Annotated in this window: 53 protein-coding genes (1 of these 53 running past the window's edge); 26 read left to right on the top strand and 27 right to left on the bottom strand. The window is 70.2% G+C overall.

Annotation, left to right across the window (positions count from 1 at the left end; translation table 11 throughout):
- Nucleotides 1–96 precede the first annotated feature (96 nt).
- Complete coding sequence (locus EV292_RS16745) at nucleotides 97–1,242, bottom strand: aldose epimerase family protein (protein ID WP_132910373.1); 1,146 nt, start codon at nucleotides 1,240–1,242, stop codon at nucleotides 97–99.
- A gap of 145 nt (nucleotides 1,243–1,387) precedes the next feature.
- Here EV292_RS16745 and EV292_RS16740 point away from each other — a divergent pair, with 145 nt between their 5' ends.
- Nucleotides 1,388–2,704 carry a sugar MFS transporter gene (locus EV292_RS16740; RefSeq protein ID WP_132910372.1) on the top strand — a complete coding sequence of 439 codons (1,317 nt, stop codon included), beginning with the start codon at nucleotides 1,388–1,390 and terminating at the stop codon, nucleotides 2,702–2,704.
- Nucleotides 2,705–3,245: 541 nt separating this feature from the next.
- Here EV292_RS16740 and EV292_RS16735 read toward each other — a convergent pair.
- Nucleotides 3,246–4,127 carry an SMP-30/gluconolactonase/LRE family protein gene (locus EV292_RS16735; RefSeq protein WP_243693822.1) on the bottom strand — a complete coding sequence of 294 codons (882 nt, stop codon included), beginning with the start codon at nucleotides 4,125–4,127 and terminating at the stop codon, nucleotides 3,246–3,248.
- A 94-nt stretch (nucleotides 4,128–4,221) separates the two neighbouring features.
- Between EV292_RS16735 and EV292_RS16730 the strand changes: the two genes are divergently transcribed.
- The 4 genes from EV292_RS16730 to EV292_RS16715 are packed head-to-tail and all read left to right on the top strand — an operon-like array spanning nucleotide 4,222 to nucleotide 7,665.
- Nucleotides 4,222–5,100, top strand: a complete 879-nt coding sequence (locus EV292_RS16730) for a 2-dehydro-3-deoxygalactonokinase (RefSeq protein ID WP_132910370.1) — start codon at nucleotides 4,222–4,224, stop codon at nucleotides 5,098–5,100.
- Entirely contained in the window at nucleotides 5,097–5,735 is a 639-nt protein-coding gene (locus EV292_RS16725; RefSeq protein WP_132910369.1) for a 2-dehydro-3-deoxy-6-phosphogalactonate aldolase, read from the top strand. The genes EV292_RS16730 and EV292_RS16725 overlap by 4 nt, the downstream gene beginning before the upstream one ends.
- Complete coding sequence (araD1, locus tag EV292_RS16720; RefSeq protein WP_132910368.1) at nucleotides 5,732–6,727, top strand: AraD1 family protein; 996 nt, start codon at nucleotides 5,732–5,734, stop codon at nucleotides 6,725–6,727. The genes EV292_RS16725 and araD1 overlap by 4 nt, the downstream gene beginning before the upstream one ends.
- Nucleotides 6,724–7,665, top strand: coding sequence for a Gfo/Idh/MocA family oxidoreductase (locus EV292_RS16715; RefSeq protein ID WP_132910367.1), 942 nt, complete (start codon nucleotides 6,724–6,726; stop codon nucleotides 7,663–7,665). Before araD1 ends, EV292_RS16715 begins: the two co-directional genes overlap by 4 nt.
- A 236-nt stretch (nucleotides 7,666–7,901) precedes the next feature.
- On the opposite strand, the gene EV292_RS16710 is transcribed toward EV292_RS16715, so the two are convergent.
- The 7 genes from EV292_RS16710 to EV292_RS16680 all read right to left on the bottom strand — a co-directional run bounded on the left by EV292_RS16710 (nucleotide 7,902) and on the right by EV292_RS16680 (nucleotide 15,040).
- Nucleotides 7,902–8,597 (bottom strand): response regulator transcription factor CtrA, encoded by a 696-nt coding sequence (locus EV292_RS16710; RefSeq protein WP_132910366.1) that lies wholly within the window; start codon nucleotides 8,595–8,597, stop codon nucleotides 7,902–7,904.
- Nucleotides 8,598–8,694: 97 nt separating this feature from the next.
- The gene (locus EV292_RS16705) at nucleotides 8,695–9,813 is read right to left on the bottom strand and encodes an AI-2E family transporter (protein WP_132910365.1); all 1,119 of its coding nucleotides are present in this window, start codon (nucleotides 9,811–9,813) and stop codon (nucleotides 8,695–8,697) included.
- A gap of 303 nt (nucleotides 9,814–10,116) precedes the next feature.
- Complete coding sequence (locus EV292_RS16700) at nucleotides 10,117–11,541, bottom strand: hypothetical protein (RefSeq protein WP_132910364.1); 1,425 nt, start codon at nucleotides 11,539–11,541, stop codon at nucleotides 10,117–10,119.
- Nucleotides 11,542–11,586: 45 nt separating this feature from the next.
- A complete protein-coding gene (gene lpdA, locus EV292_RS16695; protein WP_132910363.1) occupies nucleotides 11,587–12,981 on the bottom strand; it encodes a dihydrolipoyl dehydrogenase in 1,395 nt (464 codons plus the stop codon).
- 76 nt (nucleotides 12,982–13,057) lie between these two features.
- Complete coding sequence (locus EV292_RS16690; RefSeq protein ID WP_132910401.1) at nucleotides 13,058–13,396, bottom strand: acyl-CoA thioesterase; 339 nt, start codon at nucleotides 13,394–13,396, stop codon at nucleotides 13,058–13,060.
- Nucleotides 13,397–13,458: 62 nt separating this feature from the next.
- Complete coding sequence (locus EV292_RS16685; protein WP_132910362.1) at nucleotides 13,459–13,689, bottom strand: hypothetical protein; 231 nt, start codon at nucleotides 13,687–13,689, stop codon at nucleotides 13,459–13,461.
- Between the two features lie 13 nt (nucleotides 13,690–13,702).
- Nucleotides 13,703–15,040, bottom strand: a complete 1,338-nt coding sequence (locus EV292_RS16680) for a pyruvate dehydrogenase complex dihydrolipoamide acetyltransferase (protein ID WP_132910361.1) — start codon at nucleotides 15,038–15,040, stop codon at nucleotides 13,703–13,705.
- A 153-nt stretch (nucleotides 15,041–15,193) separates the two neighbouring features.
- Here EV292_RS16680 and EV292_RS16675 point away from each other — a divergent pair, with 153 nt between their 5' ends.
- Entirely contained in the window at nucleotides 15,194–15,646 is a 453-nt protein-coding gene (locus EV292_RS16675; RefSeq protein WP_132910360.1) for a universal stress protein, read from the top strand.
- An 80-nt stretch (nucleotides 15,647–15,726) separates the two neighbouring features.
- The gene (locus EV292_RS16670; RefSeq protein ID WP_132910359.1) at nucleotides 15,727–17,025 is read left to right on the top strand and encodes a M20/M25/M40 family metallo-hydrolase; all 1,299 of its coding nucleotides are present in this window, start codon (nucleotides 15,727–15,729) and stop codon (nucleotides 17,023–17,025) included.
- Nucleotides 17,026–17,095: 70 nt separating this feature from the next.
- Here the strand turns inward: EV292_RS16670 and EV292_RS16665 are convergent, their stop codons facing one another.
- Nucleotides 17,096–17,581, bottom strand: a complete 486-nt coding sequence (locus EV292_RS16665) for a GAF domain-containing protein (protein WP_132910358.1) — start codon at nucleotides 17,579–17,581, stop codon at nucleotides 17,096–17,098.
- A 314-nt stretch (nucleotides 17,582–17,895) separates the two neighbouring features.
- On the opposite strand from EV292_RS16665, the gene EV292_RS16660 reads away from it, so the two are divergent.
- Nucleotides 17,896–19,107: a DUF1996 domain-containing protein gene (locus tag EV292_RS16660; protein ID WP_165927156.1), complete on the top strand. Its 1,212-nt coding sequence runs from the start codon at nucleotides 17,896–17,898 to the stop codon at nucleotides 19,105–19,107.
- Nucleotides 19,108–19,206: 99 nt separating this feature from the next.
- Here EV292_RS16660 and EV292_RS16655 read toward each other — a convergent pair whose 3' ends face one another.
- From EV292_RS16655 to EV292_RS16645, 3 genes are all read right to left on the bottom strand, one after another.
- On the bottom strand, nucleotides 19,207–19,524 hold the full coding sequence (locus EV292_RS16655; protein ID WP_132910356.1) for a hypothetical protein: 318 nt from the start codon (nucleotides 19,522–19,524) through the stop codon (nucleotides 19,207–19,209).
- A gap of 116 nt (nucleotides 19,525–19,640) precedes the next feature.
- Nucleotides 19,641–20,039, bottom strand: coding sequence for an alternative ribosome rescue aminoacyl-tRNA hydrolase ArfB (arfB, locus tag EV292_RS16650; RefSeq protein ID WP_132910355.1), 399 nt, complete (start codon nucleotides 20,037–20,039; stop codon nucleotides 19,641–19,643).
- Nucleotides 20,032–20,685, bottom strand: coding sequence for an RNA pseudouridine synthase (locus EV292_RS16645; RefSeq protein ID WP_132910354.1), 654 nt, complete (start codon nucleotides 20,683–20,685; stop codon nucleotides 20,032–20,034). The genes arfB and EV292_RS16645 overlap by 8 nt, the downstream gene beginning before the upstream one ends.
- Nucleotides 20,686–20,732: 47 nt before the next feature.
- Here EV292_RS16645 and EV292_RS16640 point away from each other — a divergent pair, with 47 nt between their 5' ends.
- Nucleotides 20,733–21,494, top strand: coding sequence for a M15 family metallopeptidase (locus tag EV292_RS16640; RefSeq protein ID WP_132910353.1), 762 nt, complete (start codon nucleotides 20,733–20,735; stop codon nucleotides 21,492–21,494).
- A gap of 25 nt (nucleotides 21,495–21,519) precedes the next feature.
- On the opposite strand, the gene EV292_RS16635 is transcribed toward EV292_RS16640, so the two are convergent.
- Nucleotides 21,520–22,629 (bottom strand): CAP domain-containing protein, encoded by a 1,110-nt coding sequence (locus EV292_RS16635; RefSeq protein ID WP_132910352.1) that lies wholly within the window; start codon nucleotides 22,627–22,629, stop codon nucleotides 21,520–21,522.
- A gap of 215 nt (nucleotides 22,630–22,844) precedes the next feature.
- On the opposite strand from EV292_RS16635, the gene EV292_RS16630 reads away from it, so the two are divergent.
- Both EV292_RS16630 and glnA read left to right on the top strand, forming a co-directional pair.
- The gene (locus tag EV292_RS16630; RefSeq protein ID WP_132910351.1) at nucleotides 22,845–23,183 is read left to right on the top strand and encodes a P-II family nitrogen regulator; all 339 of its coding nucleotides are present in this window, start codon (nucleotides 22,845–22,847) and stop codon (nucleotides 23,181–23,183) included.
- Between the two features lie 92 nt (nucleotides 23,184–23,275).
- A complete protein-coding gene (gene glnA, locus EV292_RS16625; RefSeq protein ID WP_132910350.1) occupies nucleotides 23,276–24,688 on the top strand; it encodes a type I glutamate--ammonia ligase in 1,413 nt (470 codons plus the stop codon).
- Between the two features lie 219 nt (nucleotides 24,689–24,907).
- On the opposite strand, the gene EV292_RS16620 is transcribed toward glnA, so the two are convergent.
- Together EV292_RS16620 and EV292_RS16615 are read right to left on the bottom strand one after the other, a co-directional pair.
- Nucleotides 24,908–25,651, bottom strand: a complete 744-nt coding sequence (locus EV292_RS16620) for a TorF family putative porin (RefSeq protein ID WP_132910349.1) — start codon at nucleotides 25,649–25,651, stop codon at nucleotides 24,908–24,910.
- Complete coding sequence (locus EV292_RS16615; RefSeq protein WP_132910348.1) at nucleotides 25,652–26,107, bottom strand: hypothetical protein; 456 nt, start codon at nucleotides 26,105–26,107, stop codon at nucleotides 25,652–25,654.
- 123 nt (nucleotides 26,108–26,230) lie between these two features.
- Here EV292_RS16615 and EV292_RS16610 point away from each other — a divergent pair, with 123 nt between their 5' ends.
- A complete protein-coding gene (locus tag EV292_RS16610; RefSeq protein ID WP_347812601.1) occupies nucleotides 26,231–26,746 on the top strand; it encodes a DUF2721 domain-containing protein in 516 nt (171 codons plus the stop codon).
- A gap of 76 nt (nucleotides 26,747–26,822) precedes the next feature.
- On the opposite strand, the gene EV292_RS16605 is transcribed toward EV292_RS16610, so the two are convergent.
- The gene (locus tag EV292_RS16605; protein WP_132910347.1) at nucleotides 26,823–27,950 is read right to left on the bottom strand and encodes a zinc-binding dehydrogenase; all 1,128 of its coding nucleotides are present in this window, start codon (nucleotides 27,948–27,950) and stop codon (nucleotides 26,823–26,825) included.
- Nucleotides 27,951–28,049: 99 nt separating this feature from the next.
- On the opposite strand from EV292_RS16605, the gene EV292_RS16600 reads away from it, so the two are divergent.
- The 11 genes from EV292_RS16600 to lptG all read left to right on the top strand — a co-directional run bounded on the left by EV292_RS16600 (nucleotide 28,050) and on the right by lptG (nucleotide 42,192).
- Nucleotides 28,050–28,877 (top strand): arylamine N-acetyltransferase, encoded by an 828-nt coding sequence (locus tag EV292_RS16600; protein WP_132910346.1) that lies wholly within the window; start codon nucleotides 28,050–28,052, stop codon nucleotides 28,875–28,877.
- 205 nt (nucleotides 28,878–29,082) lie between these two features.
- Nucleotides 29,083–32,076, top strand: a complete 2,994-nt coding sequence (locus EV292_RS16595; protein WP_132910345.1) for a TonB-dependent receptor — start codon at nucleotides 29,083–29,085, stop codon at nucleotides 32,074–32,076.
- 118 nt (nucleotides 32,077–32,194) lie between these two features.
- Complete coding sequence (gene obgE / locus EV292_RS16590) at nucleotides 32,195–33,247, top strand: GTPase ObgE (RefSeq protein ID WP_132910344.1); 1,053 nt, start codon at nucleotides 32,195–32,197, stop codon at nucleotides 33,245–33,247.
- A gap of 26 nt (nucleotides 33,248–33,273) precedes the next feature.
- Nucleotides 33,274–33,837, top strand: a complete 564-nt coding sequence (locus EV292_RS16585) for a Uma2 family endonuclease (RefSeq protein ID WP_132910343.1) — start codon at nucleotides 33,274–33,276, stop codon at nucleotides 33,835–33,837.
- 35 nt (nucleotides 33,838–33,872) lie between these two features.
- Nucleotides 33,873–34,976 (top strand): glutamate 5-kinase, encoded by a 1,104-nt coding sequence (gene proB / locus EV292_RS16580; RefSeq protein ID WP_132910342.1) that lies wholly within the window; start codon nucleotides 33,873–33,875, stop codon nucleotides 34,974–34,976.
- The gene (locus EV292_RS16575; RefSeq protein WP_132910341.1) at nucleotides 34,973–35,878 is read left to right on the top strand and encodes an NAD(P)-dependent oxidoreductase; all 906 of its coding nucleotides are present in this window, start codon (nucleotides 34,973–34,975) and stop codon (nucleotides 35,876–35,878) included. Before proB ends, EV292_RS16575 begins: the two co-directional genes overlap by 4 nt.
- Nucleotides 35,879–35,921: 43 nt before the next feature.
- On the top strand, nucleotides 35,922–36,164 hold the full coding sequence (locus EV292_RS16570) for an acyl carrier protein (protein WP_132910340.1): 243 nt from the start codon (nucleotides 35,922–35,924) through the stop codon (nucleotides 36,162–36,164).
- 5 nt (nucleotides 36,165–36,169) lie between these two features.
- The gene (locus tag EV292_RS16565) at nucleotides 36,170–37,444 is read left to right on the top strand and encodes an aminotransferase class I/II-fold pyridoxal phosphate-dependent enzyme (protein ID WP_132910339.1); all 1,275 of its coding nucleotides are present in this window, start codon (nucleotides 36,170–36,172) and stop codon (nucleotides 37,442–37,444) included.
- A 36-nt stretch (nucleotides 37,445–37,480) separates the two neighbouring features.
- Nucleotides 37,481–39,406 carry an ATP-binding protein gene (locus EV292_RS16560; RefSeq protein ID WP_243693821.1) on the top strand — a complete coding sequence of 642 codons (1,926 nt, stop codon included), beginning with the start codon at nucleotides 37,481–37,483 and terminating at the stop codon, nucleotides 39,404–39,406.
- A gap of 516 nt (nucleotides 39,407–39,922) precedes the next feature.
- Nucleotides 39,923–41,101: an LPS export ABC transporter permease LptF gene (gene lptF / locus EV292_RS16555; protein WP_132910398.1), complete on the top strand. Its 1,179-nt coding sequence runs from the start codon at nucleotides 39,923–39,925 to the stop codon at nucleotides 41,099–41,101.
- A gap of 35 nt (nucleotides 41,102–41,136) precedes the next feature.
- Nucleotides 41,137–42,192 (top strand): LPS export ABC transporter permease LptG, encoded by a 1,056-nt coding sequence (gene lptG / locus EV292_RS16550; RefSeq protein WP_165927159.1) that lies wholly within the window; start codon nucleotides 41,137–41,139, stop codon nucleotides 42,190–42,192.
- A gap of 512 nt (nucleotides 42,193–42,704) precedes the next feature.
- Here lptG and EV292_RS16545 read toward each other — a convergent pair.
- Complete coding sequence (locus EV292_RS16545) at nucleotides 42,705–43,784, bottom strand: fatty acid desaturase (RefSeq protein ID WP_132910337.1); 1,080 nt, start codon at nucleotides 43,782–43,784, stop codon at nucleotides 42,705–42,707.
- A gap of 120 nt (nucleotides 43,785–43,904) precedes the next feature.
- Here EV292_RS16545 and EV292_RS16540 point away from each other — a divergent pair, with 120 nt between their 5' ends.
- Nucleotides 43,905–45,056, top strand: coding sequence for a GNAT family N-acetyltransferase (locus EV292_RS16540; RefSeq protein ID WP_132910336.1), 1,152 nt, complete (start codon nucleotides 43,905–43,907; stop codon nucleotides 45,054–45,056).
- A gap of 54 nt (nucleotides 45,057–45,110) precedes the next feature.
- On the opposite strand, the gene EV292_RS16535 is transcribed toward EV292_RS16540, so the two are convergent.
- Nucleotides 45,111–45,362 carry a hypothetical protein gene (locus EV292_RS16535; protein ID WP_132910335.1) on the bottom strand — a complete coding sequence of 84 codons (252 nt, stop codon included), beginning with the start codon at nucleotides 45,360–45,362 and terminating at the stop codon, nucleotides 45,111–45,113.
- 422 nt (nucleotides 45,363–45,784) lie between these two features.
- Between EV292_RS16535 and EV292_RS22735 the strand changes: the two genes are divergently transcribed.
- The gene (locus EV292_RS22735; protein WP_165927155.1) at nucleotides 45,785–45,955 is read left to right on the top strand and encodes a hypothetical protein; all 171 of its coding nucleotides are present in this window, start codon (nucleotides 45,785–45,787) and stop codon (nucleotides 45,953–45,955) included.
- Between the two features lie 102 nt (nucleotides 45,956–46,057).
- Here the strand turns inward: EV292_RS22735 and EV292_RS16530 are convergent, their stop codons facing one another.
- From EV292_RS16530 to EV292_RS16505, 6 genes are all read right to left on the bottom strand, one after another.
- Complete coding sequence (locus EV292_RS16530; RefSeq protein ID WP_132910334.1) at nucleotides 46,058–46,864, bottom strand: transporter; 807 nt, start codon at nucleotides 46,862–46,864, stop codon at nucleotides 46,058–46,060.
- The gene (gene xth / locus EV292_RS16525; protein WP_132910333.1) at nucleotides 46,861–47,631 is read right to left on the bottom strand and encodes an exodeoxyribonuclease III; all 771 of its coding nucleotides are present in this window, start codon (nucleotides 47,629–47,631) and stop codon (nucleotides 46,861–46,863) included. Before xth ends, EV292_RS16530 begins: the two co-directional genes overlap by 4 nt.
- 50 nt (nucleotides 47,632–47,681) lie before the next feature.
- Nucleotides 47,682–48,020, bottom strand: a complete 339-nt coding sequence (erpA, locus tag EV292_RS16520; RefSeq protein WP_132910332.1) for an iron-sulfur cluster insertion protein ErpA — start codon at nucleotides 48,018–48,020, stop codon at nucleotides 47,682–47,684.
- A 278-nt stretch (nucleotides 48,021–48,298) separates the two neighbouring features.
- The gene (locus EV292_RS23170; protein WP_243693820.1) at nucleotides 48,299–49,432 is read right to left on the bottom strand and encodes a M23 family metallopeptidase; all 1,134 of its coding nucleotides are present in this window, start codon (nucleotides 49,430–49,432) and stop codon (nucleotides 48,299–48,301) included.
- Nucleotides 49,433–49,785: 353 nt separating this feature from the next.
- Nucleotides 49,786–50,235, bottom strand: coding sequence for a peroxiredoxin (locus tag EV292_RS16510; protein WP_132910331.1), 450 nt, complete (start codon nucleotides 50,233–50,235; stop codon nucleotides 49,786–49,788).
- Nucleotides 50,214–52,862: a bifunctional [glutamine synthetase] adenylyltransferase/[glutamine synthetase]-adenylyl-L-tyrosine phosphorylase gene (locus EV292_RS16505; RefSeq protein ID WP_207913450.1), complete on the bottom strand. Its 2,649-nt coding sequence runs from the start codon at nucleotides 52,860–52,862 to the stop codon at nucleotides 50,214–50,216. The genes EV292_RS16510 and EV292_RS16505 overlap by 22 nt, the downstream gene beginning before the upstream one ends.
- Nucleotides 52,863–52,898: 36 nt before the next feature.
- Here EV292_RS16505 and EV292_RS22730 point away from each other — a divergent pair, with 36 nt between their 5' ends.
- A complete protein-coding gene (locus tag EV292_RS22730; RefSeq protein ID WP_165927154.1) occupies nucleotides 52,899–53,072 on the top strand; it encodes a hypothetical protein in 174 nt (57 codons plus the stop codon).
- A 532-nt stretch (nucleotides 53,073–53,604) separates the two neighbouring features.
- Here EV292_RS22730 and EV292_RS16500 read toward each other — a convergent pair.
- Entirely contained in the window at nucleotides 53,605–54,252 is a 648-nt protein-coding gene (locus tag EV292_RS16500; protein ID WP_132910329.1) for a sigma-70 family RNA polymerase sigma factor, read from the bottom strand.
- 112 nt (nucleotides 54,253–54,364) lie between these two features.
- Nucleotides 54,365–54,405 carry the 3' portion of a hypothetical protein gene (locus EV292_RS22725; RefSeq protein WP_165927131.1) on the bottom strand. Its footprint extends 97 nt past the window's final position, so 41 of the gene's 138 nt are visible here — the last part of the coding sequence; the start codon falls outside the window, past its right edge — the gene reads right to left on this strand; it ends in the stop codon at nucleotides 54,365–54,367.

The following is a 54,405-nucleotide window of genomic DNA, read 5'->3' as shown; positions in this document are numbered from 1 at the left end:
TACAGCGCGGTCATGTCGATGTTCGCGGGATTGTCGAACCACGCCCGGCTGCGCAGCGCCGGCGGTGTTGTGCTCTCAGTCATCGCTCGCTCCGGGTCAGCGCGCCGTCGAGACGCGGAAGACCATGATATGATGGTAGGGCTTGCCCGGATCGACGCGCGCCGAGCCGAACGCCGGCTGGTTGGGCGTGTCCGGGAATTTCTGCGGCTCCAGCGCGATGCCGTCGCCCATGCGATAGACGTGGCCCGACTTGCCGACCAGCGAGCCGTCGAGGAAGTTGCCCGAGTAGAATTGCACCCCCGGCTCGGTGGTGAGCAGCTCGAGCACGCGCCCGGACACCGGATCCTCCAGCCGCGCGGCGAGCTGCGGGTCCTTGGTGGCGCCCTTGTCGAGCACGAAATTATGATCGTAGCCGCGCCCGATCACGATCTGCGGGTCGCGCCCGTCGCGCACGCCCGCGCCGACGATCCGCCCCTGCGTGAAATCGAACACCGTGCCCGCCACCGGCTTGAGCTCGCCGGTCGGAATCAGCGTGGCGTCGACCGGCGTGTAGCGCTTCGCCGGGATCGTCAGCTTCTGCGCGTAGATGCCGCCGGCCGAGCCCTCGCCCGCCATGTCGAACAGCGCGTGGTTGGTGAGGTTGACGATCGTCGGCGCGTCGGTCTTGGCGCCGAGGTCGATCGTCAGCGAACCGGCGTCGTCGAGGCTGTAGGTCGCGGTCACCTGGAGCGTGCCGGGATAGCCCTGGTCACCCGCCGGGCTGGTCATCACCATGGTGACGCTCGCCTTCGGCCCGGACGTCACCTCGGTGATCTTCCAGATCACCTTGTCGAAGCCCTTGGTGCCGCCATGGAGCGAGTTGGTCTTGTCGTTGAGCGGCAGCTGATAGGTCTTGCCGTCGAGCGCGAACTTGCCGCCGCGGATGCGGTTGGCGTAGCGGCCGACGGTCTGGCCCCAGAAATTGGGCTTGGTGACGTAGCTGGCGGCGTCGTCATAGCCGAGCGTGATGTCGGCCACCTTGCCGTCGCGCCCCGGCACGTTGAGCGACTGGAGCGTCGCGCCGAGCGTCATCACGCGCGCGCTGACGCCGTTGTTGCCGCTGAGCACCACCGCCTCGACCGCGGTGCCGTCGGGCAATTGGCCGAACGCCTCGCGCTTCGCGGTCGCGGCGTCAGCGCCCGCCGCCGCCAGCAGGCTGCCGGCCGCCATCGTCCACCCGCTCCACGCAGCCAACCTCGTCATTGCCGACCTCTCCCGAACGTCCTGCCGCGCGCGTCGCAGGACCGCCGATGCGCGGCGTTTCCGCATTGACCCGGCGGTGACCCGGAATATAGTCAGACATATCGAGCACGCGCAAGCCAGTTCCGCGCGTCACAAGGAGAGGATGATGGCCGGACCACCGATTTCCAGCGGCGTTGTCGCGACGGGAGGTGGCGGTGCCGTCTCCTATCGCCCGGCGCTGACGCTGCTGGCCAGCCTCTTCTTCATGTGGGGCTTCATCACCGTGATCAACAACACGCTGCTGCCGCACCTGCGCAGCGTGTTCGACCTGAACTACACCCAGACCACGCTGATCGAGAGCGTGTGGTTCATCGCCTATTTCTTCGCCTCGATCCCCTCGGCCAAGCTGATCGAGCGGATCGGCTATCAGCGGTCGCTCGTCACCGGACTGATCGTCATGGCGCTGGGGGCGCTGGGCATGGTGCTCGCCGCCAGCCTGCCCTCTTATGGCGTCACGCTGGTGATGCTGTTCGTGATCGCGAGCGGCATCACGCTGCTCCAGGTCGCCGCCAACCCCTATGTCGCGGTGATCGGCCCGCCCGAGACCGCCTCGTCGCGGCTCAACCTGGTGCAGGCGCTCAACTCGGCGGGGACGATGCTGGCGCCGCTGTTCGGCGCCTATCTGATCCTGGGCCGCTCCAAGGGTGGCACCGCGCAGACGGGCACGGTGCTGACCGAGGCCGAGCGGCTCGCCGACGCGCAGTCGGTGATCCTGCCCTATGTGCTGGTGGCGATCGTGCTGGTCGTGCTCGCGGTGGTGATCGCGCGCTTCCCGCTGCCCGCGATGGGGTCGGCGACCAGCCGGCTCGCCAAGGAGGAGCGCAAGCACCACTCGCTGTGGAAGCACCGCAACCTGGTCTTCGGCATCCCCGCGATCTTCATCTATCTGATCGCCGAGATCGGCGTCGCCAACCTGTTCGTGAACTTCGTCAGCCAGCCCACCATCGCCGACGTCACCCCCGAGCAGGCGGGGCGTTACCTGACGCTGCTGTGGGGCGGGATGATGGTGGGGCGCTTCGTCGGCTCCGCGATCATGCAGCGCATCCCGGCCGAGACGGTGCTCGCGGCCTTCTCGATCGGCGCCTTCGTCGTGATGCTGGTCACCGTCTTCACCACCGGTCCGGCGGCGATGTGGTCGCTGATCGCGGTGGGGCTGTTCCACTCGATCATGTTCCCGACGATCTTCACGCTGGGGATCAAGGGGCTGGGGCCGCTCACCGAGGAGGGATCGGGGCTGCTCATCATGGCGATCGCCGGCGGCGCGCTGGTGGTGGTGCAGGGCAAGCTGGCCGATATGTTCGGGCTCCAGCCCTCGTTCCTGCTGACCGCGGCGTGCGAGCTGTACATCCTGTTCTACGCGCTCTGGGGCGCCAAGGCGACCAACGCCTTCCCCGACAGCGCGGCGCAGGAGACCGCCGACTGAGGGCGGCGGGGCGACCTGACGATGTTCGGACGGCCGGTGTTCCCTCGGGGGAGCGCCGGCCGTTCGGTTTTGCGGGGTGCGAGAGCGACGAGGACGCCGTCGATCCTCCCCGCGAGATCCAACTGCGCCCCCTCTACCGTCATCCCGGACTTGTTCCGGGATCCACGGGTCCGGACCCAAAAGGCGGCCTGCATCTTCGGCCTTCTGATCTTCCGCTGCTTTTCACGGGTGATACGCTGCGATGAGGGAGGCCACTTTCTCTTCCCTCATCGTCATCCCGGCCTCGCGCCGGGATCCATTCCTCCACGAGAGCAACGCCGGCGGCTCTCGCGGCACCATGGATCCCGGGTCGAGCCCGGGATGACGGGAGCAAGCCGCTTCCGCGACAATGAACCTTTTTGGGTCCGGACCCACCGTTCCGCGCACTCTCACGGCGTCGTTTCGCGGAGGGGTGGATCCCCGGAACACGTCCGGGATGACGGAAGGGGAGGCGGGACGGCCCCGCCCCAATCCCAGCCTGCCTCTGCCTCCCCTGCCCCGCTCACCCGCCCGCTCGTGCCGGCGGCAGCGGCTGGCCCGGCACCTCGACCGCGAAGCTGAACAGCCCCCCAGCCTCGGGCTGTGCCGCGCGTGCGGCGTCGTCGAGACCGACGCTCGCGGTCGTCACATAAGCGGTGCGCAGGTCGGCGCCGCCGAGCGCCACCTTGGTGACGTTCGACGCCGGGATCCGCACCTCGCGCAGGATCGCACCCGCGGGCGAGTAGAGCCGCGCGCGCCAGCCGCCCCATAGCCCGACCCAGACATTGCCCGCCGAATCGACCGTCACGCCGTCGGGGTGACCGTCGACCGGATCGATCCGCGCGAACTCGCGCATCGCGCCCGTCGTGCCGTCGGGCGCGAGCTCGACCGCGTGGATCACCCCGCCGACCGTGTCGACGTGGTAGAGCGTCCGCCCGTCCGGCGTGATACCGGGGCCGTTGGTGATCGCCACCGCGGGGATCGCGGTCGCCACCGCCGCCTTGCCATCCCAGCGGTGGACGCGACCGGTCACCGCGCTCTCGCCGTCGTCCATCGAGCCGAAATAGATCGCCCCATCGGGCGCCACCGTGGCGTCGTTGAGGCGGTTGCCCGGCAGCTCGGGCTCGACCTCGGCGAGATGCGTGAAGCTGCCGTCCGCCGGATCGAATCGCGACAGCCCGGTCTGGAGACCGACGATCAGCGCGCCGTCGTCCGCGGGGAGCACCCAGCCGACCTGCGCCGGCGCGTCCCATTGCGTCACGGCACCGTCGGCGGGATCGTAGCGATGCACGCGCCGCTTCTTGATATCCACGAACCACAGCAGGTTACGCGCGGGATCCCAGGCCGGCCCCTCGCCCAGCGACGCCGCCCCGCGCCACAATGTCGTCACCTCGTCGAGCATCATGCCTCTCCTCACCTGCGCCGGCCGCTCCGGGCCGACTCCGTCTTGACCTGATCGCACAGCGGTTTATGTCTTACAAATAGATTGGGGAGGATGCGTGGCGGGCGACTATATCGCCATCGACTGGGGCACGACCAACCGCCGCGCGTGGCGCGTGGCGGCGGACGGGACGTTGGGCGAGGCGGTGCGCGACTCGCGCGGGGTGCTCGCGCTCACCGCCGATGATTACCCCGCGGAGCTGGCGGCGCTGCGCGCGCGGCTCGGCGACCTGCCCGTGATCGCCGCCGGCATGGTCGGCTCGAACCGCGGCTGGCGCGAGGTGCCCTATGTCGACGCCCCCGCCGACCTCGCCGCGCTCGCCGCGGGCGCGCTGCGCCTGCCTGATGCCGGCGCCGTGCTGCTGCCCGGCGTCGCGCTGCGCGGCGGCGAGCGCGCCGACGTGATGCGCGGCGAAGAGGTGCAGGTGCTCGGCGCGCTTGAAGCCGGCCTCGCCCCCGCCGACGCTTTGTTCTGCCAGCCCGGCACGCACAACAAGTGGATCGCCACCAATGCGGGTCAGATCACCGACGTCGCCACCGCGCTGACCGGCGAGCTGTTCGCGCTGCTGCGCGGTCACGGCATCCTCAGCGCGATGCTCGACGGGCCGGTCGCCGACGGCGCCGCCTTCCGCGCCGGCGTCGCGCGCGGCGCGGGCGCGCGCGACCTCACCGTCGCCTTGTTCGAGGTGCGCGCGCGCGTGCTGCTCGACCGGCTCGACGCGGTCGACGCCGCCAGCTTCGCCAGCGGCGTGCTGATCGGCGCCGACGTCGGCGCGCGCACCGACCTCAAGGGGCGCCCGGTCCAGCTGCTCGCCAGCGGCGACCTCGCCACGCTCTACGCCGCCGCGATCGACGCGTGCGGCGGCACCGCTCTGGCGCTCGACAGCGAGCGCGCCTTCGCCGCCGGGATCCACCGGCTGTGGGAGATGACCCGATGACCGATAACCTCGCGACGTTCGACGCCGCTTTCCGCCAGGCGCCGCTGGTGGCGATCCTGCGCGGCCTCACCCCGGCCGAGGCGCCCGCGGTGGGCGACGCGCTGGTGGAGGCGGGCTTCACGCTGCTGGAGGTGCCGCTCAACTCGCCCGAGCCGATCGAGAGCATCCGTTTGCTCGCCGAGCGGCTCGCCGGGCGCGCGATGGTCGGCGCCGGCACCGTGCTCACTACCGACGACGTCGCGCGCGTGCGCGACGCGGGCGGCACGCTGATCGTCTCGCCCAACACCAACCCGGAGGTGATCCGCGCGAGCGTCGCCGCCGGGCTGGTGTCGCTGCCCGGCTATTTCACCCCCAGCGAGGGCTTCGCCGCGCTCGCCGCGGGCGCCACCGCGCTCAAGCTCTTCCCCGCCGACGGCACCACCCCCGCCTTCCTCAAGGCGCAGCGCGCGGTGCTGCCCAAGGCGACGCGGATGCTCGCGGTCGGCGGCATCACCCCGCACAACATGGCCGAGTGGCGCGCCGCGGGCGCCGACGGCTTCGGGCTCGGCTCCAACCTCTACCGCCCTGGCAAGTCGGCCGGGGCGGTGGGCGAGGACGCCCGCCAGTATATCACCGCGCTCGAGGACCTCGCATGAGCTTCACCCGCCTGCTCCAGCACCGCGGCGACGACGGTCGCCGCCGCGTTATCCTCGCCGAGGGCGATGCCGCACACTTCCTCGACGGCGTCGCCACCGCGCGTGAGCTGGCGCTGGAGGCGATCGCGCGCGGCACCACGCTCGCCGCGGCCGCCGCGGCGCGGCGCACCGACGAGGCGGTCGACCTTGCCGCCGAGCTCGACGCCAAGCGCCTGCTCCCCGCGATCGACCATGAGGATGGCGCGCGGCTGCTGCTCGCGGGCACCGGGCTGACCCATCTCGGCTCGGCCGAGGGGCGCGACAAGATGCACAAGGCGGCGGCCGACGCCGCGCACCAGACCGACTCGATGCGGATGTTCCTGGAAGGCGTCGCGGGCGGCAAGCCCGCCGCGGGCGCGGTCGGCCAGCAGCCCGAGTGGTTCTACAAGGGCGACGGCCAGTCGCTGGTGGCGCCCGAGGCGCCGCTCGCCTCGCCCGCCTTCGCGCAGGACGGCGGCGAGGAGCCCGAGCTCGCCGGCATCTACCTGATCGGCGAGGACGGCACGCCCTATCGCCTCGGCGTCGCGCTCGCCAACGAGTTCAGCGACCATGTCACCGAGAAGCACAATTACCTGTGGCTCGCGCATTCCAAGCTGCGCCAGGCCGCGCTCGGCCCCGAGCTGCTGCTCGGCACGCCGCCGGCGGACATCCGCGGCACCAGCCGCATCGTCCGCGATGGCGCGACTTTGTGGGAGAAGCCGTTCCTGACCGGCGAGGACAATATGTCGCACCACCTCGCCAACCTTGAGCACCATCATTTCAAGTACGCCGGCTTCCGCCGCCCCGGCGACGTCCACGTCCATTTCTTCGGCACCGCGACCTTGTCGGTGGCTGACGGGGTCAAGACCCAGCCGGGCGACGTGTTCGAGATCAGCGCCGCGCCGTTCGCGCTACCGCTGCGCAACCCGCTGACCAACGCGCCCGACGCGCCGGTGCAGGTGCGCGCGCTGTGAGCGCCCGCATCCGCCTCGCGCTGGTCGGCATGGGCAAGATCGCGCATGACCAGCACCTTCCCGCGATCGCCGGCAACGACGACATCGAGCTGGTCGCGACGGTCAGCCGCCACGGCGAGCCGGTCGACGGCCTGCCCTTCTTCCCCAACGTCGAGGCGCTGGCGGCGAGCGAGGTCGCGGTCGACGCGGTCGCGCTCTGCACCCCGCCGCAGGTGCGCCGCGCCATCGCGCAGTTCGCGATCGAGCAAGGGTGGCACGTCTTCCTCGAGAAGCCGCCGGGCGCGACGCTGGCCGAGGTCACCGCACTGCGCGACGCCGCGACGGCACGCGGCGTCAGCCTGTTCGCCAGTTGGCACTCGCGCTACGCCGACGGGGTCGAGCCCGCGCGGGCGTGGCTCGCCGGCCGCGCGGTGAAGCGGGCAACGATCACCTGGCGCGAGGATGTGCGCGTCTGGCACCCGGGGCAGGACTGGATCTGGGAACCGGGCGGCTTCGGCGTGTTCGATCCCGGCATCAACGCGCTGTCGATCGCGACACGGATCCTGCCGCGCCCCTTCTTCGTCGAGACCGCCGAGCTGGACGTGCCGTCGAACCGCGCCGCGCCGATCGCCGCGCGCGTCGCCTTCCGCGACACCGCGGGCAGCGCGGTCGCGATGGACCTCGACTTCCGCCAGGAAGGTCCGCAGCATTGGGACATCGAGGTGGAGACCGACGCGGGCACGCTGCTGCTCGCCAAGGGTGGCTCGGTGCTGACGATCGACGGCGCCGAGGCGCTGGCGCACGACGCCGCGCTGCACGGCGAATATCCGGGCCTGTACCGCCGCTTCGCCGAGATCGTCCGCGCCGGCGAGTCCGACGTCGACGTCGCACCGCTGCGGCTGGTGGCGGACGCGTTCCTGCGCGGGCGACATATCAGCGTCGAGCCCTTCGTCGAATAAGACGACGGGGCGCCCGCAGGCGCCCGCTGGAGGGTTCGACGGTCACAGGCGCGACGGACACGTCGGCCCGGACGATTCGTCAGCCCGAGATTCTAGCCCGACCGCGGTGAGCGGCGCCGGTTCGCCGAGCGGTGAGTCCGGCCAGTAGCGCGGGTGCTCGCCCCTCTCCCAAAACGCACGACGGCCGCCGCACCGGGGAGTGCGGCGGCCGTCCTGTCATCGAGCCGGGACGCGGATCAGGCGACCTGTGCGGCCTCCTCGGGCTCGCGCAGCACATAGCCGCGGCCCCACACCGTCTCGATGTAATTGTCGCCGCCGCACGCCAGGCTCAGCTTCTTGCGCAGCTTGCAGATGAACACGTCGATGATCTTGAGCTCGGGCTCATCCATCCCGCCGTAGAGATGGTTGAGGAACATCTCCTTGGTCAGCGTGGTGCCCTTGCGCAGCGAGAGCAGCTCGAGCATCGCATATTCCTTGCCCGTCAGGTGCACGCGCGCGCCGTCGACCTCCACGGTCTTGGCGTCGAGGTTGACCGAGAGCTTGCCGGTCTTGATCACCGACTGCGAATGGCCCTTCGAGCGGCGCACCACGGCGTGGATGCGCGCGACCAGCTCCTCGCGGTGGAACGGCTTGGTGACGTAATCGTCGGCGCCGAAGCCGAAGCTGCGCACCTTCGAGTCCATCTCGTTGATGCCCGACAGGATCAGCACCGGGGTCTGTACCCGCGCGACGCGCAGCTTCTTGAGCACGTCGTAGCCGTGCATGTCGGGCAGGTTGAGATCGAGCAGGATGATGTCGTAATCGTAGAGCTTGCCGAGATCGAGGCCCTCCTCACCGAGATCGGTGTTGTAGACGTTGAAACCCTCGGTCGACAGCATCAGCTCGATCGCCTTGGCGGTCGTCGGCTCGTCCTCGATCAGCAGCACGCGCATCGGCAATTCCCCGGTTCGTCAACGCGGTAGATCGTGTCACCCGCGCTTCGCTACGTTCATACCCAATGGCTTCTGAACCAGAAAGGTTAATTCCCACTTAATCCGGACGTTCCGTTAAACTCGAATCTTCATCCTCTTTCGGCGAGCGCGGGGTGCCCTTGGCGGTGAACAGCGTGCGCTCGCGCGAGCGGGGTATGTCTTCGCCCAGCACTTCGCGCAGGTACAGGCTGCGCACCAGCGTGAAGCCGACGACGAGGATGCCGCCGGAGAAGAACAGGCCGAACAGGCCGAACACCGCACCGGTGCCGATGATCGCGAACAGGCTGAGCGCGGGCGGGATCGCGATCACGCGGCTGGTGACGAACGGGGTCACGAAATTGGTCTGGACGACCCGCACCACCGCGAACACCGCCAGCGCCCAGACGAGCTGGTCGGTGCCGCGAGTCGCCGCCAGCCCGAGCGCGGGCAGCATCGCCGCGACCGGGCCGACATAGGGGATGAACTCGGACAGGCCGGTCAGCAGACCCAGCAGCGCGGGCGACGGCACGCCGGCGATCCACAGGCCGATGCCGACCATCGCGCCCATCGCGGTCATCTGGATCAGCTGCGCGCGAAGCCACAGCAGCAGCGTCGAGGCGACGTCGCCCAGCGCGTCCTCCACCGCGGCGCGCTTCGACGGCGGCACCAGCAGCAGGAAGCCGCGCTCATACACCTTGGGATCGACCGCGAAGAAGATCGCGCCGAAGAGGACCAGCACCGCATTGAGCAGCAGCTCGCCCGCGCCGCGCACGATCTCGCCGATATCCTGCGCCACGCGGCTGCCCGCGAAGGCGGCCTGGACCGCGTCCGCCACTTTCTCGCCCACCGGGCTCTGCGACATATAGGCCTGGAGCTGGCCGAGCAGCCCCGGCAGCGCCACGACCAGGGTGTTGACCTGCGCGCGGAACTCGACGCCGAACAGCCAGCCGAGCAGCCCCAGGAAGGCGAGCACGCTGGCGATCGCCGCCGCCATCGCGGCACGCGGGCTCAATCGCGTGCGGGTGGCATAGACCTCGGCGATGGCGTGGATGATGATCGCGATCAGCATCGAGCCGAAGGCGAGGATCAGCAGGTGTCGCGCGAAATAGAGGGCCGCCAGCACCGCAACGATCAACACCAGCCACAGAACGCGCCGGATGAAGCGCGCGTCGGGCTCGTCGGGAGCGAGCCGGTTCATGCGCGCGAGCGCGCCGCGGAAAGGTCAAGTCGTTGCATCACCGGCACAACGCGCCGACCGGCGAAAAGGCGCCGGGGACGCCCAAAAGCGCGTGGCCAAGGGACCGGCGCGAATCGGGACGGGTGCACCGCGACGGCGGGTACGACACTGATGGCACCAGCAGCTCGACCGGCTCGGGAGAGCGCGGGGCCATCTGCCCACACGCTGGCGAGTGATCCACCTCGCGTGAACCTGGGGGGCGCTCCTGCTTCCGCAGGAGCACGGTTCAACCGGGCTGTGTCAGACTTTAGGCTGGCAGCAGGCTCAGCGGCGGCACCAGTGCAGCAGCGCCTCATAGTCGAGCGGCGGTGTCGGCAGGACGGCGCGCTGCACCACCCCGGCCGCGACGCAGAGCGCCGCGAGCAACATCATCCATCCCGGAACACGCCGCAGCGGATAGGTGTCCGCGAGCAGCACCGCGGCCAGCGCGGTCGCGAGCATCGGCCAGAGATGATAGCGCAGATCGGTCGCGATCGAGATCGCGACGAAGCTGAATTCCAGCGTGATCGCGGAGGCGAGCAGCGCGATCGCGAGCTGCCGCGTCGGCGAGGGCCGCCAGCGCCGCGTCCCCACGAGCAGCAGCAGCGCCAGCAGCAGCCAGGCGAACGGCCAGGCGATCGGGGTCAGCGCCACCTGCGCCGCGAGCCATTGCCAATGCTGTGCCTCGGCGCCGGGGCTCGCCAGCCCGAGCCGGTTGGGCTCGCTCCCGGCCTCGGGGGCGGCGCCGGGGAGACGCGCGGGCACGAGCCAGCGCTCGGTCATGTTCCAATGCGCCACGCGCTGCGCGAGATACGCGAGCGGATGATGGAGCGCGGCGTTGGCGAGCCGCAGATACAGGTCGCCCGCGGGTTGCGCCTGGAGCGGCCTCACCGCCGCGACACAGGCGGGCACGTCGCCGAGCGGATCCCAGAAATAAGGCGTGACGCAATGATGCGCGCGCAGGGCCATGCCCGCCTCGTGCGAGAGGCCGACCGCACGCGAGCCGGGCGCGCGTACCGCGATACCGGCGAGGTCATAGAGCGGCTGGGTCTTCTCCATTCCGCTCGGGCGCGCGCCGATCAGCTGGTGATTGACCGGTCCCGCCACCGCGAGCGTCAGCGCGATGAAGATGGCGGCGGTGACGACCAGCTCGCCGACCCGCCGCGTCGGCAGCAACCCGGCGATCAGCGGCGCCAGCGCGAAGGCCGCATTGGCGCGCACAAGCAGCGCATAGCCGAACAGCAGCGCCGCGAGCAGCAGCGCCGCGGCCGGCACGGGACGATCGCGGAGCCGCCACCAGGCGACCAGCCCGGTCCCGCCCAGCGCGGCGCCGACGAGCTGCGTATCCTTGAGCACCACGACCTGCCAGCCGAGGAAGAGCGGCAGCAGGCCGATCAGCAGCATCATCCAGCCCGATCCCGCGCGCCCCGCGCGCGCCAGCGCGCCCGCGATCAGCCCCAGGCCGAGCCAGTAACCGGTGAGCTGGAACACCAGCAGCGGGGTGGCGCCGTCGCCGAACGGCAACAGCCGGCGCCACAGCCACGCCATGACCGGCGGGTGCCAGTCATCGTAATGGCCGCTCAGAACCTGGCGGAACTGCTCGACCGTGTCATATTCGGCGACGCCGGGTGCGAACACGACCAGCGACGCCAGCCACAGCGCGGCGGCGATGATGAGCGGATAGCGGGCGGGGCGCGACGCATAGATCATATGGCCGATTATAGGACGCGCCCGCGCGTCGCGCGCCGCCGCGGGTCAGATGTGCAATGCGCGGTTGTAGGCGCCGAGCACGCTCTCGTGCATCATCTCGCTCAGCGTCGGGTGCGCGAACACCGTCTCCATCAGCTCGTGCTCGGTGGTCTCGAGCTGGCGCGCGACGACATAGCCCTGGATCAGCTCGGTCACCTCGGCGCCGACCATGTGCGCGCCGAGCAGCTCGCCGGTCCTGGCGTCGAACACCGTCTTCACGAAGCCGTCCGCCTCGCCGAGCGCGATCGCCTTGCCGTTGCCGATGAAGGGGAACTTGCCGACCTTCACCTGGCGCCCGCTCTCCTTGGCCTTGGCCTCGGTGAGCCCCACGCTCGCGACCTGCGGGCGCGAGTAGGTGCAGCCCGGGATGTTCCACGTCTCGAACGGGTGCGGGTCCTGCCCCGCGATCTTCTCGACGCAGACGACGCCCTCGTGGCTCGCCTTGTGCGCCAGCCAGGGCGCGCCGGTGACGTCACCGATCGCGTAGATCCCCTCGACGTTGGTGCGGCCATAGCCGTCGACCTTGATGTGGCCGCGCTCGGTCTGCACGCCGAGCGTCTCCAGCCCGATGTTCTCGGTGTTGGGGACGATGCCGATCGCGACGACGACGTGGCTATATTCCTCCGTCGCGCTCTTGCCGTCCTTGCCCTTGATCGTCGCCTTCACCGCCGATGCGCCGGTCTCGATCTTCTCCACGCCGGCGCCGGTGAGGATCTTGATCCCCTCCTTGGTGAGGCGCTTCTCCATGAAGGCACTGACCTCCTCGTCCTCCACCGGCAGGATCCGCGGCAGCATCTCCACGACCGTGACGTCCGCGCCCATGTCGTTGTAGAAGCTGGCGAACTCGATCCCGATCGCGCCCGAGCCGATGACCAGCAGCTTGGTGGGCATCTCCTCGGGCACCATCGCGTGGCGATAGGTCCAGATGCGCTTGCCGTCGGCCTTGGCGAAGGGCAGGTCGCGCGCGCGCGCGCCGGTGGCGACGATGATGTGCTTGGCCGCGAGCTCGACCGTGCCGCCGCCCTGCTTGACGCTGAGCTTCCCCTTGCCGGTGAGCGCGCCGACGCCCTCGACCACCGTCACCTTATTCTTCTTCATCAGGCCTTTGACGCCGGCGTTGAGCTGGCCCGCGACCTTGCGGCTGCGCTCGACGATCTTGGTGAGATCGAAGCCGACATTCTCCGCCTTGAGGCCATAATCGGCGGCATGGGTCATATAGTGATAGACCTCGGACGTGCGCAGCAGCGCCTTGGTCGGGATGCAGCCCCAGTTCAGACAGATGCCGCCGAGCCGCTCGCGCTCGACGATCGCGACCTTGAGCCCGAGCTGTGCCGCGCGGATCGCGGAGACGTAACCGCCGGGGCCCGAGCCCAGCACGATGAGATCGTAGGTGTCAGCCATTGCGCCACTCCCGGGCCGCAGCCCCTGTTTGCCATCAGATGGGTGGCGCGGGTCGCGCGCGCACCTCGGAAATCGATCACGCCGCGGGCGGAACCTCGCGCGGGCGGCGGTCCTCGTCGATCGCGACGAAGGTGAAGCGCGCCTCGGTCACCTTGCGCGATTCCTCGCCGTGGCGGTCGCGCGCCCAGCTCTCCACGTCGATCGCGATCGAGGTACGCCCGACGCGCGCGATCGTGGCATAGACCGAGACCTCGTCGCCGACGTGGACGGGCGCGTGGAACTGCATGCCGTCCATCGCGATCGTCACCGCGCGACCGCGCGCGCGCCGCGCCGCGGTGAGCCCGGCGGCCGAGTCCATCAGGCTCATCAGCCAGCCGCCGAAGATGTCGCCATAGGCGTTGGCGTCGGCCGGCATGGCGGAGACGCGGATGGTCGGCGCGCTGCTCGGCGGCGTCGCGGCCGACGGGGTCGCGCCGCTCACGCGCGTGTCTCCCCGCGGCGCGGCGCGTCGCGCTGCTGCACCTCCCAGACGTCGCGCGCGCCCAGCAGCGCCACCGCCACCATCGTGCCCGCGCCGACCAGCCAGATCGTCTCCGCGCCCTGCGGGTAGCTCCACGCCGCGCCCTTGAAGACGAGCGCGGTCACGCCGAGCGCGAGCAATCCCCAGGCCCATTCGCGCCACACCGCGGGCAGCTCCATCTGCGCCATCGCCCGACCCGGCTCAGGCGAGCATCGCCAGCGGGTTCTCGACGAGCTGCTTGAACGCCTGCATCAGCTGCGCGCCGTCGGCCCCGTCGATCGCGCGATGGTCGAAGCTGCCCGTCGCCGACATCACCGAGGCGACGCCGAGCGTGCCGTCCTTGAGCACCCACGGCCGCTTCTCGCCCGCGCCGATCGCCAGGATCATGCCCTGCGGCGGGTTGATCACCGCCTCGAACTGCTTGATCCCGAACATGCCCATGTTGCTGATCGAGGCGGTGCCACCGGTGAACTCCTCGGGCTTCAGCTTCTTGTCGCGCGCGCGCGCGGCGAGGTCCTTCATCCGCGTCGAGATGCTCGACAGCGAGGCGGTGTCCGCCTCGGTGATCACCGGCGTGATCAGCCCCTCCGGGGTCGACACCGCGACCGAGATGTCGGCGCGACCGAAGCTGACGAGCTGGTCGGGCGTGAACATCACGTTGCACTTGGGCACCTGGATCAGCGCCACCGCGAGCGCCTTGATCAGCAGGTCGTTGACCGACAGCTTCACCCCGCGCGACTCCAGCCCGGCGTTGAGCTCGCCGCGCAGCTTGAGCAGCTTGTCGAGCTCGACGTCGACCGTGAGATAGATGTGCGGCACCTGCTGCTTCGACTCGGTCAGGCGGCGCGCGATCGTCTTGCGCATGTTGCTGAGCTTGGTGAGCTCGTGCGGCACGTCGGGGATCGTCGCCGGCTTGGGCGCGGGCGCGGCGGCCGCGGCGGCCGGCTGCGGCGCGGCGGTGCTCGCGGCCGGGGCGGCGGCGCCGGTCTTGGCGCCCTCGACGTCGGCGCGGACGATGCGGCCGTTCGGGCCGGTGCCGCTCACCGAGGCGAGGTCGACGCCGCGGTCGGCGGCGATGCGCCGCGCCAGCGGGCTGGCCTTGACGCGCTCGCCCGCGGCGCGCTGCGGCGCCGGCGAAGGCTTGGCGGCGGCCTGCGAGTCGGCCGGCTTGCCATGATCCTCGACGTCCTCGGGCGCGGCCTTGGCCTCGCTGCCGGTCTTGTTGGGGTCCTCGGGCGAGGGACGCGGCTCGCTCGCCTTCGCCGCCGGCGCGGGGCTGCTCTCACCGGCCTCGTCGCCCTCGCCCTCGAGCAGCGCGATCACCGTGCCGACCTTCACGCCGTCGGTGCCCTCGGCGACCGCGATCTTGGTGATGCGCCCCTCGTCGACCGCCTCGAACTCCATCGTCGCCTTGTCGGTCTCGATCTCGGCCATGATGTCGCCCGCCTTGACCTCGTCGCCCTCCTTGACCAGCCACTTGGCCAGCGTGCCCTCTTCCATCGTGGGCGAGAGGGCAGGCATCTTGATTTCGATGGGCATCGTGAGTCCTCGAGCGGATCCTGGAAGTTGCCCGCGTCTCTCGCGGTTGCGCGACGCAGGGTCAACCCCACCCCCTTTTCGCCTCCCGCTCCCGCGGCTTGCGCGCGCGCGTCGCGCGGCGGTAAACTCCTCTGGATCAGGGGGCCTTCACCGATGCGCATCTACCTCACCGTCGTCGACGACACCCCCGAGGCGCTGAGCGCGCTGCGCTTCGCCGCGCGCCGCGCGGTGCGGACGAATGGCGGGGTCGAGATCCTCGCGCTGCTGCCGCCGCAGGAGTTCATCCCGTTCGGCGGGGTGCAGGCGACGATGGAGGAGGAGCAGCGCCAGCACGCCGAGGGGCTGGTGGCGCGCGCGGCGGGCACGCTGCTGGAGGAATCGGGCGTGCGCCCGTCGCTGACGGTGCGCAGCGGCGACGGCCCCAAGGTGATCCGCGAGATGATCGCGGCCAACCCGCAGATCGCCGCGCTGGTGCTCGGCGCCGCGGCGGGCGGCGCGCCGGGCGCGCTGGTGAGCCACTTCGCCGCCGAAGCCGGGACGCTGCCGGTGCCGCTGATGATCGTGCCCGGCGGGCTGGAAATGGACGCGATCGACCGGGTGAGCTGAGCGTCCGCTCACGCGCGCGCGTATCTATAGAGTCGCGTCGACCGGTTGCGTCACGCCGACGGCACCGCCACAAGCGGCGCATGTCCTTCAGAATTCCCGCCGCCGCCTTGCTCGCGGTGTCGCTCGCCACCCCCGCCGCGGCGCGCGATCCGGTCTCGCCCGCGCGCCAGCGCGCCACCGTGGCGAAGCTCGTGTCCTTCGGCACGCGCCACTCGCTCTCGACGACCGACGATCCCAAGCGCGGCATCGGCGCGGCGCGCGACTGGGTGGCGGGCGAGTTCGCGCGGCTCTCGCGCGATTGTGGCGGATGCATCGCGACCGAGCGGCTGGCGCGCCGCTTCGTCGGGCCGCGCGCGCCCGACGGCGTGGTGATCGAGGACGTGCTGGGCATCCAGCGCGGCAGCGACCCCGATCGCTACGTCATCGTCGGCGCGCATATCGACAGCCGCGTCACCGACGTCATGAACGCCACCAGCGACGCGCCCGGCGCCAACGACGACGCGAGCGGCGTGGCCTTGGTGCTGGAGGCGGCGCGGCTGCTCCATCGCGAGCGCTTCCGCGCCTCGATCGTGTATGTCGCTTTCTCGGGCGAGGAACAGGGGCTGTGGGGCGCGACTTTGCTCGCCGAGACCGCGCGGGCGCGGGGCTGGCAGGTCGACGCGATGCTCAACAACGACATCGTCGGCAATTCGCTCGGGCAGAACGGCGTGGTCAACGACCGCTATGTCCGCGTCTTCTCCGAGGGCATCCGCTCCAGCGAATCGCTCGCCGAGGCGATCGAGCGGCGCGGGATCGGCGGCGAGGACGACGGGCCGAGCCGCGCGCTCGCCAAGGCGATCGGGGATATCGCCGTCACCACGCCGGGAGGCTTCGGGGTCTTCCTCGATCGCCGCCCCGATCGCTTCGGCCGCGGCGGTGACCATGAGCCGTTCCTCCGGCAAGGCTATCCGGCGGTGCGCTTCTCGGTCGCGGCGGAGAATTGGGATCGCCAGCACCAGGACGTGCGGACCGAAAACGGCCGCGTCTTCGCCGACACGATCGAGGGCATGGACTTCGACTATCTCGCCAAGGTGACCGCGATCAACGTCGCCACGATCGCGCGACTTGCCGCCGCCCCCGCGGCACCGGCGACCGCGACGATCGCGGGCGCGCTCTCTTATGACACCAAGGTGAGCTGGGCGCCGGTCCCCGCCGCGGCGCGCTACAAGGTCTATTGGCGGCGCGCCGACGCCAGCGCGTGGCAGCAATCGCGCGAGGTGACGGGCACCATGCTGTCGGTCGCCGACGTGCCCGTCGACGACCATCTGTTCGGCGTCGCGGCGATCGGCAGCGACGGCGCCGAGAGCCTGGTCACCTTCGCCGGCCGCGAGAAGCGATAGCAGACCGGCCGCTGCCGGCCGCTCCCCTCGTCCGCGGTCCCGAGCACGGGCGCGCGCGAACCCCGCCGCGCTATCCGGCGATCCGCGGCGCGAGCAAGGCCATCAGCGCCTCGCAGCCGCGCGCGTCCTCGTCGTCGAATCGGGCGGGCAGCGGGCTGTCGAGGTCGAGCACGCCGATCAGCCGCGATTCATGCACGATCGGGACGACCAGCTCGGAACGACTCGCCGCGTCGCACGCGATATGTCCGGGAAAGGCGTGGACGTCCTCGACCAGCTGGGTCGTTCGCTCGGCCGCCGCGGTGCCGCAGACCCCCCGCCCCAGCGCGATCCGGATGCAGGCCACCTTCCCTTGAAAGGGGCCGAGCACGAGTTCGTCAGCGACCGATCGGTAGAATCCGGCCCAATTTAGGTCCGGAACGAACTGCCACAGCAGCGCCGCAGCGTTGGCCATGTTGGCGATAGGATCGTACTCTTCGGCGGTCAGTGCATCTAATGCGGCGAATAGATCCCGGTAGGTGGAACCCTTCGAATCGGCGGTGACGGCAAAGTCGAACATGCGCGTGACCTAGGCCGAACCGGTCGGTTGCGCCAGAGGGAGCGCGCCGCGGGGCGAGCCGAGTAGAAGCTCGGCCGACCGCGCGCTTTTTTTCGATTTCGTAAATCTTCTCTTAAGTTTTCGCGATCGACGCGACCTTGGTCGGTTAAGCCAAAGTAAGCCTTTGCGTTAAGGTGTTTTACTCAGACTTCGCGTTATAGGGGCTCATCGGCCGCTACGGTCGAGCCAGTTGCCCAAGGCGGTGAAAACATCGTCTGATCGTCTATCTCTTCGGGGGTTACATGAAGAAACTCTGGATTGCGGGCGCGGTCGTCTTGGCCGCGTCTAGCGCTTATGCTGCCACCAGCGAACGCACCGTCACCGAGACTGCGGCCGATCTGGTCCGCGTCGTCGCCGCGCCGACGGTGCAGGCGGTCACCGCCGCGCCGGCCAAGGTCGTCAAACTCGCCGCCGACGGCCTGCCCGTCGATGCGATCCGCAAGACCGGCAAGTTCGGCGTGACGCAGCAGCCGTCCTACGACAGCAATTTCAAGACCGATCCGCTGCTCGTCCCCGCCTGGGGCACGGGTTCGCTGCCGCAGAGCGGCGCCCCCGACGTGGTCGGCGCGTTCCGCTTCATCTGCATGCCGGGCCAAGTGCTCAAGGACGATCCGATCGTCTATCCGGGCCAGCCGGGCAAGTCGCACCTGCACCAGTTCTTCGGCAACACCGGCGCCAATGCGAAGTCGACCTATGGTTCGCTCCGCTTCAGCGGCGACAGCACCTGCAACAACAAGCTGAACCGCTCGGCCTATTGGATCCCCGCCATGCTCAACGGCAAGGGCAAGGTGGTGCGGCCGGACTATGTCTCGATCTATTACAAGCGGCTGCCCGAGAGCAGCCCGACCTGCCAGATCGAGGGCAAGGCCTGTATCGAGATGCCGCGTGGCCTGCGCTTCATCTTCGGTTACAACATGACCACCGGCAAGACCGACAACCATCACTATTTCAACTGTGACGGTCCCACCGCCAAGGGTGGTCACTATCCCGACATCGTCACCGCGGCGCAGAACTGCCCGGTCGGCAACCGCCTGGGCGTGATCATCGAGGCGCCGGGCTGCTGGAACGGCAAGGACCTCAACCCCGGCGACCACCGCCGTCACATGGCCTTCGCGCAATATGGCAATGACGGTGTCCACCGCTGCCCGGCGACGCACCCCTATATCGTGCCGACCTTCACGCTCGGCGCCTGGTACACGGTGGACGAGGACCTCGACCGCTCGGGCAAGTGGGACCAGAACACCAGCACCTGGTCGCTCGCCTCGGACACGATGCCCGGCATGCCCACCGCGCGTCCCGGCACCACGATGCATGCCGACTGGATCGGCGCGTGGGACGACAAGGTGCTCGCGATGTGGACGGAGAATTGCATCAACAAGCTGCTCAACTGCGCCGGCGGTGATCTCGGCAACGGGCTCCAGCTCAAGATGCGCGACGATTTCAGCTGGAACGCCAACCCGCGGTTGGTCGACATCCCCAAGAGCTGATCCGACGGCGGCCGGTGCGGGTTCGCCCGCACCGACGACCGACCATCTCGCGCCGTCGCCCGCATCGCGTGGCGGCGGCGCGATGCTGTCGGCAGCAGCTCAGCCGAACGCGCCACGGCGCGTCGGTGAGGGGGCGCCACCGAGATGCTGGCGTTCGAGGAACTCCTGCAACCCGGCCGCGAGCGCCTGCGCGCCCGCCACGGTGAGCGCGATCCGCCCCGCCACCACCCGCTCGAGCAGCGGCTCGGCGCCGGAATGGTCGCAGCGCGCCGATTCGAGCGTCACCACCACGGTGCCGCCCAGATGCGTGAAGCCCGCACAGCCGGTCGCGAACAGCTCCGCGGCGAAGGGATTGTCGACGAGCGGCGGGGTCGCCGGCGCGGGCTGGCGATCGCGGCGTTGGGTCGAGACGTACATGGCAGGTCCTCGTGGCGCCGGCTGGGGGGAGGCCGGCGTCGACCGGATGCGGCGCGAGCGTCTCGCCCGCGTGTCGTCATATTGCACGCGATCGACGGTGACGTTGCCGCGGCGCGTCAGTCGAGTCGGACCCGCCCGCGCCCGGCCTTGATCTCCGCGCGCCCTTTCTTGGCATCGACGCGGCGCGCCTTGGCGGCGCGCGACGGCTTGGTCTTGACGCGGCGCGTCTCGCGCTCCGCGGCGCGCGCGAGCATGTCCGCCAGACGGTCACGCGCGTCCTGCCGGTTCGCCTCCTGCGTGCGGTAGCGCCGCGCGGTGATCACCAGCGTGCCCGAGGCGGTGAGCCGGCTGCCCGCGATCTCCTTCAGCCGGCGGTAGCTCTCCGGCGCGAGCCCGAGCCGGAACACGTCGACGCGCAACTGGCAGGCGGTCGCCACCTTGTTGACGTTCTGCCCGCCCGGGCCGGTGGCGGCGAGGAACTTTTCCTCGATCGCGTCGGCGGGAACGTCAGCCATGATCGAAACCGAGCGCGCCGAACCGCTCGGGCCAGGGCGCCTCGGCGGCGATCGCGTCCTTGCCCGCGCGCGGCAGCGCCAGCGCGGCGGCATGGAGCATCATCCCGGCGGCGTGCGCGCGGCCGTAGACCGGATCGCCGACGATCGCGAGGCCCAGCCCCTCGCGCGCGTGGACGCGCAACTGGTGCGTCCGCCCGGTGTGCGGCATGAACGCCACCAGCGCGCGGCCGTCGTGGGACGCGAGCATCTGCCAGTCGGTGCGCGCCGTCTTGCCGCGCGCGTCGCCGGTCATGCGCCAGCCGTCCGCCTTGCTCGATACCTTGCGGAGCGCCAGATCGATCGTGCCGCTCTGCGATCCGGGAACACCGTCGAGGATGGCGAGGTAGCGTTTGCTGACCGCCCCCGCCTCGAACGCCTGCTGGAAACGCGCCTGCGCCTTGGGATGGCGCGCGAGCAGCAGGCAGCCGCTGGTGTCGCGATCGAGCCGGTGCACCGCCACCGGCCAGCGCCGGAAGCCGAAGGTCAGCGAGGCGAGATGATTCTCCAGGCTCAGCCCGCCATCGCGCGGCGGATCGACCGGCAGGCCGGCGGGCTTGTCGATCACCAACGCCTCGCCGTCGAGGAACAGGACGCGCTCGCCTAGCATGATCGCCCGCCCTTGCCATCGCGCCGCCGCCGTGGCCAGAGGGCATGATGCGTCGCCCCGCCCTCCTGTTCGCCCCGTTGCTCGCGCTCGCCGCGCCGGCGCATGCGCAACTCTGCGACAACAGCAACGCGCGGGTGAGCGCGGACGGGCGCGTGTTCGGCCATCTGCCCTATGGCGACGCGCCGCCGGGCGAGCTGGTGGCGGTGCCGGCTGGGCTGGCGGTCGGCGCGTGCGTGCTGCGCCGCGACGTGGTGCCCGATCTCGCGCGCCTGATCGCGGCGGCCGGTGGGCGCGTGCTCGCGCTGTCGTGTCACCGCTCGATCGGCTATCAGCAGGCGGTGTTCTGCCGCGAGACGCAGACCGCGGCGGGCGAGCGCGCGCTGTCGGTGGCACCGCCCGGCCATTCCGAACATGCCACCGGCTACGCGCTCGACTTCGCCTTCCGCCCGCGCGTCAACGACTGCCCCGACGCGGAAGCCTGCGGCGCCGCCACGCCGGCGTTTCGCTGGCTGGTGGCGCATGCGGCGCGATACGGGTTCGAGATGTCCTTCCCCGCGGGCAATCGCCAGCGCGTCAAATGGGAACCGTGGCACTGGCGCTGGGTCGGGGCGAGCGCGACGGCCCCGGGCGCGGCGCGCGCGCGGGCGCTGTTCGCGCGCGCGCGCAGCGACTTTCCCGCCGAGCCCGCGGTGGCGCGCGACCCGGTGGTGATCGCGAGCGCGCCGCCGCCGCCGATCTATCTGGGCGCCTACGCAGCCCCCGAATGCCGCAAGGGCAAGTGCCGACCGCCGCGCAAGCGTCGCCGCTGACACCCGGGCGCGGCGGCGCTCCCGATCAGGGAATGATGCGGAAGCTGTAGCTGTAGCTCTGCGAGCGGCCGCGCACGGTGACGTCGGCGATCGTCACGTCGTAGCTGACGCCCTCGGCCAAGCCGGCCACCGCGAACTGGAGGTTGTTGGGCAGGCCGTAGCCGGTGTTGTCGAAGCGGATGTTCGACACCGTCAGCGCGGTGCCCCCGGTGCTGACGCGTACGCTCGCCTGGGAGAAGTCGACCGTGGCATTGGCGCCGCCCCGCTGGGTCGCGTCGGCGACGACCGAGAAGGACAGCAGCGCCGCGGGATCGAAATAGCGCGCCGGGTAATCGCCGTAGGGATAAGCGACATAAGGCGGCAGTCCGGCGGGGACCGCGACGCCCCCGCTGAACGACACCACCTTCATCGTCGCGGCATCGGTGCGGCGGCCGTCGGCGAGCAGCTGCGCCACCCGGCCGTAGGCGATCTTGCCGAGGAAGGGGTCGAGCATCCAGCGGCGATGCCCGACATTGTCGGCGACCAGATTGGTCGTCTCGGTCAGCCAGCCGCCGAGATACATGTCCTCGGTGAAGTAAGCGAGATAGGGCGAGATCAGGCCGCCATAGAGGTTGCTCGTCCCCGCCCCGGTCGCGCCGGTGCTGGTATAGCACTTCCAGTCGGCGGGCGGCGTATGGGTGAGCTGTCCGTTGGCCGCCATCATCAGCGAGGCCTGGGTCGCCTGATCGTCGTCGGGGCTGGAATAGCTGACGGGCGGCAGGCGATGGAGCGCGCGGATCGCGTTGAGGCGCGCGAGCACGTCGTCGCGCACCGCCTCCGCCAGCACGCCGGGGCGACAATTCGCCACGTCGGGCTGGGTGGTGAAGAGCGCCGCCGCGCGCGCCTGCCAGCTCGCCGGCGCGGCAGCGGCGGCGGTCGCGACCGGCGAGGGAGCCGGGGTCGGCGCCGGGATCGGCGTTGGAGAGGGTGCGGGCGTCGGCGCGGGCGCCGGCGCGACCACCACCGGGGCGCTGCCCGACGTGTCCGCGGCGCTGCCACCGCCGCTACTGCTACCGCCACCACCACCGCCGCAGCCGCCGAGCAGCAGCGCCAGCGTCGACACACCGAGGATCCAGGACGACCGGAAGTTACGCATCCGCGCCCCATAGCCGCGCGTGACTTAATAAATTGGCGTGCGCGTGCTGCTCAATCGCGCGGCACCCGGCACGCGATTGCCCGCTTAACGGGCAGCCTCGCGGCACAGCCGGTTGATCGCCACACCGGGTTGCCCTGAGCGTCCGCGGCTGGCACGGTCGGTGCAAGGTACCTCGCGGGGTATCGGTCTTTCATCCGAGGTGGGGCGTCAATCGCGTGAAGAAGATCGAGGCGATCATCAAGCCGTTCAAGCTGGATGAGGTGAAGGAGGCGCTGCACGAGATCGGCGTCAGCGGCATCACCGTGACCGAAGCCAAGGGCTTCGGCCGGCAGAAGGGCCATACCGAACTGTATCGCGGCGCCGAGTACGTCGTCGACTTCCTGCCCAAGGTGAAGCTCGAGGTGGTCGTCGAGGACGGTCTCGCCGAGCGCGTGGTCGAGGCGATCGCCGCCGCGGCGCAGACCGGGCGGATCGGTGACGGCAAGATCTTCGTGATCCCGGTCGAGACCGCGCTGCGCATCCGCACCGGCGAGCGCGACAACGACGCGATCTGACTTCCCATCGCCCCGGCCGCGTGCCGGGGCGTCCCTGTTACCGCGTGCCCCGGCAACGTTCGGGGAGCGCACCTGCGAGAGAGAGAAGCATCATGGCGAACACGGCCGCAGACGTTCTGCAGAAGATCAAGGACGAGGAGATCGAGTGGGTCGATCTGCGCTTCACCGATCCCAAGGGCAAGTGGCAGCACCTCACCATGGTCGCCTCGGTGATGGGCGAGGACGAGTGGACCGACGGCCTGATGTTCGACGGCTCCTCGATCGCCGGCTGGAAGGCGATCAACGAGTCGGACATGATCCTCAAGCCCGACCTCGACGCGGTCTACACCGATCCCTTCTCGGCGACGCCGATGCTGATCGTGTTCTGCGACATCGTCGAGCCGTCGACCGGCGAGGGCTATAGCCGCGACCCGCGCACCACCGCCAAGCGCGCCGAGGCCTATGTTGCCACCACCGGGATCGGCGACACCGTCTATGTCGGCCCCGAGGCCGAGTTCTTCATGTTCGACGACGTCCGCTTCGAGAACAGCTACAACAGCAGCTACTTCAAGATCGACGACATCGAGCTGCCGACCAACACCGGCCGCGAATATGAGGGCGGCAACCTCGCGCACCGCCCGCGCGCCAAGGGCGGCTATTTCCCGGTCGCGCCGGTCGACTCGGCGGTCGACATCCGCGGCGAGATGGTCTCGACCATGATCGAGATGGGCCTGCCGTGCGACAAGCACCACCATGAGGTGGCGGCGGCGCAGCACGAGCTGGGGCTCACCTTCGGCACGCTGACCACCACCGCCGACCGCATGCAGATCTACAAGTATGTCGTGCACCAGGTCGCGCATGCCTATGGCAAGTCGGCCACCTTCATGCCCAAGCCGATCAAGGAAGATAACGGCTCGGGCATGCACACGCACTTCTCGATCTGGAACGGCAAGGAGCCGCTGTTCGCGGGCAATGGCTATGCCGGCCTGTCCGACACCTGCCTCTATTTCATCGGCGGGATCATCAAGCACGCCAAGGCGATCAACGCCTTCACCAACCCGACCACCAATAGCTACAAGCGGCTGGTGCCGGGTTATGAGGCGCCGGTGCTGCTCGCTTACTCGGCGCGCAACCGCTCGGCCTCGTGCCGCATCCCCTACGGCACCGGCCCGAAGAGCAAGCGCGTCGAGGTGCGCTTCCCCGACGCGATGGCGAACCCGTATCTGGCCTATGCGGCGCTGCTGATGGCGGGCCTGGACGGGATCCAGAACAAGATCCATCCCGGCGAGGCGATGGACAAGAACCTGTACGACCTGCCGCCGGCCGAGCTGGCACAGGTGCCGACGGTCTGCGCGTCGCTGCGCGAGGCGCTCGACTCGCTGATGGCGGACCACGACTTCCTGCTGAAGGGCGACGTGTTCACCAAGGACCAGATCGAGGCCTATGTCGAGCTGCAGTGGCAGGACGTGGCGCGCTGGGAGATGACCCCGAGCCCGGTCGAGTACGACATGTACTATAGCGCGTAAGGCACAGGGTCTTGGCGTAGCGAGAGGCGCTCGGGGTTTCGACCCCGGGCGCCTCTCTCGTTTGCAGCGGCATCGCGGCCGCCCGGCTTCGCGCGACGCGGCGGCCGGCAAGCCAGGATATGATGCGCAGCGTTTGGAACACGGCAGTGCTCCTGCGCAGGCAGGAGCCCAGGGCCACGAACGTTACCCTCGCGGCCCCGGGCTCCGGCGGATCAGCCTTTAAAACCCGAACGAGGCCCGCGCCGCGATGCGGTCGCCGGCATGGTTCAGCCCGGCATAGGGTGAGGGCACCGCGACGTCGTCGCTGATGTCGGTGCCGGTATAGACCAGCGCCAGCGTCAGCGGCCCGGTGATATGCTGCAATCCCACCGACCAGTCGTGATAGCGGCCGGTCGGGCGCAGTCGCGCGGCGCGCACCGCGTCGTCGACGCTGCCCGACGACCGACCGGCGCTCGCGGTGAGCGTCCATGGTGTCGCGGGGATGCCGACACGGCCGCGCACGCCGAGGTACAGGTTGTCGCCGCCGATCGCGCTCTGCGACGGTGCGTAGCGCGCCTCCGCCCCCGCCTCGATCGGCCCGAGCGAGTAGCTCGCCCCCGCGCCGACCTCGCCATAGTCGAGCGACGCCCGCGCGCCGGAGAAGAGATGGCCCGTGACGAAGCCGTCGAGCCGGAAACCGCCGGCGGTGCGGTTATAGCCGAGCGTGGGTTCGATCACCGCGTCCGCACCGCCGTGGCGGGGGTCGCCGCGCGTCCCGGTGGCGCGCACGCCGACGTCGATCCCGGCGGGCAGGTCGATCCGTGCCCAGGCCGCGGGCGCGAGCTCGCCGTCGCTCCAGCTCAGGCCGCGACGGCGCTCGTCGGTGGTGATCTCGACCCCGGCGTGCGGCGCGATCTGCGCCGCGGCCGGGGTGACATGCGCCGCGCCGATCAGCGCGGCGAGAAGGACGGAACCGTGTCGCACTCAGCCGCGCACCGTGCCGTGCGCCGCGTCGAGCTCCGCCACCAGCGCGTCCTGGTCGCGCGCCGCGACCGCGAGCAGATGCTCGCGCACCGTGTCGCTGCGCGCCGCGACGTCGCGCGCGATCGCGTCCTTCTGGGTCGCGCACCAGCCCGGGCGCGAGCCGGTCAGCGGCTGTTCCGCGCTGACGGTGCGCGCCAGCACATGGCCGGCGGGATGACGCGCCTCGCGCTGCACCGCGACCGACGCCTGCCACGCGCAGCGCAGCGCGCTGGGACGGCCGGGCGCGCCGACCGCGCCGATCTGGCGGTGGGTCACGTCGATGTCGCTGCGATAGGTCACGTCGACGCGCTGGCCGCGGTGGTCGAGCTGGACCTGGTGCGCGGCGTCGGGCGCGGCGGGCAGCGGTTCGGTGGCGGTGAGCGCCAGGGCGAGCCCGGCGACGATCGAGAAAGCCATGTTCGTTCTCCTTACGCGGCCCCGGGCCATGCTGCCCGGTGGCCCTACCGAGATGATGCCGGGCGCGGCCGCTTCAATGAAGTGGGGCCGTCTCGCAACGATTCGTCACACGCGATACGACCCATGTTGCTGATCGAGCTTCCGTGCGACGGTTGTGCGCGGCCCGATGGCGCGGCACAGTCGCCGCCGATGTCCTATGCGCCCGCCCTACCCACGATCGCCGAGGCGATCCAGGCCTCGCTCAGCCCCGTCTTCATGCTCACCGGGATCGGCGCGCTGCTCAACGTACTGACCGGGCGGCTGGCGCGCGTGATCGATCGCGCGCGCGTGCTGGAGGAGCGGCATCCCGCGCTCCAGCGCGAGGATCGCTCGCGCGCCGCGGCCGAGCTGCGCCGGCTGGCGCGCCGGATGAAGGTGATCAACGCTTCCTTGTTCCTCGCGGTGGCCAGCGCGGTGGCGACCTGCGCGGTGGTGGCGATGCTGTTCATCGGCGCGCTGACCCGGTTCCATATCGGGCAATGGGTGGCATTCAGCTTCATCCTCGCGATGTCGCTGCTGATCGCGGCGTTCGTCGCCTTCATGGTCGAGGTGCGGCTGTCGATCCACGCGATCCGCGTGCGCGACGAACTGCTGCACTAGGCAGGCGAGCGCCGGCGGCCTCGGGGAGACCGCCGGTGCCACGAGGAGCGGTGCGGCAACAGCCGGCGCGCCCGGCTCAGCGCGTCGGGTCGATGAGATATTTCTCGCCCGTCGCCTTGCGCTCATAGCCGCGCAGCACCGCCGGATCGAGCGCCTCGGCCAGCCCGATCGTACGGGTATAGCGGCTCGCGAAGGTGGTGGTCAGTTCGTCCACCACGCGCTGGCGCATCCGCCCGACCAGCTCGCGCCCGGCCTTCTGCAACCACGGCGTCAGCAGGAAGCCCGACACGCTCCACTGGAAGCCGAACGCCAGCCGGTTGAGCGTCGTCGGCGCCGTGTCGAGCGCGCCATAGACGTACAATTGCTTGAACACGTTCGACCCATAGCGGCTGTACTCGGTGGCGCGGCGGTTGGCGGCCTGTTCCATCGCCTGGACGATGTCGCTGCCCAGCGTTCCCCCGCCGATCGCGTCGAAGGCGATCGTCGCGCCCGTCTCGGTGATCGCGTCGGCGAGCCGGGCGCGGAAATCCTCGGCACGGCTGTCGAGCACGTGCGTCGCGCCGATGTCGCGCAACAGCGCCGCCTGCGCCTCGCTGCGCACGATGTTCACCAGCGGCACGCCATCGGCCAGACAGATCTTCTGGAGCATCTGCCCCAGGTTCGATGCCGCCGCGGTGTGGACGATGGCGTGATGCCCCTCCATCCGCATCGTCTCGACGAAGCTGAGCGCGGTGAGCGGGTTGACGAACATCGCCGCGCCGTCCGCGGCGGCGACGCCCTCGGGCAGCGGCACCACGTCGCGCGCGCGCAGCGTGCGATATTGTGCGTACATTGCGCCGCCCATCATGCCGACGGTGCGGCCGACCAGCGCCTGCGCCTCGGGACCGGCGGCGATCACGGTGCCCGCGCCCTCGTTGCCGACGGGCAGCGACTGGCCGATCCGCGCGCGCACCCCGCCCATCCGCTCGCGCGGCACGGTGAAGGTCAGCACCGGCCGGTCGGCGTCACCGCCGCGCTCCAGCGTCGCGACGTCGGCCGGGCCGAGCAGCAGGCCCAGGTCGGACGGATTGATCGGCGCCGCCTCGACCCGCACGATCAGCTCGTCGCCGGTCGGCGGCGCGTGCGTCACCGGCTCGAGCGAGAGCGTCAGCCGCCCGCCCTCGTCCACCGTGGAGCGCAGCTCCAGCCCGGTCACCTCGTCCATCCTCGCCTCCTTGTTCGGTCGTGGCGCAGCGATGCCGCCGCAAGGAGTTGCGGTCAAACCCGTTCTCATCGGCGCCCGGCTGCGCTAGCGCGGGCGGCGATGTTCGACCTCGACGCCTATCTCGCCCGCATCGAATTGCCCGCCCGGCCGACGCGCGACGCCGCCGGGCTGGCGCGGGTCCAGCTCGCCCACCGGCTCACCATCCCGTTCGAGAATCTCGACGTGCGCCTCGGCCGCCCGATCGCGATCGACAGCGAGTCGGTCGCGGCCAAGCTCGTGGGTTCGCGCCGCGGCGGCTATTGTTTCGAGCACAACCGCCTGCTGCTCGACGCGCTCGCCGCGCTGGAGATGACCGCGCGCCCGCTGCTGGCGCGGGTCTGGCTCGGCGCGGCGGCGACCCCGCCGCGCAACCATGTGCTGTCGCTGGTGACGATCGACGGCAGCGACTGGATCGCGGACACGGGCTTCGGCGCGAGCTACGCGCCCATCATGCCGCTCGCCGACGGCGCCGAGGCGACCGCGCCCGACGGCGCGCGCTTCCGCCTGGTGCGCGAGGGCGATGGCTGGCTGCTGCTGCGCGACGGCGACCCGGTGAGCACCGACGGCCGCACCGCCGCCGGATGGAACGGCACCGCGTGGCAGCCGCAATATGGCTTCACCACCGAGCCGGTCCACGACAGCGACCTGGCGATGGGCAACCATTGGGCGATGACCGCGCCGGCGAGCCGCTTCACGCAGATGGCGGTGGTCAGCGTCGTGCTGCCGCACGGCTTCGCCGCGCTGACCGATCGCCGCTATCGCCGCCGCGCCGCGGGCAAGACCGCGGAGGGCGAGATCACCGACCCGCGCGTCTATCGCATGCGGCTGAGCCTGATGTTCGGGATCGACCTGAGCAAGGAAGAGGTCGCGGCGCTCGCGCTCTTCTGACCGCGCCCGCCACTGCCCGGTAACGGACACACCTGTCGCATAATCGTCACACCTCCCCCACGATCGACTTACCGCACTGCGGCAAATGCTTGTCCGCGGCTTGCCCGTGATTAAGGTCCGCGCAGGGATCGGCCTGCCGGGTCACCGCAGCAAATGCGGGGCGCCGTTGCTCGCCGGTCGACGACTCCTAAGGGGAAGTTGATACATGAAGACGTTTCGTACCCAGTTGCTCGCTTCGGCGGTGATGGCGGCGGCGCTGATCGGTGCCCCGGCCTACGCGCAGACCGCAGCGGCCGACGCGCAGCAGCCGACCGACGCCGGCCCCCGCCCGGCCGAGAGCGAGTCGACCGCCACTGGTGACATCGTCGTCACCGGGTCGCGCATCGTCTCGCCCAACCTGATCTCGTCGAGCCCGGTCACCGTGGTGAACGCGCAGGACGTCAAGCTGCAGGGTGCGACGCGCCTCGAGGACGTGCTCAACAACCTGCCGCAGGCGTTCGCGACCCAGGCCTCGTCGGTGTCGAACGGCTCGACCGGTACCGCCACGCTCAACCTGCGCAACCTCGGCGACCAGCGCACGCTGGTGCTGGTCAACGGCCGCCGCCTGATGCCGGGTGACCCGGTCTCGAAGAGCTCGGCCGCGGACATCAACGTCCTGCCGGGCATCATGATCAAGCGCATCGACGTGCTGACCGGCGGCGCCTCGTCGACCTACGGTTCGGACGCGGTCGGCGGCGTCGTCAACTTCGTCCTCGACAACGATTTCTCGGGCGTCAGCCTCGATGCCAATTACGGCATCTTCAACCACAACAACAACAACGACCGGTTCCGTAACCTGGTCCGCAACTCGGGCTATCCGGCGCCGCGCGGCATGACCACCGACGGTCGCAACTTCGACGTCAGCCTCAAGGTCGGCGCGGGCACCGACGATGGCCGCGGCCATATCGTCGGTTATCTCGGCTATCGCTCGATCGCGGCGGTGGACCAGGGCAGCCGCGACTATTCGGCCTGCGGTCTCGGCACCTCGAGCGGCAGCGAATATGTCTGCAGCGGCTCGGCGACCGCCTTCCCGGCGAACTTCACGCTGACCGACGGCACCCGCGACGGCCCGCCGACCCAGTACACGCTCAACGCCGCGGGCCAGCTCGTCCCCGGCCGGACGCTCTACAACGCCAACCCGCTGAACTACTTCCAGCGCCCGGATACCCGCTACACCGGCGGCTTCATGGCGCATTATGACGTCAGCGAGGCGTTCAAGCCCTACGCCGAGTTCATGTTCATGGACGATCGCTCGGTCGCGCAGATCGCGCCGTCGGGCAACTTCAGCAACACCAGCACGCTGAACTGCGGCAACCCGTTCCTGTCCGCGGTGCAGGTCGCGACCTTCTGCCGCGCCTCGAACCTGACGGGTTCGCAGACGACCAATCCTGACGGTACCGTCAGCGACATCGCCAACGTCTTCATCGGTCGCCGCAACGTCGAGGGCGGTGGGCGTCAGGCGGACATCACCCACACTTCGTACCGCTTCGTCGCGGGCGCGCGCGGCGACATCGCCAAGGGCGTCAGCTACGACGTGTTCGGTCAATATGGCACGACCAAGTACAGCCTGATCTACAAGAACGAGTTCTCGGTCAGCCGTACCGGTCGCGCGCTCGACGCGGTGCGCAACGCGCAGGGCCAGATCGTCTGCCGCTCGGTCATCGACGGCAGCGATCCGAACTGCGTGCCGCTGAACATCTTCGGCAGCGCCGCGATCACGCCCGAGGCGCTCAACTACGTCCAGATCTCGGGCCTGCAGCAGGGCCAGACCAAGGAGACGGTGGTCAACGGCTCGATCACCTTCCAGGGCGGCGAATATGGCATCAAGAGCCCGTTCGCCGACGAGGGCTTCGGCCTGAACATCGGCGGCGAGTATCGCAAGGAGCAGCTCGAGCTCAACGTCGACACCTCGTTCGCGACCGGCGATCTGGCCGGCCAGGGCGGCCCCACCCTCCCGGTGGCGGGCGACTATAACGTCAAGGAGTTCTTCGCCGAGGTGCAGCTGCCGCTCGTCGCGGATCGGCCGTTCTTCCACGAGCTGACCCTGAACGCGGGCTATCGCTATTCCGACTACAACCTGTCGGGCGGCGTGAGCTCGTACAAGGGCGCGGCAACCTGGGCGCCGGTGCGCGACATCACGCTGCGCGGTAGCTACAACCGCGCGGTCCGTGCGCCGAACATCCAGGAGCTGTTCCAGTCGCAGTCGGTCCAGATCGACGGTTCGACCGATCCGTGCGCGGGCACCAGCCCGACCGCCACGGCGGCGCAGTGCGTCAACCTGGGTGTCCCGACCAGCCGCTACGGCCTGATCCCGGACAATCCCTCGGCGCAGTATAACGGCCTGCTCGGCGGCAACCTGAACCTGCGTCCGGAGACGGCCGACACGTTCACCGCCGGCGTGATCCTGCGTCCGTCGTTCCTGCCGGGCTTCAACCTGACCGTCGACGCCTTCAGCATCAAGGTGAAGGACATCATCTCGGTTATCGGCGCCGACACGATCCTCGCCCAGTGCGCCGCCACCGGCGACGCGACGCTGTGCGGCCTGATCAACCGCGATGCCAACGGTTCGCTGTGGCAGAGCCCCAACGGCTTCGTCGTCGACACCAACCTGAACAGCGGTTCGCTGAAGACGCGCGGCATCGACATCAACGCGGGCTACACCTACCAGCTCGCCGAGGCGGGTTCGCTGAGCGCGAGCTTCAGCGGCACCTATGTCGACGAATACACCTACGAGAAGGTGGGCGTGTCGTTCGACTGCTCGGGCTATTACGGCGGCCAGTGCGGTCAGCCGCAGGCGAAGTGGCGTCACCAGCTGCGCCTGACCTGGCAGGGCAGCGACGGCATCGGTCTGTCGGGCCGCTGGCGCTACATCGACCCGACGCGGTTCGAGCGCACCAGCGACAATCCGGCGCTCGCCGGCTCGTCGTTCGCGCTGGATCGCCGCATCCCGTCGCAGAGCTACTTCGATCTGACGATGACCGCGCGCGTGCAGGACCGCTACACGTTCCGCATCGGCGCCAACAACCTGCTCGACCGCGAGCCGCCGTCGCTCAGCCAGACCGCGGCGCCGATCGGTTCGTTCGGCAACGGCAACACCTATCCGGGCATCTACGAGCCGCTCGGCCGCTACATCTTCGCGGGCCTGACGATCGACATGTAAGCGATCGTCGTCCAGCGATGGATCGACCTGGGGGCGGCTCGGCAACGGGCCGCCCCTTCTCTTTGGCCCGCGACGCGGGTTATCGCTTTCACCGCCGCGACACGGTACGGAGCGCGCCATGCATTTCCTCGATCAGGCAAAGATCTTCGTGCGCTCGGGCGCGGGCGGCCCCGGCGCGGTCAGCTTCCGGCGCGAGAAGTTCATTGAATATGGCGGCCCCGACGGCGGCGACGGCGGCAAGGGCGGCGACATCGTCTTCGAGGCGGTGGCCGGGCTGAACACGCTGATCGACTTCCGCTACACCCAGCATTTCCGCGCCCCGCGCGGCACCGGCGGCTCGGGCAGCAACCGCACCGGCGGCGGCGGCAAGGACCTCGTCATCAAGGTGCCGGTCGGCACGCAGATCCTCGCCGACGACGAGGAGCGCACGCTGCTGGCCGATCTCACCAAGGTGGGCGAGCGGATCGTGTTCCTGCGCGGCGGCGACGGTGGGCGCGGCAACGCCAGCTACAAGACCTCGACCAACCGCGCGCCGCACCAGCACGGCACCGGCTGGCCCAGCGAGGAGGCGTGGGTGTGGCTGCGGCTCAAGCTGCTCGCCGACGCGGGGCTGGTGGGCTTGCCCAACGCGGGCAAGTCGACCTTCATCAACCAGGTCACCAACGCCCAGGCCAAGGTGGGCGCCTATGCCTTCACCACGACCCGCCCGCAGCTCGGCGTGGTGCGTCACAAGATGCGCGAGTTCGTCGTCGCCGACATCCCCGGGCTGATCGAGGGCGCTGCCGAGGGCGCGGGCATCGGCGACCGCTTCCTCGGCCATATCGAGCGCTGCCGCGTGCTGCTCCACCTCATCGACGCCAACGACGAGGACGTCGCGGAGAGCTATCGCATCGTCCGCGACGAGCTGGCGGCCTATGGCGGCGGGCTCGAGGACAAGCCCGTGGTGGTCGCGCTCAACAAGATCGACACGCTCGACGACGAGCTGATCGCGGCGCTCTCGGCGGAGCTGGAGGAAGCGAGCGGCGCCGAGGTGATCCCGCTCTCGGGCGCGAGCGGCGTCGGCGTCGACTGGGCGCTCGACAAGTTGCTCGAGGCGATCCCGACGAGCGAGTCGCCGGTCGATGACGACGGCGAGGAGGAAGCGCTGGAATGGTCGCCGCTGCGGGGGTAGATTGAGGCGACGCCTATAAGGGAGTCATGGCCACGCAGATCACGCCCGACTACCCGCTGCTGACCGCCGACCGCTTCCTCGAGATGGACTTCGGGGAAGACAAGGCGGAGCTGGACAACGGCGTCGTGCGCATGATGGCCGGCGGTTCGGCGCGCCATGCCCGGGTAAGCGGGAACATCTTCCTGGCGCTCGGCTCGCGACTGCGTGGCAGCGGCTGCTCCCCCTACAACGCGGACATGGCGACGCGGACCCACGATCTGTCGGTCCGCTTCCCGGACGTCGCTGTCTTCTGCGGCAAGAACGATCCGGCGTTCGACGCTGCCAAGGCCTTCACCGACCCGCGCGTCCTGTTCGAGGTGCTCTCCGGCAGCACGGCGCGCACCGATCTCAACGTCAAGCTGGAGGAGTATAAGGCGCTGCCCAGCGTCGACACGATCGTGTTCGTCGACATCGCGGCCGAGCGCCTGCGCGTGCTCCAACGCACCGGGCCGCGCGCGTGGAGCGACGTCGCGCACGATGCCCCCATCGACCTCGCCCTGCCCGCGCTGGGCCTCACCCTTCCCCACGCCGAGATTTTCGCGCGCGATTGAGCCCGGCGCACGCGCGCGCTACCGCTCGCCGCGCCATGTCGCTGTTCCCGCCCGCCGCCTGCCCGCGCCTGATCGTTAAGATCGGCTCGGCGCTGCTCGTCGACGACGCCGGCGGGGTGCGCCGCGCCTGGCTCGAGACGATCGCCGCCGCCATCGCCGAGCGAGTCGCCGCCGGGCAGCAGGTCGCGGTGGTCTCCTCGGGCGCGATCGCGCTCGGCGCGCGCCGGCTCGGGCTCGCCAAGGGCGGGCGTGCCAGCCTGGAGGACGCGCAGGCCGCCGCCGCGACCGGGCAGATCGCGCTCGCCGGCGTGTGGGCCGAGGTGCTCGGCGCGCGCGGGCTCACCGCGGCGCAGATGCTCGTCACGCTCGGCGACCTGGAGGAGCGGCGCCGCTACCTCAACGCCGCGGCGACGCTCAACCGGCTGCTCCAGCTCGGCGTCGTGCCCGTGATCAACGAGAACGATTCGGTCGCCACCGAGGAGATCCGCTTCGGCGACAACGACCGGCTCGCCGCGCGCGTGGCGCAGGCCGCGGCGGCGCAGGGCGTGGTGCTGCTCTCCGACGTCGACGGCCTGTACGACCGCAACCCCGCGCTGCCCGGCGCTCGGCACATCGAACGCGTCGAGCGCATCGACGCCGCGATCGAGGCGATGGCCGACCGCGGCTCGGCCTCGGGCATGGGCTCGGGCGGCATGGTCTCCAAGATCGCGGCGGCGCGGATCGCCAATGCCGCGGGCGCGGCGCTCGCGATCGCCTCGGGGCGCGCCGAGGCGCCGCTGTCGGCCGCGGCGCGGCACACGCTCTTCGTCGCCGAGCGCGCCGCGCCCGCGCGCAAGGCGTGGCTCGCCGGCGGGCTGACCGCACGCGGCGCGCTCCACGTCGACGCCGGCGCGGCGCGCGCGCTGACCGAGGGCCGCAGCCTGCTCGCCGCCGGCGTAACGCGGGTGGAGGGAGAGTTCGCGCGCGGCGATCTCGTCACCATCGAGGGGCCGACGGGGACGATCGCGCGCGGTCTCGCCGAATATGACGCAGGCGAGGCGGTGCGGCTGCTCGGGCGCCGCAGCGACGAGCAGGCGGCGATCCTCGGCTATGCCCCGCGCGCCGCGCTGGTCCACCGCAACCATATGGCGCTGCTGTGATCCTGGCGCTGACCGGGGCGACCGGCTTCGTCGGCGGTGCGCTGCTGGAGCAGGCACTCGCCGCGGGACACGAAGTGCGCGCACTGGCGCGGCGGGCGCAGCCGGGGCGCGAGGGCGTGACCTGGGTGAGCGGCGCGCTCGACGATTCGGCGGCGCTCTCGGCGCTGGCGTCGACCGCGGACGCGGTGATCCACGTCGCCGGCGCGGTGAACGCGCCCGACCGCCCCGCTTTCGCCGCCGCCAACATCGAGGGTACGCGCGCCGTGGTCGAGGCGGCCAAGGTGTGGGGAGTCGCCCGCTTCGTCCACGTCTCCTCGCTCGCCGCGCGCGAGCCGACGCTCTCCAATTACGGTTGGTCGAAGGCCGGTGCCGAGGCGGTCGTGCACGAAAGCGGGCTCGACTGGACGATCGTCCGTCCGCCCGGCGTCTACGGCCCCGGCGACATGGAGCAGCGCGACCTGTTCCGCGCGGCGCGGCGCGGTGTCGTGCCCTTGCCCCCCAACGGCCGGCTCTCGATCATCCACGTCGACGACCTCGCGCGGCTGCTGCTCACCCTCGCCGGGCGACCGGGTGCGGGCGCGCACGCCCTCTACGAGCCCGCCAGTTCCGACGGCGCGCTGCGCTACACCGACTTCGCCCGCGCGATCGCCGCCGCGGTGGGCCGCCGCGCGCTGCCGCTGCCGCTGCCCGCCGCCTTGCTCCGCCTCGCCGCGCGCGGTGACGCGCTGTTCCGCGGCGCCAACGCCAAGCTCACCGCCGACCGTGTCGCTTATATGGTCCACCCCGACTGGACCGCCGATCCCGCCAAGGCGCCCCCGCCCGAGCTGTGGCGCGCGCGGATCGGCGCGGCGGCGGGGCTGGCCGCCACGGCGCGATGGTATCGCGCCCAGGGCCTGCTATAGCGCGGCCCGACATCCGCCGCATTTCAAGGCCACAGCCGAGCTTATGACCGACCGCAGCACGATCCTCGACACGCTCCGCGCGCAGATCGAACCCTTCAACAAGAAGGGCATCGAGATCACCGAGGCGACCACCTTCCAGGGCGACCTGGAGTGGGACTCGCTCACCGTGATGGACTTCGTCGCCGCGATCGAGGACGAGTTCGACATCATCATCACGATGAACATGCAGGCCGAGATCGAGACCGTGGGGCAGCTCGCCGACGCGGTCGAGAAGCTGCGGGGCTGACCGCGATGACCGAGACCGGCCTCCAGCCCGAGGCGCTGCCCGAGACCGTCGCGCCCGCGCCCACCGCGCGCGACCTGTTCGCCAAGTTCGACCCGCTGATCGCCGAGCGCGACAGACTGATGGCCTCGGGCGTGCGCGACCCGTTCGGCATCGTCATGGAGGAGGTGCGCTCGCCCACCACCGCGGTGATCCGCGGTCAGGAGACGATCCTGCTCGGCACCTACAATTACATGGGGATGACCTTCGACCCCGACGTGATCGCGGCGGGCAAGCGCGCGCTGGAGCAGTTCGGCAGCGGCACCAACGGCAGCCGCATGCTCAACGGCACCTTCCGCGACCATGTCGACGCCGAGGACGCGCTGCGCGAGTTCTACGGCGCCGCGCACGCGATGGTCTTCTCCACGGGCTATCAGGCCAACCTCGGCGTGATCTCGACGATCGCGGGGCGCGGCGAATATGTCATCCTCGACGCCGACAGCCACGCCTCGATCTACGACGGCTGCAAGATGGGCGACGCCGAGATCGTGCGCTTTCGCCACAATTCGGTCGAGGATCTCGACAAGCGGCTCGGCCGCCTGCCCAAGGAGCCGGGCAAGCTGGTGGTGCTCGAGGGCGTCTACTCGATGCTGGGCGACATCGCGCCGCTGCGCGAGATGGTCGCGGTGGCGCGCAAGCACGGCTGCATGGTGCTGGTCGACGAGGCGCACTCGATGGGCTTCTTCGGCGAGCACGGCCGCGGCGTCTACGAGGAACTGGGCCTCACGCTCGGCGACGACGTCGATTTCGTGATCGGCACCTTCTCCAAGTCGGTCGGAACCGTCGGCGGCTTCTGCATCTCGAACCATCCCAAGTTCGAGGCGCTGCGCCTGTCCTGCCGCCCCTATATCTTCACCGCCTCGCTGCCGCCGTCAGTGGTCGCCACCGCCGCCACCTCGGTGCGCAAGCTGATGCACGCGCACGAGAAGCGCGCGCGGCTGTGGGACAATGCGCGGCGGCTGCACGGCGGGCTGAAGGCGCTGGGCTTCCGGCTCGGCACCGACGCGCCCGACTCCGCGATCGTCGCGGTGATCCTGGAGGACCAGGAGCAGGCGGTGGCGATGTGGCAGGGGCTGCTCGAGGCCGGGCTGTACGTCAACGTCGCGCGCCCGCCCGCGACGCCGACGGGGACGTTCCTGCTGCGCTGCTCGATCTGCGCCGAGCACAGCGCCGAACAGATCGACCGCGTGGTCACCATGTTCGCCACGGCGGGTCAGCAAGTCGGCGCGATCCCCGCGCGTTAGCTTTTTCGTTAACCTTCGGTAAGGTAAACGCGCGGCGTGACGTACGACGACGCCGAGCGCGGGGGGCCGACCTCCACCTGGGGCACCATCGCCTTGTGGATGATGGGCTTGCTCGGGGTCGCGGTGCTCGGCGCGCTGCTGCTCACGCTGCGCGAGGCCAACCACCAGCGCGACGATGCGCTGGCGGCGCAGCGGCACAGCTATGACGTGATGATCCTGGTGCGGACGCTGCAGGGGACGATCGCGCGCTCCGAGGCCTCGCTCGGCCGCTACGTCATCTCGGGCGACCAGCAGCTCGGCCGGCTCTATTACGAGGACTGGCGCCGCGCCGACGAGACGATCGACCGGCTCGAGAAGCTGACGCACGACAATGACGTCCAGTCGCGCCACCTCGCCGAGATCCGCGACGCCTTTCGCGAGCGCGGCGACGAGCTGGCGCTGACCGCGCTCAACACCAATTACCGCAAGAACAGCCAGGCGCTGGCGCGCTTCTATCACAGCAGCACCTCCGGCTCGCTGCTGCGGATCAACGACGGGCTCGACGCGCTGGTGACGCAGGAGCGCAAGCTGCTCGAGGCCCGCACCAGCCACGCCCAGGCGTCGGTGAAACGGTCGAGCATCATCGCCAAGGTGCTGGCGGCGTTCGGGCTGCTGCTGGTCGTCGGGGTGATCTGGCTCGGCTGGGCGGTGGTCTCCGCGCTGGGCGAACATACTGTCGCGCGCGCCGAGGCCGACGCGCAGCGCGACCGGGCCGAGGAGCTCACCAGCGCGGTGGCGCAGGCCACCGAGGAATTGCGCGCGCAGGAGGCGCGGCTCCGCCAGATCCAGAAGATGGAGGCAGTGGGCCAGCTCACCGGCGGCATCGCGCACGACTTCAATAACATGCTCGCGGTGGTGCTGGGCGGGATCGAGCTGGCGCAGCGCGCGGTGGCGCTCGATCCGGCCACCGCCGCGCGGCACCTCGCCAGCGCGCACGACGGTGCGCAGCGCGCCGCAGCGCTGACCGCGCAGCTGCTCGCCTTCGCGCGCGAGACCGCGATCAACCCCGAGACGATCGCGACCGCTACCTTGTTCGACGGGCTCGCCGACCTGATCGGACGCACGCTGGGCGAAGGCGTGTCGGTGCGCTTCGACGACGAGAGCGACGGCTGGTGTACGCGCGCCGACCGGGTCCAGCTCGAGAATTCCTTGGTCAATCTGGCGGTGAACGCGCGCGACGCGATGGAGGGACGCGGCGCGCTCACGGTGCGGGCGGCACGGCGCACCGTGGCGGGGGACGAGTTTGTCGCGCTGTCGGTCAGCGACACCGGCTGCGGCATGCCGCCCGAGCTGGTCGAGCGCGCGTTCGAACCGTTCTTCACCACCAAGCCGGTCGGCAAGGGGACCGGGCTGGGGCTGAGCCAGGTCTTCTCCTTCGCGCGCCAGATCGGCGGCGACGCCGCGATCGACTCGGTCGTGGGCGTGGGAACGACGGTGACGCTGCTGCTGCCGCGCGAGCGCGCGCCCGCGGCACCGGCCGCCGCGGTGCCGGCCACGGCCACGGCCCCTGCCGCCGAAGCGGTCGAGGCGGTGCGGCCGGACGGATTGCACATCCTGGTGGTCGAGGATGACCCGCGCGTCCTGCCCGCGACGATGGACGCGCTGGTCGAGCTCGGCCATCACCCGCACGCCTGCGACGACCCGACCCGCGCCGCGGCGATGCTCGCCGGGATGGAGCGGGTCGACCTGATCCTCTCGGACGTGCTGATGCCGACGCTGACAGGTCCCGAGATGGTCGCCGCGCTGGCCGCGACCCACGCGCGCGTGCCCGTGCTGTTCGTCACCGGCTTCGCGGGCGGCGCCGACGAGGCGATCGATCTCGGCGGCCGCCCGGTGCTGCGCAAGCCCTTCACCCTCGCGGGGCTGGAGCGCGCGGTGGCACAGGCCGCGGTCGCGCCGGGGGAGACGCGCGCGGCGGCGTGAGGTGGCAAGATCCTCCCCTCGACAGGGAGGTGGCAGCACGCAGCGCGGACGGAGGGGTGTCGCCGCCGGTAGGGGGCGGCGACCATCACCGGCGGCGATACCCCGCCACCACGCCCTCCGGGCGCGGTCCCCTCCCCTTACAGGCGGGGCAATCGCATATGGGCAATTCTTACAGCTTCCGCTCGCCGATTGCCGTCCTGTCATCCCGGGCTTGATCCGGGATCCATGGTGCCGCGAGAACAAGGGCTGATGCGTACGCGGCACCATGGATCCCGGGTCAAGCCCGGGATGACGGCAGGATGTGATGAGCCCGGTGCGTCACACCATCATATGCGATAGCCCTGCCCTTACAGGGGAGGCGCTGAGCCCCTCCCCGCCCCACATTCGCGTGCAGCGCCACGCTTTTCGCTGCTGACGCGCGCGCCGCGGGTCCGTATAGCCGCAACCTCACCAGGGCGTTCACCGCCCGATGCCACGGGGCAGCGCCGCACCTTGTTCACCTCGATCGACCGCTACATGGCCCGGCTGATCGCGCTGCCGCTGTTCGCCACGCTGCTGATCGCCTCGATGCTGCTGATCCTCGACCGGATCGGCCGCCTGTTCGATTTCGTCATCACGCAGGGCGGCCCGGTCAGCGTGGTGTGGAAGATGCTCGCCAACCTGCTGCCCGAATATCTCGGCCTCGGCATCCCGATCGGACTGATGCTGGGCGTGCTGCTCGCCTTCCGCCGCATCGCGACGTCGAGCGAGCTCGACGTGATGCGCGGCGTCGGCATGAGCTACTCGCGGCTGCTGCGCGTGCCGTATATGTACGCGATCGTGCTGGCCGCGCTCAACATCGCCATCGTCGGCTATGTCCAGCCGCTGGCGCGCTACAATTACGAGAAGCTGCGCTTCGAGCTGCGCACCGGCGCGCTCGGCGCCTCGATCAAGGTGGGCGAGTTCACGCATCTGGGCGATCGCATGACGCTGCGGATCGAGCGCAGCCGCGAGAGCGGGCGCCAGCTGTCCGGCATCTTCGTCCACGCGCTGACGCCGCGCAACGACTGGGTCGGCGTCACCGCCGAGACCGGCCAGTTCCTCGCCACCGACGATCCCAACGTCATCATCTTCCGCCTCACCGACGGGACGCTGATCCACAACCGGCCCGACTTCCCGACGCCGCGGACGCTGACCTTCACCGCGCACGACCTGCCGATCAACCTGCCGCGTTTCGAGAGCTTCCGCACGCGCGGCGGCAAGAACCTCGAATATACGCTGCCCCAGCTCGCCAAGCTCGGCCACGCCGCCAACGCCAGCGCGGCGCAGCGCGACGGCAGCCGCGCCGAGTTCCACTTCCGCGTCGTCGAGGTGGCGATGATGTTCCTGCTGCCACTGCTGGCGGTGTCGCTCGGCGTGCCGCCCAAGCGCTCCAACTCGGCGCTGGGCGTGTTCCTGTCGATCGTGATGGTGGTCACCTATCACAAGATCAACCAATATGCCGCCGCACTCGGCGAGCGCGGCACGGTCGATCCGCTGATCGCGCTATGGGCGCCGTTCCTGCTGTTCGGCGCGCTGATCCTGTGGATGTATTATACCCTGGCCTATGTCCCCGGCGGCCAGCCGATCGGCGCGCTGGAGCGCTTCTTCGGCAAGGCCTGGGCGATGGTGGCGCGCTATCTGCCCGGACGCCGGCGCAAGGAGGCGCGCGCGTGACCGCCTTCTTCCCCTCGCGCACCGTCGCGATCTACATGGCGCGGCTGTTCCTGACGCGCACCTTCGGTATCCTGTTCGGGCTGGTGCTGGTGCTCCAGACGCTCGACCTGCTGAGCGAGAGCGGGCGCATCCTCGCCACCGCGGGCAACGGCGACGCCGAGGTGTGGCGCTACGTCTCGCTGCGCGCGCCGCAGATCATCTCCACCTTCCTGCCCTTCTCGGTGCTGCTGGGCACGGTGCTGACGCTCATCACGATGAACGCCAACAGCGAGGTGGTGGCGCTCAAGGCGTCGGGCCTGTCGGCGCATCAGGTGCTCGCGCCGCTGGTGATCGCCAGCGTCGGCATCGCGCTGCTGACCTTCGCGTTCAACGATCGCATCGTCAGTCGCGCCACGGCCGAGCTGAGCGCGTGGCAACGGGTGAATTACGGCGCGATGCCGCTCGACCGCGGCGACCGGTCGAACGTCTGGGTGCGCGCCGACAACAACCTGATCTCGGCGGACCGGATCAGCGGGCGCGGCGAGGCGGCGCGGCTGGGCGGGGTGACGGTCTATGAGCGCAATCCCGACGGCGGCCTGCGCGGGCTGGTGACCGCGCCCAACGGCCTGCGACAGGGCGACGGCTGGAAGGTGTGGCCGGCGAAGCGGTTCGACGTCGCCTCGGGGCGGCTGGTGCCGCTCGGCACGGTGGTGGTAGCGCGCGGGGTCACGCCCGATCAATTCACGCTGGCCAATGTCGACGGCGACGCCTTGTCCTTCGCCGGCCTGCGCGCGGCGATCAGCGACCTGGAAGAGGCGGGGCGGCCGACCAAGTCGCTCGAGGGCGTGCTGTGGCACAAATTGTCGGGGCCGCTTTCGTCGGTGCTGATGCCGCTGCTGGGCGCGGTGGCGGCGTTCGGTATCGCCCGCTCGGGGGCGCTGTTCGTCCGCGCGGTGGTCGGCATGGCGCTGGGGTTCGCCTATTTCATGGCCGACAAGTTCGCGCTGGCGATGGGCAATCTCGGCGCCTACCCGCCCTTCCTCGCCGCCTGGGCGCCGTTCCTGCTCTTCCTGCTGATCGGCGAGGCGGTGCTGCTGCGCACGGAGGAGTAGCGCCCCGATCGCGCACCGATGCTCCTGCGCGCGCAGGAGCCTGGTGCCGCAGACGAGACGCCCGTGGCTCTGGGTTCCTGCGTCCGCAGGAACACGAGGGAAGAAGGGCGAGGTGCTCACGTCCCGCTGCCCCCCACTGGCGTCATCCTGAACTCGTTTCAGGATCCACCGTGCCGCTTACCCGCCGGCTGCGGCGTTTGCGGGACCGTGGGTCCGGACCCAAAAGGCCGTTAGCATCTTCGGCCGTCTGATCTGCCGCTGCGATTCTCGGGTGATACGTTACGATGAGGGAAGCCGCTTTCTCTTCCCTCATCGTCATCCCGGCCTCGCGCCGGGATCCATTCCTCCGCGAGGGCAACGCCCGCTGCTCTCGCGGCACCATGGATCCCGGGTCGAGCCCGGGATGACGGAGGCAAATCGCTCTCGCGACAATGACCCTTTTGGGTCCGGCCCCGTGGATCCTGAAACAAGTTCAGGATGACGCTGGTGACAGGAGGTACCGCGCGCCGGCCTCAGCGCGGCCGCATCGTCGCCGCGGCGAGCTTGCCCACCAGCCCCGGCAGACCGGCGTAGTTCGCCTTGTGATAGGACGAGTCCTGCTCCAGCACGCGGGAGATCCGCCGATGCGCCTCCGCCAGCGCGTGATAGGGCAATCCCGGCAGCAGATGGTGCAGCGCGTGATAGCGCAGCCCCACCGGCGCCCAGAGCACCGGCAGCATCGCGGGCGGGGGCACGTTGACCGTGTCGAGATATTGGGCGGTGACCGACATCGGCTCGCCCTCATTCTGCCACAGATGCGCCACCAGGGTGCGCACCTGGTTGATCAGCGCCACACCCGAGCCGACCAGCAGGAAGATGACGAACGCGCGCAGCGACACGACACCCGTCGCGGCCAGCGCGAGCAGCGCGATCGACCACAGGCTGGTCGCGATCTCCCAGCGCGTCCAGCGCGCCTTCTCCTCACCCTGCGGCGGGCGGCGGCGGAACTGCGGGTTGATCGACAGCGCCGAATAGCGCGCCACCACCTGCTCGCGCAGCCGCGGCGACAGCGCCGACAGCGGTGCCAGCACGGCGTAGCGGATCAGCAGCCCGACCGGCGCCAGCGCCGACACCAGGATGAACACCGGCAAGGTCCACGGCCGCATCAGCGCCAGCGGCAGATATTCGGGATCCTCCGCGGTACCGTAGCGCGTCTTGGCGTGGTGCAGATTGTGGACGCCCTCGTACATGAAGGACGGGATCATCATCGGCACGCCGATCAACGCGTTCCATGCCGCGCGGAAGCCGGGCACCGCGGCGTGCTTGATGTGAGTCAGCTCGTGGATCAGGCTCATCCCGCGGTACAGCGCCAGCACCGCGACGACCCCCGCCACCACGGCCCATCCGCTCGCGGAGACCGTCACCGCGAGGGCCAGCGCGGCATAGCCGACGAGCGCCGAGCCGATCAGGTCGGCCCAGTAGAGCGCCGGGCGCGGCTGCACCAGATCGCGGGTGAGCTCGGCGGCGGCGCGCAGCATCGCCTTGTCGTCGGCGATCGGCGCCCGCGGCGCAACAGGCGCGGCGCCCGCGCGGTCGAGGGTGATCGTGTTCATGGCTCGGTCCATTGCCCCAACATAGTGGCGACAGCATGACCTTTACAGGACGGCGTGGGTCCCCGTTGCAGGTAAAAGCTCGCTCGCTATGATCGCTTTCTCCGTTTAACGGCGAGCGCCATGTCCGATCTCTCCATCACCCCGGTCACCACCAAGCGGGAACGCAAGGCGTTCGTCGACCTGCCCTTCCGGCTTTACGCGGACGATCCCTACTGGGTCCCCCCGCTGAAGGGCGAGGCGCTCGGGCTGATCACGCCGGAGAAGAACGGATGGTTCAGCCATGCCAAGGCGCAGCTCTTCCTGGCGCGGCGCGACGGGCGCGTGGTCGGGCGGATCTCGGCGCATATCGACACGCTCGCGCTCGACATGCCCGACGAACAGGGCTTCGGCCCCGGTGTCGGCCAATGGGGGCTGATGGACGCGGAGGACGAGGACATCTTCCGCGCCCTGCTGGATCGCGCCGAGACGTGGCTGCGCGAGCAGGGGATGACGCGCGCGCTCGGCCCGATCAGCATGTCGATCTGGGAAGAGCCGGGGCTGCTGATCCAGGGGTTCGAGCAGGCGCCCACCGTGATGATGGGGCATCACAAGCCGGTCTATCGCGAGTGGATCGAGCGCGCCGGCTACCGACCCGTGAAACAGCTGGTCACCTACGAACTCGACATCACGCAGGAGTTCCCGCCGATCGTGAAGCGGATCATCCGCTCCGGCGAGAACAACAAGAGCATCGTCGTGCGCGAGGTCGACAAGAGCCGCTTCGACGAGGAAGCCGCGATCATCCTCGAGATCCTCAACGACGCCTGGTCGGATAACTGGGGTTTCGTGCCGCTCACCCCGCCCGAGATCAAGGACGTCGGCGTCAAGCTCAAGCCGATCGTGTTCAACGACCTGATCCGCATCGCCGAGGTGGACGGCCGGCCGGTCGCGTTCATGATCACGCTACCCGACCTCAACGAGGCGATCCGGCCGCTCAACGGCAGCCTGCTCCCGTTCGGCTGGGCCAAGCTGCTGCTGTGGCTGCGCAAGCCGCGCGTGCGCACGATGCGCGTGCCGCTGATGGGGGTGCGCAAGGAGCTGCAATCGTCGCGGCTGGCGAGCCAGCTCGCCTTCATGATGATCGAGGCGATCCGCCAGGCGTCGGTGGCGAACTACGGCGCATCGCGCGGCGAGATCGGCTGGATCCTCGACGACAATCAAGGGATGAACTCGATTGCCACCGCGATCGAGAGCCGCGTCAACAAGGTCTATCAGGTCTACGAGCGCACGCTCTGAGCGCGGGGACCGGGAGCGGCGGCGCCGCTCCCTCCCTCCGTCGCGTGATGGGTGTCAGAGCCGCTCGGGAACCTTGACGCCCATTTCCTTCCACTCGGCGCGGGTGTGGCACTCGCGACGGATGATGTGCGAGCCGGTCGACTCGGTGTTGTAGCAATAGCGCGTCTTGGCGCTGCGCACCGGCGCGACCGTGTCGGGCTGGCTCGCGGCGGCGGTGGTGGCGGCGGCGGCAGTCGTGGTCGGCTCGGCCTGTGCCGGCGCGATCAGGACCAGGCTGGCGAAAGCGGCGATGATCGTGGCGTTCATGACAGTGTCTCCCTCGCCCCGTCGATCGGGACACCAGGAGCTTTGCAGCTCGCGTGCCAACTTTGATTTATCGCGCTATTTGAGTGTCTTAGGATAGAAGGCCCAATATGGTGGCGCATGCCGCCGCCGACATGCGGCGGATTTCACCAGATGATGGCGGGCTCTTGTGTCCGCCACCGCACACCCCATCTGATAGCCACTGTCCAGATCTGACCAACGCGAGCCTGGACGGCTGAGAGACACCCGCGCTCCCGCTTGCACGCAGGGAGACTCGACGTGTCCGACCAACCTTCTCCGCCCGCCGCGGCCGTCGCGTGAGCGACGAGCAAGACTCCGCCCCGCGGACGCCGCGTCGCCCGTATTTTCGCCCTGCCAGCAACGTTCCCAAGCTGTCGCCGGAGAGTGCGGCGCGGGAGAGCCAGGTGGTCCGCGCCGCGACCGAACGCTTCGGTCTCGCCGGGGCGATGGCCTTCCTCAATGCCGATGTCGGCCTCGAGGCACGACCGCTCAAACTCGCCGCTGCCAGCCCGGAGGGCGCGCGCGCGGTGCTCGCCCTGATCGCCGCCAGGGACGATGCCGACCCGGGCGAGTGAACGGGTCAGTCGATGACCGTCGCACCCGCGCGGTCGTGCCCCGCGCGTGACTTCCGGGCCGGACGATCCGCTCGCCGGCCTTCCCCGCCGGCGCGTCCGCGCTCAGAAGAGGAAGGCACCGCCCAGCACCAGCCGCGCGTCGGGCGCGTCATGGCTGAGCCCTGCCACGGCGAGTAGGTCCAGCTGCGTCCGCTTGGTCGGCTGCCACGCCAGCGACCCCGCCGCGAGCGTCCGTGTCACGAGGCCGGCGGGATCGTCGTCGCGCTCCACCGACAATTCGGCCACCGCCGTCACATTGTCGGTCAGCGCATAGCCGAGGCCGACCACGCCGCTCGCGTCGAAATGGCGGCCATGGCCGTCGTCGTCGACCGCCGCGGCGGTCTGACCGGTGAAGTCGAGGCTCCAGCGCTCGTCGATCTGCCAATAGACCGGGACGATCACGCCCGCCGACCAGTCGCCGTCGCCGATCCCCGCGCGGCCGGTCGGCAAGGTCACATAGGGCTGGACCGCCGAGGACAAAGCGCGGCCGTCGGGATGGCTCAGCGCGTAGCGATAGCCGATCGTCGTGTCGCCCGCGCCCCAGCGCTGTGACACCGTCCCCGTCGCCTTGTCGCGCGTGCGCAGCGTACCCATCGGGGTGAACTCGATCTGCACCTCGCTGTCGCGCGTCACACCGATCCGCGCAGTGACGTCGCCGAACAGCGTGAGATCTTCGCGCGAGTCGCCGCTATCGTCGCGCTGCCAATCGACGCCGGAGAGCTCGACCTGCACCTGCCCCAGCACGGTGACGCAGCCGCTCGCGCCCAGCGACGGGCGATTGGGACAGAAACGCTCGGTGACCGGACCGTCCTGCGCCACGGCCGGCGCCGCGACCAGCGACATCAGCGCGCCGAGCGCGGCGCGCTTCATCGCAACCGCACCCAGGTGGGGGCGTGGTCGCTCGCTTTCTCGCGGCCGCGATGGTCCTTGTCGACGCCCGCCTCGACCAGCCGATCCGCCACCGCGGGGCTGAGCAGCAGGTGATCGATGCGGAAGCCGGCGTCACGCTGCCACGCGCCCGCCTGATAGTCCCAGAAGGTCCAGATCCCACCGCGCGGGTGGCGGGCGCGCAACGCGTCGGTCCAGCCCTGCGCGACCAGCGCGCGATAGCCCTGGCGGCTCTCGGGCTGCATCAGCGCGTCGCTCGCCATCGCTCGCACCGAGAAGACGTCGTCGTCATTGGGTATGACGTTGTAATCGCCCGCCAGCACCGCGGGCACCTCGTCGGCGAGAAGCTGCGCCGCGCGCGCGCGCAGCCGCTCGATCCAGCGCAGCTTATAGTCGAACTTGGGACCGGGCTGGGGATTGCCGTTGGGCAGGTAGATCGACGCGACGGTCAGCCCGAACACCTCGCATTCGAGATAGCGGCTGTGCTCGTCCTCGGGTTCGCCCGCCAGCCGGCGCTGGCGCTCGACCGGATCGGCACCGCGCGCGAGCACCGCGACGCCGTTGAAGCCCTTCTGCCCGTGCCACACTGCGCCATAGCCCGCGCCGCGGACCTCCGCCTCGGGGAAGGTCTCGTCGCTCGACTTCAGCTCCTGGAGACAGACGATGTCGGGCTGCGCTTCCTCGAGATAGTCGAGCAGCCGCGGCAGCCGCGCCTTGATGCCGTTGACGTTGTAGGTGACGATCTTCACGCGCGCTGATCTATCGCGCGGCGCGTCATTTGTCTCGCCCCGTGAGCAGTCTAGACCGAGAAGCTGGTGCCGCAGCCGCAGCCGCTCGCGGCCTGGGGGTTCTCGACCTTGAACGAGGCACCGCCCAGCGACTCGACATAATCGACGCTGGCGCCGCGCACGAGGTCGAGGCTGATGTCATCGACCACCAGCCGCACGCCGTCGGTCTCCACCACCACGTCACTCGCCTCGGGCGCGTCGGCGAAGCCGAAGCGATATTGGAAGCCGGAGCAGCCGCCCCCCTCGACCGCGAGTCGCAGGATCGCGGGCTTGTTCTGCCGCGCCGCGATCGCCGCGACGCGCGCGGCGGCGGCGGGGGTGAGCGCGATATCGGGTGCGAGCGTGGCCATGTGCGTAAGATAGGCGCGGGCAACGGCGGGCGGAAGGGGGCACGACGCCTTCCCGACCGCCCGGCGACACTGGCCCATCCACTCCCGTCATCCCGGGCTCGACCCGGGATCCATCGTGCCGCGAGAGCCGCCGGCGTTGCTCGCGCGGAAGAATGGATCCCGGCGCGGGGCCGGGATGACGGAAATACTCTCGATCGTAACGCCATCCGCTGCCCCGGAACGAGAAAGGGCCGGCCCGCTTGGCGCGGCGCCGGCCCTCCCCTCCTAAAGCGGAACGATCAGTCCTGCGGCGCGGGGCCGGAGGTCGACACCGGGATCTGGCCGACCGCGCGGTCCTGCGCGGCCATCAGATAATCGGCGGTGGTGAGGAACGGCACCGGGTTCACCGCGTGACCGTCGATCCGCACCTCATAATGGAGGTGCGGCCCGGTCGAGCGCCCGGTCGACCCCATCAGCGCGATCAGCTGGCCGCGCTTCACGCGCGTATGATCCGCGACGATGATCTTCGACAGGTGGCCGTAGCGGGTGGCGATGCCCTTGCCGTGGTTGATCTCGACCATGTTGCCATAGCCGCCCTGGCGGCCGGCGTGGCTGATCACCCCGTCGGCGGTGGCGTAGATCGGCGTACCGCTCGGGCCGGGGATGTCGACGCCGGCGTGCATCGCCGCGGTGCCGCGGAAGGGATCGCTGCGGATGCCGAAATTGCTGGTGAACTGCAGCTTCTGCACCGGCTGCACCGAGGGGATCGCGATCACGCCCTGCTCGAGCCGGTCGAGCTTCTTCCAGCTCATGAACAAGGAGCGGAACTGCTGGTCCGCGGCGAGATCGGCGCGCGCCTCGGGGCTGTTGGCCTCGACCAGCGGGCCGCCCATCGCGCTGCCACCGCGTGCCAGCCGCGAGGTGGAGATGCCCAGCTTGCGCACCTGCTTGGCGGTGGTGGCGTAACGCTGGTCCAGCTCACGCTGCGCCACGGCGGCGAGCTCGGCCTGGCGCGATTCGACGCGCAGGAAGGGCTTGATCGTGTCGGCCGCGACGCGGGTGGCGTCGGGATCGATCGCGAGCGTCGCGCGCGCCAGTTCCTTGCTCTCGCCCGCGCCGGTCAGCGCGGCGGCGAGCAGCGCCTGGCGCTGCTCGATGCGGGTGGCGTGCAGCTCGGCGGTGTGGCGGATGGTGGCGACGCGCGTCTGGAGCTGGGTGACCTTCTGCTCCATCCGGGCGAGCTTGCGCTCGCTGGTCGGCGCGGCGGTGAGCCCGGTCGCGAGCGCGACCTGCTGGCTGGCGGCAACCGCGCCATAGCCCGCGAAGCCGAGGACCAGCGCGGCGCCGCCGCGGACCATCAGGCGGCGCGACCCGGAAGCGGCGCGCAGGCGATCGAGCGGGCGCACGGCCGGCGTGAGAGCGGTGTCGTTCATCGAACCCCAGATCAAAGATTACGGCCGGTGGCGTGTCGCCGCGCGGCCTTCCCCTTTTCCGTACTGCCGCCCCGGAGACGATCGCCTCCCGGACGCAAAGGTTTGTGACCCGAGCAGGGTTAATGAGACAAGAGCGGCGGGGCTTGACCGCGCCCGAATGACGGAAGGACGCGGCGAGTCGTTGTAATTCGCCGAGTCGGACAAGGCTTGATCGCGCAATTTACGTAGGTTGGCGGGCGATTCTGCGCGACGGATCCGGTGCGCCGAGCGCCATGCGCACGCCGGTCCGCGGAATTCTCGACCCGCCGCATGACCGTCGATCGGCACTGTCGGCCAGCGGTCGGAGACCCGCTTCACCCCAGCGAGCGCGCGGCGTCGAGCACCTCCTCGGCATGGCCTTTCACCTTCACCTTGCGCCACGCGCGCGCCAGCCGCCCATCCGCGTCGTACAGGAAGGTGGCGCGCTCGATGCCCATATAGGTCCGACCATACATCTGCTTCTCGCCCCAGACCTCGAAGGCCTCGGTGACGCTGCCGTCGAGGTCGCTGGCGAGCGGAATAACCAGGCCATGGCGCGCGATGAACTTGTTGTGCTTGGCGACCGTGTCGCGCGAGATGCCGACGATCCCCACGCCCGCAGCGGCGAAGCGGCTCGCCAGCGCGGAGAAATCGAGCGCCTCATGGGTGCAGCCCGGCGTGTCGTCCTTGGGATAGAAATAGACGATCAGCGGTCGCGGCAGGTCGCGCAGCCGCAGCGGCGCGCCGTCGGTACCGGTCGCGGTCACGTCCGGGAGGGGGTCCATGCGATGCTCTCCTGCCACTGCGCGGCGACGCTCTCGCGCACCCGATCGAGCGTGGCAAGCAGCGTTTCCCAGTCGGGCAGCATCACCGCGCGCGCGATCAGCGCGCGTGTCGCGGCGGCGGCTGGCTCCTGCGCGTCGGGCGCGACCAGCCGCCCCGTCACCAGCAGCCGCGCGAGCAAGGCATAGGCCTCGCGCATCGTCGGCGCGAGCGCGCCCGCCGCCACGAGCGCCTCGATCGCCTCGCCCAGCCGCGGATCGAAGCCGCGGCGGCGCGTCAGTTGCGTGACATGGACGGCGAACTCGAGGTCGACCAGCCCGCCGGGCAGCAATTTGGCGTCGAGCGGCCCCTGCGGCGGCTTGTGGCGCGCCATCTCGGCACGCATCTCCGCGGCCTCGGCGGGCACGTCGCGCGCGGGCCGGTCGCCCGCCAGCACCGCGGCGACGATCGCCTCCACCGCCGCGCGCGCTTCGGGCGAGCCGAAGACGGCGCGCGCGCGAGTCAGCGCCATATGCTCCCAGGTCCACGCTTCCTCGCGCTGGTAGCGCGCGAAACTGTCAAGGCTGACCACCAGCGGCCCCTGCGCGCCCGACGGCCGCAGCCGCGTGTCGACCGGGTAGAGCGGCCCCGCCGCGGTGGGCACCGACAATGCCGCGGTCACGCGCTGCGCCAGCCGGGTGAAATACAGCGTCGCCCCGAGCGGCTTGGCACCGTCGGACTCGGCGGTGAAATCGCCCGTGAAGAGATAGATCAGATCGAGGTCGGAGGCGTGGGTCAGCGCCATCCCCCCCATGCGCCCGAGCGCGAGGATCACCAGTTCGCCGCCGGGGACGCGGCCATGGGCGCGTTCGAACTCGGCGGTCGCGGCGCTCGCCAGCGTCTCGATCGCCGCCTCGGCGACGCGCGCGTAGCCGGCGGCGACATCGAGCGGGTCGGCCGCCCCCGCGACGATCTGCGCGCCGAGCGCGAAACGCTTGTCGCCGACGACGCGGCGAACATGGTCGAGCAGCGCCTGATAGTCGCCGCCCGCCTCGACCGCGCGCATCTCGGCGACCAGCGCCGGCATCTCGCTGATGGGCGCGAAGGCGCTGGCGTCGATCAGCCCGTCGAGCAGATCGGGGCGTCGCGCCAGCTCGTCGGCCAGCGTCGGCGCGTGGCTGAGCAGTTCGGCGAGCAGCGTCGTCAGGGCGGGGCGCGCCTCGAGCAGGCGGAAGACGTTGACCGCACTCGGCAGCCGCTCGAACAAGTGATCGAGCCGGTTGAGCGCCATCGCGGGCACCGGCGCCTGCGCCAGCGCCCCGACCAGCACCGGCAGCACCGCCTCCAGCGCGTTCTGCGCCGCGGCGGAGCGCAGCGCGGGATAGCGCGCCTCGCGCCAGGCGACGACGCGGCGCACCGCGTCCGCGCTGTCGGAGAAGCCCGCCTCCGCCAGCGTCTCGCCGAGCCGCGCCGGGTCGAAGGGGAGCCCCGCGCCCGCGACGGGTGCGAGCCGATCGAAGGTCGCCGCGACGCGCGCCACGTGCGGGGCGAGCAACGCGAGCAGCGCCGCCCCGTCGTCCACCCCATGCAGATGCGCGACCCGGTCGAGCGCCTCTCCGGCGGGTAGCGCATGGGTCTGGCGGTCGTCGATCATCTGGACGCGATGTTCGATCGTGCGCAGCAGCGTATAGGCCTCGCTCAGCGCCGCCGCGTCCGCCGCGTCGATCCGTCCCGCCTCGGCCAGCGCGGCAAGGGCGTAGCGCGTCGCGGGCGCGCGCACCATCGGCTCGCGACCGCCGTGGATCAGCTGGTGGATCTGCGCGAAGAACTCGATCTCGCGGATGCCGCCGCGTCCGCGCTTCAGGTCGTAACCGGGGCCGAACGCCTGCCCCTGTGCGTGATGGTCGCGGATGCGGCGGGTGATGTCGAGGATCTCGCCGACCGCGCCGAAATCGAGACTGCGCCGCCAGACGAACGGCCGGATCGCTTCCAGGAAGCGAGCGCCCAGCGCGCGGTCTCCCGCCGCCACCCGCGCGCGAATGAAAGCGGCGCGCTCCCACGGCAGCGCCTGCGATTCATAGTAACTGAGCGCGGCGTCGATCGGGATCGCGATCGGCGTCGCCTCGGGCGACGGGCGCAGCCGCAGATCGACGCGCAGCACATAGCCGTCGGCGTCGCGCGCCTGGAGCAATTCGAGCACGCGCCGCCCGATCCGCACCGCCGCGTCCGCGGCATCCTCGCGCGCGCGGCACGGCAGCGTCGCGGGATCGTAGAGGAAGATCGGGTCGATGTCGGACGAATAGTTGAGCTCGCGGCTGCCCTGTTTGCCGAGCGCGATCGCGACGAAGCCGCGCGGCGCGGCTTCCGGGGTTCGCTCGGCGATGGCGCCGGCGATGGCGCGGTCGAGAGCTGAGTCCGCGAAGTCGGTGAGCCGGGCGGTGACCGCGGTGAGGTCGAGCGTGCCGGCGAGATCGCCCAGCGCCACGTCGAGCGCGAGCGCGCGCCGCTCGAGCCGCAGCCGGCGCGCGAGCGGCAGATCGGGGATCGCGAGCGCGGCGGCGGTATCCGTCTCACGCTGGAGCAATATGTTCAGGAACGGCGCGAAGCGTTCCGCCCGGCGGCGCGCCTCGTCGAACCGGGGAGTCGTCATGCCGAAACCTAAGACCAGGTCGTACGTTCGAGCAACATGGTACGAGACGCCTCCTCACATTCCGGCAGCGCCGGCAGCGACTATGTCGTTCGCGCACCGCAGCCCGGCGACGTGTTGGCGGGCTCGTTGCGCGCCGCCTATCGACGCGACAAGGCGCTGCCGAGCGACATGGCACGCCTGCTGTCGCAGCTCGGCGGTCTAGGGCATTGAGAAGAGGGGCGTAGTACGGCGACGTTTCGCGCCCGTCAGCGAGGCCGTCATCCTGAACGTGTTGCAGAAACCACGGCTCCGGATTCGTACGGCTGATCGTCGCGGCAGCCACCCGTCATCCCGGGCTCGGCCCGGGATCCGTTGGTGCGGACCCAAAAGGCGGCTTGCTCTTCATCACCGTCATCCCGGCCTTGCGCCGGGATCCATGGTGCCGCGAGAGCAACGCCGGCGGCTCTCGCGGCGCGATGGATCCCGGGTCAAGGCTCTCCTGAGCTTGTCGAAGGGCCCGGGATGACGGGTGGAGCTAGCCGCCTTCGCGACAATGAACCTTTCGGGTCCGGATCCATGGTGCGCGAGAGCCGCCGATGTTGCTCTGGCGGAGGAATGGATCCCGGCGCGCGGCCGGGATGACGGTGGTTGGACCCGTCCAACCGGAGGGCCGCGAGACAGCCGGCACCGGCCGCACGCGGGCCGCTGGATCCTGAAACGAGTTCAGGATGACGGCTGAAGGCTGATCCTTGGCCCTTTACCCTCAGGCGTCGCGGTCGCGGCTGAGTTCGTCGACCTCGTTCATGATCGAATCGAGCGTCGAGCGGTCGCTGCTGACCTCATGGTCGCGCCGCGAGGACAAGGCGCCGTCGGTCATCAGCGCCTCCAGCGCGACACGCCCGCGCGCGACGCGGCTCTTGATCGTGCCGACCGCCACGCCGCAGATCTCCGCGGCCTCCTCATAGGCGAAGCCACCCGCGCCGACGAGGATCAGCGCCTCGCGCTGCGGCTGCGGCAGGTGCATCAGCGCGCGCTGCATGTCGGCGAGTTCGACGTGCTTGTCCTGGCTCGCCGGTGCGGCGAGCACGCGGTCAGCCACCAGATCGTCCCACTCGCCCTTGAACCGCGCGCGGCGCATCTGGCTGAGGAAGAGGTTGCGCAGGATGATGAAGGTCCAGGCGCGCATGTTGGTGCCGGCCTGGAAGCGCTTGCGCGCCGCCCAGGCCTTGAGCAGCGTCTCCTGCACCAGGTCGTCCGCGAGATCGCGGTTGCCCGACAAGGAGCGGCCGAAGGCGCGCAGATGGGGAATCACGAGCGCGAGCTGCTTCTTGAACTCGGGATCGGACAGCGCGACATATTCCGTCGGTGCCGGGGCCGACGCCTCGTCCGTGTGCGAGGAAGATTGGGTCATGCCGCTCCGTCGTGCTGACGCGGCGCCGTCCTGGCGCACGTCCGAGGCTGGAAGATAGGTACCGCCCGGCCGATTGGCCAGTCCGTCACGCACCACTTGTTCGAGCATCGCGTCAGGACAACAGGATGGCGGCGAAGACGACCACGATCAGCA

Origin of the sequence: Sphingomonas sp. BK235, assembly GCF_004345855.1 — a bacterium.
Taxonomy (GTDB): domain Bacteria; phylum Pseudomonadota; class Alphaproteobacteria; order Sphingomonadales; family Sphingomonadaceae; genus Sphingomonas.
Note: the sequence above shows the minus strand (reverse complement) of the source record. Positions and strands in the feature narration are given on the sequence as shown.

Coding starts and splice junctions, on each gene's coding strand:
- lpdA (WP_132910363.1), bottom strand. CDS start 12,981: ATGGCTGACACCTACGATCTCATCGTGCTGGGCTCGGGCCCCGGCGGT.
- EV292_RS16705 (WP_132910365.1), bottom strand. CDS start 9,813: ATGAACCGGCTCGCTCCCGACGAGCCCGACGCGCGCTTCATCCGGCGC.
- EV292_RS16700 (WP_132910364.1), bottom strand. CDS start 11,541: ATGATCTATGCGTCGCGCCCCGCCCGCTATCCGCTCATCATCGCCGCC.
- EV292_RS23170 (WP_243693820.1), bottom strand. CDS start 49,432: ATGAACGACACCGCTCTCACGCCGGCCGTGCGCCCGCTCGATCGCCTG.
- EV292_RS16600 (WP_132910346.1), top strand. CDS start 28,050: ATGTTCGACCTCGACGCCTATCTCGCCCGCATCGAATTGCCCGCCCGG.
- EV292_RS16675 (WP_132910360.1), top strand. CDS start 15,194: ATGCGCATCTACCTCACCGTCGTCGACGACACCCCCGAGGCGCTGAGC.
- EV292_RS16685 (WP_132910362.1), bottom strand. CDS start 13,689: ATGGCGCAGATGGAGCTGCCCGCGGTGTGGCGCGAATGGGCCTGGGGA.
- arfB (WP_132910355.1), bottom strand. CDS start 20,039: ATGGCTGACGTTCCCGCCGACGCGATCGAGGAAAAGTTCCTCGCCGCC.
- EV292_RS16605 (WP_132910347.1), bottom strand. CDS start 27,950: ATGGACGAGGTGACCGGGCTGGAGCTGCGCTCCACGGTGGACGAGGGC.
- EV292_RS16725 (WP_132910369.1), top strand. CDS start 5,097: ATGACCGATAACCTCGCGACGTTCGACGCCGCTTTCCGCCAGGCGCCG.
- EV292_RS16740 (WP_132910372.1), top strand. CDS start 1,388: ATGGCCGGACCACCGATTTCCAGCGGCGTTGTCGCGACGGGAGGTGGC.
- EV292_RS16665 (WP_132910358.1), bottom strand. CDS start 17,581: ATGTTCGACTTTGCCGTCACCGCCGATTCGAAGGGTTCCACCTACCGG.
- EV292_RS16635 (WP_132910352.1), bottom strand. CDS start 22,629: ATGCGTAACTTCCGGTCGTCCTGGATCCTCGGTGTGTCGACGCTGGCG.
- EV292_RS16640 (WP_132910353.1), top strand. CDS start 20,733: ATGCGTCGCCCCGCCCTCCTGTTCGCCCCGTTGCTCGCGCTCGCCGCG.
- EV292_RS16595 (WP_132910345.1), top strand. CDS start 29,083: ATGAAGACGTTTCGTACCCAGTTGCTCGCTTCGGCGGTGATGGCGGCG.
- EV292_RS16545 (WP_132910337.1), bottom strand. CDS start 43,784: ATGAACACGATCACCCTCGACCGCGCGGGCGCCGCGCCTGTTGCGCCG.
- obgE (WP_132910344.1), top strand. CDS start 32,195: ATGCATTTCCTCGATCAGGCAAAGATCTTCGTGCGCTCGGGCGCGGGC.
- EV292_RS16585 (WP_132910343.1), top strand. CDS start 33,274: ATGGCCACGCAGATCACGCCCGACTACCCGCTGCTGACCGCCGACCGC.
- EV292_RS16710 (WP_132910366.1), bottom strand. CDS start 8,597: ATGCGCGTGCTGCTGATCGAGGACGAGCCGACGACCGCCAAGGCGATC.
- EV292_RS16570 (WP_132910340.1), top strand. CDS start 35,922: ATGACCGACCGCAGCACGATCCTCGACACGCTCCGCGCGCAGATCGAA.
- EV292_RS16610 (WP_347812601.1), top strand. CDS start 26,231: ATGTTGCTGATCGAGCTTCCGTGCGACGGTTGTGCGCGGCCCGATGGC.
- EV292_RS16735 (WP_243693822.1), bottom strand. CDS start 4,127: ATGATGCTCGACGAGGTGACGACATTGTGGCGCGGGGCGGCGTCGCTG.
- EV292_RS16645 (WP_132910354.1), bottom strand. CDS start 20,685: ATGCTAGGCGAGCGCGTCCTGTTCCTCGACGGCGAGGCGTTGGTGATC.
- EV292_RS16680 (WP_132910361.1), bottom strand. CDS start 15,040: ATGCCCATCGAAATCAAGATGCCTGCCCTCTCGCCCACGATGGAAGAG.
- EV292_RS16530 (WP_132910334.1), bottom strand. CDS start 46,864: ATGAAGCGCGCCGCGCTCGGCGCGCTGATGTCGCTGGTCGCGGCGCCG.
- EV292_RS16535 (WP_132910335.1), bottom strand. CDS start 45,362: ATGAACGCCACGATCATCGCCGCTTTCGCCAGCCTGGTCCTGATCGCG.
- EV292_RS16540 (WP_132910336.1), top strand. CDS start 43,905: ATGTCCGATCTCTCCATCACCCCGGTCACCACCAAGCGGGAACGCAAG.
- araD1 (WP_132910368.1), top strand. CDS start 5,732: ATGAGCTTCACCCGCCTGCTCCAGCACCGCGGCGACGACGGTCGCCGC.
- EV292_RS16510 (WP_132910331.1), bottom strand. CDS start 50,235: ATGGACCCCCTCCCGGACGTGACCGCGACCGGTACCGACGGCGCGCCG.
- EV292_RS16505 (WP_207913450.1), bottom strand. CDS start 52,862: ATGACGACTCCCCGGTTCGACGAGGCGCGCCGCCGGGCGGAACGCTTC.
- EV292_RS16655 (WP_132910356.1), bottom strand. CDS start 19,524: ATGTACGTCTCGACCCAACGCCGCGATCGCCAGCCCGCGCCGGCGACC.
- proB (WP_132910342.1), top strand. CDS start 33,873: ATGTCGCTGTTCCCGCCCGCCGCCTGCCCGCGCCTGATCGTTAAGATC.
- lptF (WP_132910398.1), top strand. CDS start 39,923: ATGGCCCGGCTGATCGCGCTGCCGCTGTTCGCCACGCTGCTGATCGCC.
- glnA (WP_132910350.1), top strand. CDS start 23,276: ATGGCGAACACGGCCGCAGACGTTCTGCAGAAGATCAAGGACGAGGAG.
- erpA (WP_132910332.1), bottom strand. CDS start 48,020: ATGGCCACGCTCGCACCCGATATCGCGCTCACCCCCGCCGCCGCCGCG.
- lptG (WP_165927159.1), top strand. CDS start 41,137: ATGGCGCGGCTGTTCCTGACGCGCACCTTCGGTATCCTGTTCGGGCTG.
- EV292_RS16745 (WP_132910373.1), bottom strand. CDS start 1,242: ATGACGAGGTTGGCTGCGTGGAGCGGGTGGACGATGGCGGCCGGCAGC.
- EV292_RS16565 (WP_132910339.1), top strand. CDS start 36,170: ATGACCGAGACCGGCCTCCAGCCCGAGGCGCTGCCCGAGACCGTCGCG.
- EV292_RS22730 (WP_165927154.1), top strand. CDS start 52,899: ATGGTACGAGACGCCTCCTCACATTCCGGCAGCGCCGGCAGCGACTAT.
- EV292_RS16670 (WP_132910359.1), top strand. CDS start 15,727: ATGTCCTTCAGAATTCCCGCCGCCGCCTTGCTCGCGGTGTCGCTCGCC.
- EV292_RS16690 (WP_132910401.1), bottom strand. CDS start 13,396: ATGCCGGCCGACGCCAACGCCTATGGCGACATCTTCGGCGGCTGGCTG.
- EV292_RS16615 (WP_132910348.1), bottom strand. CDS start 26,107: ATGGCTTTCTCGATCGTCGCCGGGCTCGCCCTGGCGCTCACCGCCACC.
- EV292_RS16500 (WP_132910329.1), bottom strand. CDS start 54,252: ATGACCCAATCTTCCTCGCACACGGACGAGGCGTCGGCCCCGGCACCG.